A 57,671-nucleotide genomic window follows, 5' to 3' on the forward strand; every position below is an offset into this window, starting at 1 on the left:
CATGGGTATGGCTAAAGTGATCGCTGCTTATTCTAAGCAAAGTATTTCCGATAAAAATCCAATACTATCCGCTACCTTGCCAAATAATGAGCGTATTCAAATTGTCATTCCTCCAGCTGTAGAAAAACATTGATTAAACATACTATAGAAAAAAATTACATTATAAAAGGATAATCATGAAAGAAACAGTCTCAAATGACGCAATAGTAACAGAATCATCATCTAGCTTGCCTTTACCTAAAAATTATAATTATCCCAATAGTCTTACACTAAAGAATAAATATGGAATAATAGACCATAAAAAGTTTACGGATAAATGTGCGCATGATTCAGCAAAAGCAGCTATTAATTTGCGTCAAGAAGCATTGCCAGAAAAGTTTGATTCCTCCTATTTAAAATATCTTCATAAACGCTTATTTGAAAGCACATTCGAATGGGCTGGCTGTACTCGCGATATCCCTTTCTCATTTAAAGATGGTACAGTTGCTGTTATGCCAGAAATGATAAGATCAAATTGGAAAACAGACCAGCCAATCATTTTTGCAACCGGTAATAAAGTGCAAGATGGTTTAAAAAATATAGATAAAATGCTCATCGAAAAAAATAATTTACAAGACTTATCGCGCCAAGAATTTATTCATCATATAGCACAAATATTTGCTTCCCTCAACTACACGCATCCTTTCAGAGAAGGCAATGGACGTACACAACAGATATTTTGCGAAAAGCTTGCTCAAGCTGCAAATTATAATCTTGACTTTTCAATTGTGACTTCAGAACGTATGTCTGAGGTCAGTATTGCAGCAGCACAAGACAACAATCTAGAACCTCTGAAAAAGCTTTTTGATGATATCTCCAACCCCCAAAAAACCGCTATTTTAAAGGAATTCATAAGCAATACACAAAATATTGATCAAGAGAATATTAATAATTGTATTATTGTAGCAGCAGATGAAGGTGTAACCTATACAGGAACTTATAAAGGTGAAAGCCCAGATAGTATTGTAATCAAAACGAATAATGTCTATACAATCTGTAGCAAAGATAGTTTTACACCAGAGCAAATTAAGGCATTAAAATTTAATGATATAATCACCTTTAAAATTTCGACTACTCAAAATAAAGAAAATGTTTTAATTCCAAAAGAAATATTAGCTCCTTTGATATCAGAAGAAATATTCAAAAAAATTCAAAAAAATACTGACATTCAAAACAAACAAAAAGAAATCAAACGTTTATCAAAACTTGTATATGGTAGCGATAAAATATTAGATAAACAGATAAAGATGATTAATAAGAATCCAAGGCTAAGCAAACAGCTTTCCTCACAAATTATATCTTCTCCCAAATCTGTTGCTAATCTTTCAGGCTTTGAAATATTGGGTATGAAAAACTCGGCGCGTAAAAAAGCTAAGGATCATGTTATCACGCTCGCTAACTCGATTGACACTTATGCATCTATTGTAAAAAATGTTAAGGCAACAATAGTTCAACAGCACAAATCAGAACAAAAACGCTGTCAAACAACAGTAAAACTACCCAGCTCAATATTGCAAAACATTCTTAACTTACCAGAAGAAAAGCGAAAGGAATTGTTATCAGAGGAAAAGTTATCTTCTTCGATTGTCAGAGAACTGGGTGAATTTATGCATGCACTCAATACTCGTCTTTCACCAAAAGAGCGCAGAAATATCTGTGAAAGTGATCATCAACAACTCGCTAAAAGTCTTGGCATATCAGAAAATAAAGCAACAAGAATCATCAAAGTTGCTCAAGAAGCTAAAGAGGTATTCCAACAAATACAAAAAGTAGTATTTAACCTTGAAAAACAGTTTATTGTAGTAAACTAAAATGTAAAAATTTTTCCTTCATGTGAGCATATATGGATAGAAATATTTTGACATTATCTTAACCCATAGAGAGGGCTGTTTAACGCTACATTCAGGTGTGTAAACTCCATAGAATCTGAGCGTGATGTTTTCTATTAAAAATAATCATGGCAAGATTAAATATTACAAAAAACAGACTAATTACTTTTTTCAGTCGTTTTATTTTTTTTACGCCATTGTGGAGGTCGTAATTCAGCCACTACAATCCCTATTATAATAAACACACCACCCAACAAAGCTGAGGGAGATAAATACTCCCCAGCCAAACGCCCAACAATACCAGCCCATACAGGCTCACCAGCATAAATAACTGTTGCTCGAGTAGGTGAAACGGATTTTTGCGCCCAATTCATAGTCAATTGGATCACCGCACTCATTAGCGCCAACCCCAAACCTATATTAAACCAAACCCATGAAAACTCAGGAATACTCTCACCCATTAAAGGCATAAAGCAAAATGCAAAGAGGCTACAAAAAAATAACTGTATAATTGTTATACGTCGGCTATCAACCTTATTTGCAAAAAATCCGATCAGTATAATTTCTCCAGCAATCGCCAAAGCTCCCAGCAAAGTAAAAATTTCACCTTTTGAAAAATGAATACCTTTAAAATCTTGTCCAGAAATTAATATGAGTCCAATAAAAGCAAATACAATACCAATCCAACTACCTAGATGAGGTAGCTTTCTTAAAAAAATCCATTGTAAAATCGGAACTATCGGAATATATATTGCTGTAATAAAAGCTGATTGACTACTAATAATAGTCTGAAGTCCTGCTGTTTGAAAAGCATAGCCAAGAAATATTCCAAAACCTATAGCCATTCCAGCAAAAATTTCATAAACAGTTATATCTTTCATAGATCGCCAAAAAATCACCATAGTTATAAGTGTTGCAATAATAAAACGGAACCCTACAAAAAAAAGAGGCCCACTATAACGTACCGCAATATGAATAATAAAAAACGTAATACCCCACAGCGCTGTCGCAAAAAACAATGCCAATTCCTGCTTACTGAATAAGAGATGTCTCGATTGTTTCATTTTAGTTATAAAAGGCTCCATCCTTCAAATTCATCCCATATTACTTATGAAGCAATAAGCGTTCCCGCTCCATGTTCAGTAAAAAGTTCAAGCAAAATAGAATGAGGCGTTTTGCCATTCAAAATAACTACACCCTCGACACCTTTTTGAACAGCTTTAATACAAGTTTCCACTTTTGGAATCATACCACCTGAAATTGTTCCATCTTTGATAAGTTTTTTAGCTTTAGGAATGGTCAATTCCTTTAAGAGCCTCTTTTCTTTATCCAAAACACCCGAAACATCAGTTAAAAATAAAAGACGTTTTGCTTTTACAGCACCAGCAATTGCTCCAGCAAAAATATCAGCATTGATATTATAAGTTTTACCATCTCGTCCTGGAGCAACAGGAGCAATAACCGGAATCATTTCAGAACACGCTAAAAGATCAAGCAATGTTCGATCAACTTCAACAGGTTCACCAACAAATCCCAAATCTACAATACGTTCAATATGTGTATCAGGATCAATTACAGTCTTATAAGACTTTTCAGCAAAAACCATATTACCATCTTTGCCACAAAGCCCAATCGCCCATTCACCCTCAGCATTGATAAGAGCTACAATCTTCTTATTTATTGAGCCTGCCAGAACCATTTCAACGACTTCAATAATTTTTTCATCGGTTACACGTAAACCATCTTCAAATCGTGATTCAACCCCCATTTTAGTTAAGATTTCAGCAATTTGAGGACCTCCACCATGAATAACAATAGGATTAATGCCGGACTGTTTTAACAAAGCAATATCACAAGCAAAAGCTTGTCCTAAAGCAGGATCACCCATAGCATGCCCACCATACTTCACAACAATTGTTTCATTTTCATACTTTTGCATATAAGGCAAAGCAGATGATAAAAATGCTGCCTGTTTTTCAAAAACTTTTTCATTATTGTTCTCGATATTATCCATCCAAGAGTCTCCACATCATTTTTACTTTTTCTTAATGGAATTTAGGAAAAGTAAAAACAATTTTTATCAAATCCCCCCTAAATAATAATGAAAAATAAATAAGCGTAACTTGTTTCAAATAATTTAAGTATACAATTAATAATTTTGAATTGTTATTAAGATTATATATTAGCTTTTTAAGTTTCCCTTATACTCAATTCATTAATTTTGATTAGCAATATTATCAAAAAACTCCTTCATACGTGCAAAAAAACCATGTGATTGCGGTGAATTTTCATGATTTGAAAGCTTATCAAATTCTTGTAATAATGTGCGTTGTTCTTGAGTCAATTTTTGTGGTGTTTCAATAGTGATGTGAATATAAAGATCACCTTTCGTTTGTTGACGCAACATAGGCATTCCCTTACCTTTTAAGCGGAACTGACGCCCGTTTTGTGTACCCTCAGGAACTTTAACCCGTGCTTTAATACCATCGAGGCCGGAAACCTCAAATTCACCTCCTAAAGCAGCTGTAACCATTGAAATAGGCACACGACAATGAAGATCAGCACCATCTCTCTGAAAAAATTCATGCGCTTTAATGGAAAGAAAAATATAAAGATCACCTGCAGAACCACCACCAATACCTGCATCTCCTTCACCAGAAAGACGAATACGCGTACCATCTTCAATACCTGCTGGAATATTGACACGCAATGAACGATTTTCTTCAACTCTCCTTGTCCCATGACACTTTAAACACGGATCCGTAATAATTTCGCCACGACCATGACAAACTGGACATGTCCGTTCAATAGAAAAAAAGCCTTGTGCAGCACGTACACGTCCAGCTCCATGACAAGTCCCACAAGTTGTTGGTTTAGAACCTTTTTTTGTACCTAATCCTTCACAAGCATCACAAACAATGGAACTTGGAATATTAATTTGCGTAGTTTTTCCCGCGAAAGCTTCTTCCAATGTGACTTCCATATTATAACTTAAATCAGCTCCACGCTCACGGCCATCGCTACGTTTACGATGCCCACCTCCCATAATTTCTCCAAAAAAATCTTCAAAAATATCAGCAAAACCGCCACTAAATGGATTAGACCCTTCGCGACTATTATTTTCAAAAGCTGCATGACCAAATCGATCATAAGCAGCTCGTTTTTGAGGATCTTTAAGAACCTCATATGCTTCACCAATTTCTTTAAATTTCCGTTCCGCCTCTTTATCCCCTGCATTACGATCCGGATGATATTGCATCGCTAGCTTACGAAAAGCAGATTTCAACTTTTTATCATCACATCCACGGGTTACGCCAAGAATTTCATAATAATCAACCTTCATCATGTATTCCCGATAAATTTTTTGTCATCCATTTCAGATAACACTTGTTTTAATTTAGTTTTTTGAAAAACATAGAAAAAACTGCAACTAAACAATAAAGCCCAGCCTTATATCTCACAGGCCGGGTTATTAATTCACGAATGCACTTGCTCTAACTATTTCTTCTTATCATTAATTTCTTCAAAATCAGCATCAACAACATCATCATTTTTCGTACCTGCTTCAGTATTAGCCTTAGCTGACGAATCTTCATACATAGCCTGCCCAAGCTTCATACTAGCTTCTGCTAATTTTTGCATTTTTGTCGTGACTTCTTCAGCGTCACTGCTCTCAAGAGCTGTCTTTAAATCAGCTATTGCTGTTTCAATCTGACCTTTATCTTCAACTGATAACTTATCACCATACTCATTCAATGATTTCTCAGTTGAATGGATAAGAGACTCTGCTTGATTTTTAGCTTCAACATTTTCACGACGTTTTTTATCTTCAGCAGCATGTGCTTCTGCATCCTGAACCATCTTTTCTATATCAGCATCACTTAAACCACCCGATGCTTGAATACGAATCTGATGCTCCTTACCAGTTCCCTTATCTTTAGCAGAAACATTTACAATACCATTCGCATCAATATCAAAAGTAACCTCAATTTGAGGAACACCACGTGGTGCTGGCGGAATACCAACGAGATCAAATTGAGCTAATAACTTATTATCATTAGCCATTTCACGTTCACCTTGAAAAACACGAATAGTCACAGCATTCTGATTATCATCAGCCGTCGAAAAAGTTTGCGACTTTTTAGTGGGAATAGTGGTATTACGTTCAATTAAACGTGTAAATACTCCACCCAACGTTTCAATACCTAAAGACAAAGGTGTTACATCCAGAAGCAATACATCTTTTACGTCACCTTGTAACACTCCCCCTTGAATGGCCGCGCCCATAGCGACAACTTCATCAGGATTAACACCTTTATGTGGATCTTTACCAAAGAAGTTTTTTACAACTTCCTGTATCTTAGGCATACGAGTCATACCACCTACTAAAACAACTTCATCAATTTCGTTGGCACTCAATCCTGCATCTTTTAACGCTGCTTTACATGGCTCAATAGTTCGCTGTACTAAATCTTCAACTAAAGATTCAAATTTCGCTCGTGTCAATTTCATTGTTAAATGCTTAGGACCAGACTGATCAGCTGTAATAAATGGTAAATTGACCTCAGTTTGCTGTGAAGAAGAAAGCTCAATCTTTGCTTTTTCTGCAGCTTCCTTCAAACGCTGCAACGCTAGTTTATCATTTTTTAGATCAATCCCTTGCTCTTTCTTGAATTCCTCTGCAAAGTAACTAACTAAACGCATATCAAAGTCTTCACCACCTAAGAATGTATCTCCGTTGGTTGATTTAACTTCAAAAACACCATCTCCAATTTCAAGAACAGAAATATCAAATGTACCACCACCAAGATCATAAACAGCTATCGTTTTTCCATCTTTCTTATCTAAACCATAAGCCAAAGCCGCTGCTGTAGGCTCATTGATAATCCTTAAAACCTCAAGCCCAGCAATTTTGCCAGCATCTTTAGTAGCTTGACGCTGTGCATCATTAAAGTAAGCCGGAACAGTAATGACAGCTTGCTCGACCTTTTCACCCAAATAAGACTCTGCAGTTTCTTTCATTTTTTGCAAAATCATTGCTGAAATTTGTGATGGAGAATATTTTTTACCTGCTTCCTCAACCCACGCGTCACCATTGTCACCTTTAACAATTTTATAAGGTACAAGCGCTTTATCTTTTTCAACCATAGGATCATCAAAGCGACGCCCAATCAAACGCTTAACTGCAAAAATTGTCCCTTCAGGATTTGTAACCGCTTGCCGTTTAGCAGGTTGCCCAACAAGCCGTTCTCCACTATCAGTGAAAGCAACAACTGAAGGTGTTGTCCTTGCTCCTTCTGAGTTTTCAATGACCTTTGAATTTGTGCCATCCATAACAGAAACACAGGAGTTAGTCGTCCCCAAATCAATACCAATTACTTTTGCCATATTTTAATCTCCACTCAGCAAGCTGCCTAAATCTTTATCAAGCAATCTTTATCAAGCATTTTTCTTTGACAGCTCCTCATTACATTCTATACCTTATACTAATTTTAAATTAAACAAATAATAAATTGAGAATCATAACAAGCTTGTTTCTTGGTATATAAGAACATCTTTTTATCCCTACAAGAGAATAACGAGAGAAACATCACTAAAATAAAAATTTACCCTTAATATCTTCATCTCAAAATCATCATTTACAACATAAAGTAAGTAGAATAATATACTCTTCTTCCAATTCTTATAAAAATCATGAATTGCATAATAAAATTATAAAGAATAGAATCAGTTTTTAGCTTTCCTTGTTCTGTTTTACCTCTCATAGTCATACACAAAATATTATATATAAGCATATTTGATTACAATATAATCTATATTTTAGATAAATTGTTTTTTACTTTGACTATATTGTTAAAGGTGTTTTTTAAAATACCTAATCATGACATTATCTGTGAATTTATCCTCAATAACTTTTCTTTCATTATATAATTACATATAATATAATTACTAAAAAATTTTAAATTCCTATTAGCATTGTATCCTAAAAATATAATGATCTCTTAATCTGTACATTTTTAAAATTTGCAAAAACATAAAAGTAAATCGTTTATTTCTATGATTTCTTGTAATTATTTTAAATTTTTTACTTGTCCAACCAATACGCATATACTTTTCGTTCTCTCATAAATCAAATCAATATAGTGTAAATAATGTAAACAACACTCCCCTATCTGTATTTTGAACAAAGTTCTTGCCTTAAATAAAGTAAAGTATTTATATAAAATGAAGATAAAAAAGAGGATCGACTATCATGACGCTTATTACCAAAAGAATAAAAGATTTCTTTGTATATAAAACCGCTGTAAAATACTCAATCAAAAATAATATTATGAATCTTTTATGTGTTTTTATTTTTATAGCTTTGCCCTCAACTATAAATGCCCACCAATCCAAATACAAACTCGGTGATTTAGAAATCATTGATCCTTGGGCACGTACAACACCTAAAAATACAAAAGTAGGTAGTGGTTATCTTTACATTATTAATCATAGCGATACTCCTGACCGACTGATTGCTATTTCAACAAATGGAGCAAAAGAAACAGAAATTCATTCTATGTCAGTAACTAATAATATCATGGAAATGAAAAAGATACCAAATGGCATTGAAATTCCAGGAAATGGTGAAATCATCCTTAAACCTGGTGGTAATCACATTATGTTTATAGGATTTTCACAACCATTTCAACAAAATGAAAAAATTAGTGCAAAATTAATCTTTGAAAAAGCAGGAATAATCGAAGTTGATTTTTTGGTCAAAGCAACAGGAGCAGCATTTCCTTCTAAATAAATTTTTTCGTAATTTTAATTCTATCAATAAAAAGCGTTAAAATTTCCAATATTTTACTTTTTTCATAAGGCATACACTTTTGTAAAAAAATTCTTATTATCTTTCATTTATCACCGTAAATGAAAATAACACTCTGCAAATAATCAATGATTATCTATCTTTTAATCTGAATATTACTTTTTCTATCTCAAGCTGAAACTTATCAAATGTGCTTTTACAAAATTTCCTTTTTTGGCAAAAAAAGCACACTTTTTTTGATATTATATTTAAAAAAATTGAATAAACTTTATCTGCTTTTTTTAGGCACAAACAGAGTAAAATTTGATAAAAAACATCCTAATAAAAATTTTATATCGAGAAAAGGGATCTTAATACGCAAACAAGCATTACAAAATTGTAAAGAAAAATAATCTTTACTACAAAAACAAAAGATTCTTGTCTTTGCTACAATTTGTTCCATATTTGTTTTGCAAATAAAACGTGAACTCCTATATATATTATGAAGGGTTTGCTTCTACAGCGAGAGAGGTTTAAGAAACCATGAAGGATACTCCAACCGTCACCCAAACGATTGTACTGGTTGATGATGATTGTAATATTTTAACATCTTTATCTTTTGCCCTTGAAACAGAAGGGTATCGGGTTGAAAGTTATACAGATGGATCAGCTGCACTGAAAAATTTAACAACTCACCCTCCACACTTAGCTATTTTTGATATTAAAATGCCACGAATGGACGGTATGGAACTTTTGCGTCGTTTACGTCAAAAATCTGACATTCCAGTTATTTTTCTAACCTCTAAAGACGATGAAATTGATGAACTGTTTGGTCTCAAAATGGGAGCTGATGATTTTATTACAAAACCTTTTTCTCAACGTCTTCTTATTGAGCGAGTAAAAGCTGTTTTACGTCGTTCCCATGCCCGTAACCAGCCACTTCCAATAGGAACAACACCAACTTCTTCTCTCAAACGTGGTGATCTTGTTATGGATCAAGAGCGCCATATCTGTACATGGAAAAATAAACCTGTTATATTAACAGTTACAGAGTTTTTGATTCTGCAAACTTTAGCGCAGCGACCAGGAGTCGTTAAAAGTCGTGATGCTTTAATGGATGCTGTCTATAACGATCAAATTTATGTAGATGATCGTACTATTGACAGTCACATTAAGCGTTTGCGTAAAAAATTTAAACAAGTAGATAATGATTTTGCAATGATTGAAACGCTTTATGGTGTAGGTTACCGTTTTCATGAAGTATGAAGTAATTTTGCCGCAACAGGTTAAACAACCAAGAACTCGATGAGAAAAAATACTCTACTAAATAAATCATCAAACAATGCTTCTCCGATACAGCTTTCTATGTTTTTTCATTTGTATTTTCAGATACAGCGGCTTTTGAGACAATTGTTCTTTTCTAGTCTCACACGCCGTATTGTTATCTTAAATCTTGCTGCTCTTGGTATTTTAATTACAAGTATTTTATATCTTAATCAATTTCGCAATGGTTTGATTGAAATAAAAATTGAAAGTTTGCGTACCCAAGGAAAAATTATTGCTGGTGCCATTGCTGCTTCTGCAACAATAGACACGAATTCTATTTTAATTAATCCTCAAAAACTTTTGGAATTACAAGCTGGGGAAAGTATTACACCAATGCTTCAATCAACTGATACTTGGGATTTTCCCATTAATTCCGAACAAGTTGCTCCACTTTTACGACGTCTTATTACACCAAAAACAACAAGAGCACGGATATATGATCGTGACGCAACTTTGCTTCTTGATTCACGTGTTCTTTATTCAAGTGGTGAAGTTTTTACCTATGATTTACCTCCTATTCAAACAAAACAAAATTTGTGGGAACACTTAAAATCATTGTTTTTCAATACACTATACGGCAACGGTATTGCTGTCGATAGAAGACAAGCAAAAGATAATGAAGCCCTTCACCCTGAAGTTTACCTAGCATTAAATGGCTCTTCTGCCACTGCTAAACGACGTAACAGGCAAGGTCAATTAATTGTTTCGGTTGCGGTACCTGTTCAACGTTATCGTGCAGTAGTTGGTGCTCTTTTGCTTTCGACTACTGGTTCAGATATTGATGATATTGTAGAAAGTGAAAGATTAGGAATTTTTAAAATCTTTGCCATTGTTGGAAGTGTTTTTTTGGTTCTTTCTCTATTTTTAGCTCATACTATTGCGCATCCACTAAGTAAATTATCTTCCTCCGCTAATCGTGTGCGTCATGGTCGCAGTAAGCGAATAAAAATTCCTGATTTTTCAAAACGCGAAGATGAAATTGGTCATCTTTCTACCTCTATTCGTGATATGACCAACGCTCTTTATACACGCATTGAAGCTATTGAACGTTTTGCAGCCGACGTAAGTCATGAATTAAAAAACCCTCTCACTTCGCTGCGAAGTGCCGTTGAGACATTACCACTAGCTAAAAACGAAGCACAACAGACACAATTACTTGAAATTATCCAACATGATGTGCATCGTCTTGATCGTTTAATTACCGATATTTCTGATGCATCGCGGTTAGATGCAGAACTCGCTCGCGAAACTGCTAAAATAGTTGATATGAGTTTGTTGTTAAAAAGCCTTATTCAAGCTATGCGTGAAGTCCATTGCAATAAACAAGATATTGATATTAATTTTAATATTATCCCACGAACTAATGGTAAACCTTACTTAATTGTAGGACATGAATTACGTTTAGGTCAGGTAGTTTCCAATCTCATTGAAAATGCACGTTCTTTTGTTCCTCGTAAAAATGGTAAAATTTGTATTACGATGAAAAATAACGCTTCAACTCTCATTTTAACTGTCGAAGACAATGGCCCCGGTATTCGTTCAGAAAATATTGAACGTATTTTCGAACGTTTCTATACTGATCGGTCAAGCAAAGATGCTTTTGGACAACATTCAGGACTTGGCCTTGCAATTAGTCGGCAAATCATTGAAGCTCATAATGGGACTCTCATGGCTGAAAATATTGTTGATCCAACATCTAAAAAAGAAAAAATTGGTGCTCGATTTATTATCACCCTTCCACTTGCCAAGTAACTCCCCTTCTAAATGAAAAAGAAAGTAATAACTTTCTATAATCATCTAGGTACAAAATGAGAATAATTAATTATAATCCTTACAAAATCAAATAAAACGCAAAGTTACTTCTAAACAAGAAATCAAGAAATAATTTAAATTCTTTATAGTACAATTAATAATTGTAGGCCTCAATTAACTGAATACCTAAAAATTTTCTCAAATAATCATATCGTTTTTATATCCTTAATTTCAAACATAATTTTTTGCATAAAAGCCTATACTAAAACAATTAAGTTGTTTTATATCTTAAAAAGCAAAATAATTTTAAAACTATTTAATGCAATACTTTATACGAGTATAGATTTAAAATTAGTGCTTTACGGTAAAATTTTTTCAATACATTTACACCGTTTCAGATTCAACAGAAACTTCTTTTACTTTTCCCTTAGTTACACCAACTATTGCCGGACGTAAAACACGTTCACCAATAATATAACCTGCTTGAACAACTTGCTGAACAGTATTTTCTGGCACATCAGCATTGGGAATTTCAAACATTGCTTGATGAAAATGAGGATCAAATTTTTGTCCTTCTGGATCAATTTTTTTTACCCCATGACGCTCTAAAGCAGTCATCATTGCACGCTCGGTCATTTCAACACCTTCTATTAATGTTTTTAACCTGGAATCACTCTCACCTGCATCTTTTGGAATTGCTTGCAATGCACGGTGTAAATCGTCAGAAACAGATAACATATCACGAGCAAAATTGGCAATTGAATATGCTTTGGCATCAGCTATATCACGCGCTGTTCGACGTCGAAGATTTTCCATATCTGCTGCGAGACGTAAAATTTGATCTCTTAGTTCCTTATTTTCATCCTGCAGAATAACTAAAGGATCAGCAGGCTTAATTTCCTCTACTTCAGCATTTGGGCAATCTTCTTCGCGCATGTTTAAAAGCTCATCCGAAGTTTGTTTATGTACGTCACGATCAACTGAATTCTTCAAATCGCAATTTTCAAATGAAGCATCAACAAATTTGTTTTTTTCATCAGACATAAAAACTCTATTCCTTCATAAAATTTATACTCTTGATATCGAAATTTTTCAAACAAAAATCAAGAGCTCTTTACTTATTCGTTAGCACAATGATCACTCCTAATACAACATTCAACCATGCTAACGTAACAATTGTGATACAAGTTGAGCTGTATAATCAACCATAGGTACAATCCTTGCATAATTAAGACGTGTTGGTCCAATAACACCTACAGCACCAATGACTCTTTTTTGTGCATCACAATAAGGGGCTACTACTAAAGAAGAACCAGATAGTGAAAATAATTTATTCTCTGAACCAATAAAAATACGCACCCCTGATCCTTCATCTGCTAAGTCAAGCAACTGTGCCATGCTTTCGCGTGTTTCAAGGTCATCAAACAAATATCTCAACCGCTCTAAATCTTCTCCTACCTTCACATCTTCAAGTAAGTTGCTCCGCCCCCGAACAATAAGATGTATTTTATGATCTGAATCTTCTCCTCCCCAGAGAGCTAAACCAGTTTCAACAAGATGTTGAGACAATTGATGAAGAGCAGCTCGTGTTTCTGAGCATAAACGTGCAACCTCTATTTTTGCTTCATTAAGTGTGCGTCCCTGTATATGAGCATTGAGAAAATTTGTTGCTTCTGTCAATTGTGCATGTGTCACACCTTCTGGTAACTTAATAATACGATTCTCAACATCGCCTTTTTGTGTGACTAAAACTGCAAGAGCATGCTCTCCATCAAGACGTACGAATTCAATATGCTTCAGTGTACCTTCCTGTTTCGTTGCGAGAACTAATCCTGCTCCTCGTGAAAGACCTGAAAGAATTTGACTTGCTTGAATTAAAAAATGTTCAACTGATTGTGCATTACCAGCTTCTTTAACTTGATTTTCAATATTTTCACGTTCCTCAGTTGGTAAATCGCCTACTTCCATAAATGCATCAACAAAAAATCGCAAACCTGATTGTGTTGGCATTCTCCCTGCGGACACATGGGGCGCATAAATTAAACCAAGATGCTCAAGATCACTCATTACATTGCGAATTGTTGCAGGTGATAACGTTTGTTGTAAAAGACGCGAAAGATTACGTGAACCCACCGGTTCACCATCATTAAGATAAGCTTCAACAATATGACAAAAAATATCACGTGAACGCTTATCAAGAATTTTTAAGGAGTCATCAATGGGCATTTGCTTCATAACGATTGTTTCACTATTTTAAAAATACTTCTTTATTATATAAGTTCTTCAAAAAGATGGTCAAATAATCTAAATACAGCGCAAAAGATATATCGCATATCTATTACAATAATACCATTATCAAATACGAATAATCACCTTAGAATAAATATAAAAATATGTAGAATTATGTCTCATAAAACTAAAAATAATTATTTTTACAATTGTCTAAACTGATTACAAATACAATCAATTGTATTCTGCAATAAATTTTTAAAAATCATTTGAAGTCTATTCCTTACGATATATAAAATATTAATCCATGCTATAAAAATTCACAAATTAAAATTGATACCAAATTTTGTTACTTAATGAATCAATACATTGTATATAAAAAATTTAAGCAACTACCAAAAAAACTTTAATGATGTCACATTATTTTGTTGTATTGAAATCGCCAAAATCATTGTTATAAATTTTTATTCTATACAAATAAACCTTTAGTCAAACCGAGATTATTGCTTCATTTTAGGAAACATATACATGAGAAGTATAGCAATCAAAAAACTTATTATTGCTACGCATAACACCGGTAAATTGAATGAAATTACGGCATTGATTGCTCCTTTTGGTATAGCAACACAATCAGTAAAAGAACTTGGCTTGCTCGAACCAAAAGAAACAGGAAGAACATTCGAAGAAAATGCTTATATCAAAGCTTTCGCGGCTGCAAAAGCCACAAGCCTCCCTGCTTTATCTGATGATTCTGGCATGGAAATAGATGCCTTAAATGGTGCACCAGGTGTTTATACAGCTGATTGGGCTCTCCAACCCGATGGTACACGTGATTTTCTAAAAGCTATGCAAACAATAGAAAATGAATTACAAAAAGTTGGCTCTCTTAAAAAAAATCAACGTAAAGGCCGATTTATATCCGTTATTTGTCTTGCATATCCTGATGGACGTGCAGATTATTTTTGCGGCAGTGTTGAAGGTACATTCATTTGGCCACCACGGGGAAACAAAGGTTTTGGCTTTGATCCTATTTTTTTACCTGATGGATACGAAAATACTTTTGGTGAAATGTCAACAGAACAAAAACATAACTGGAAACTTAATGGTCAAACACCTCTTTCTCATCGCGCACGCGCTTTTAAACTCTTTGCGGAAAATTTTTTAGTTCTCTCATGACGAAGCCCTTTGGTATTTACATTCATTGGCCGTTTTGTATGAGCAAATGTCCTTATTGTGATTTTAATTCGTATGTTCGGATAAACGGGGTAGATCAACCGCGTTTTGCAGACGCTTTTGAACGTGAAATAACAACACAAGCTCATGAAATAGGCCCTCGTCATATTACAAGCATTTTTATCGGCGGGGGAACACCTTCCCTTATGACACCTCAAACTGTTGATCGCTTATTACAAGCTGTCGCAAAAAACTGGACAATCGATGACAAAGTTGAAATTACACTTGAAGCTAATCCTTCTAGTGTAGAAGCAGATCGCTTCCGTAGTTATCACTTAGCAGGTGTTAACCGTTTATCTCTAGGTGTACAAGCACTCAATGATAAAGCATTACAACAACTTGGTCGTCTCCATAACGCTAAGCAAGCTCTTCATGCTATTAATTTAGCACGTGAAATTTTCCCACGTTTATCTTTTGACTTAATTTATGCGCGCCCCAAACAAACACTTAAACAATGGGAATCTGAACTTTTGCAAGCTATTAATTTGGCCGCAGACCATCTCTCTTTATACCAACTCACCATAGAAGACGGAACAACATTTAAAAAGCTTCATGCAGCAGGAAAACTAATCCTACCAGCATCAGAGCAAGCAGCAAATCTTTATACCCTTACCCAAGAAATAACCACTATGCATGGTCTGCCAGCCTATGAAATATCAAATCATGCGATTCCTGGTGCTGAGTCATGCCATAATCTCCTTTATTGGCGCTACCATGAATATGCAGGTTTTGGTCCAGGTGCGCATGGACGTTTTATCAAGCAGTCATTGAAAAATTCCTCTTCTTTCTCAGAAAAATTACCATCAAAAACTGAAAATCATAACCGTTATGTCACAATAAACGAAAAACATCCCGAAAATTGGCTTGAATTAGTAGAAACTACAGGGCATGGTTGTATTGATACAGAACACTTGTCTCAAGAACAACAAGCTAACGAAATGCTACTCATGGGCTTACGTCTTACAGAAGGACTTGATCTAATACGCTATGAAACTTTAAATCGCCAAAGCTTATCGTCAAAAAAACTGATCCATTTACAACAACAAGGATTAGTGGAAATAACGAACAATCAACATTTAAAAGCCACAATAAAAGGACGCATTTTTCTTGATCACATTATTTATCAATTAGCAAACTAAAATCTCTAAAGCCGCATTTTATCCTATGTCACTAAAATAATCACCACTTCATTTACGATTTACGCAAAAAAATCGGTGATAAAACGTTCATAAATAGAAGTTAGATTTTCTATAGCCTCAAGTGTCACGCATTCATCAACCATATGCATAGTGAGCCCTGGCAAACCAAATTCAACCACCGGACAATAGTCTTTAATAAAACGCGCATCCGAAGTGCCACCAGAAGTTGAACATTCCGGAATGTTCCCTGTTACACTTTTAATAGCATTTGACAAAATTCCAACCAATTTATCATTCTTGGTCAAGAAAACACCCCCTAAACCATATATCCATTCAAGCTGATAATATGGTACTTGATCATCTTTAGAATGTACAGAAGAAAGGCGCTTCTCAATTTCAGCAACGAGTGTTTCTTTTGTCCAAAGATCATTATAACGTATATTAAAGCGAATGACTGTTTGTGCTGGAATAATATTGACAGAAAAATTTCCTGTATCAATGCTTGTTAATTCTAAATGGCTTGCTTGAAAATCCTTTGTTCCTTGATCCAAAGCAGTTTGCGTCAACGCTTGAATAAGCTTATTTGCCAAAGGCAATGGATTCGCTGCTCGCTCAGGAAAAGCAACATGACCTTGGCAACCTTTAACCGTAATAATACCAGAAATCGATCCTCGCCGTCCAATTTTGATCACATCACCAACAATATTGACGCTTGTTGGCTCACCCACAATAGCTGCATTCCATTTTTCACCTTTTTGTACTGCCCATTCTAAAAGCTTGACTGTACCATTTATTGCAGGACCTTCTTCATCACCGGTTATTAAAAAGCTTACCTTTCCCTTGAGTGTTTTTTTCTCCAGAAACCGAGCTAGCGCCGCTATAAAACAAGCAATCCCACCCTTCATATCGACAGCACCTCGCCCATATAATTTTCCCTGGCTTATTACTCCCTCAAAAGGAGGATAAGTCCAATTTTCTAGTTCACCGGGTGGTACTACATCACTATGGCCAGCAAACATAAGATGAGGACCTTTACTGCCCATCTTTGCGTAAAGATTCTCAACATCTTCTGTATTTTTATCAACAAAAACAGGACGCTCAACACAAAACCCCATTTTTCTTAAAAAATGCTCCAAAGTGGATAAAGCTCCTGCTTCATGGGGCGTAACAGAAGGGCAACGAATAAGTGTCTGTAAAAGCTGAACAGGATCTGTAAGAACAAGCATAAATGCTATTCCAATCTAAAAAGAGCAATTTTAAAAATGCTAAACTTAATCATATAAAAGATAAAGTGAAAATATTGAATCTATCCCCCAAATAAAGTAAAGCTTCGTTACTTCATTCTCCTATAGCCCAAAATATGTAACATAATACTATCCAGCATACAAAAACAATACAGACATAAAAAAGAATCACATTTTTACATTAGTGAAAATTAATCCTTTGAAGTGTATGGCCATTTTTCTTTAACCAAGCTTGATAGGTTTTTCTCTCAGGACACAGTTTTTCACAAAGAGACCAAAATCGTTCTCCATGATTCATCTCGACAAGGTGAGCTACTTCATGTGCAACAACATACTCAACAACTTCTTTTGGCGCCATAATAAGACGCCATGAAAAAGAAAGGCGACCATCTGTTGAGCATGATCCCCAACGAGTTCTAGTATCTTTATAACTAATTGATTTAACCTTTCTTCCCACCTTACTTGCATAATGAACCACTAACGGTGCTATAATAATTTTAGCTTGTTTTTTCAAAACATCAGCAACGCGTCTTGGAAGATGTTCTAAGCGACTGTAAATAATGATCTGTGATTCTTGTCCAGCATCACCTGTGATAATTTCAGCTACTCCACGTTTCTCTTTACGCAATATAACATGTGGATCCCCCAATACAGGAATTCGTGAGCCCTCTTTGAGATGAAAATCTTCGTTGATAATTCCTCCATGAGCAAGACGCTTTTCAATCCAAGATCGGTGCCTTGCAATGAACCACTGAACCACACTTCGCTCTACTGCAGGAGGAGTTGTCAAATAAATCTCTTGTCTGGCTACATCAACACGCAAGGTAAGGCGGCGTGCATTTTTGTGTTCTTTTACCCGCAAAGATACACAACAATTAGAGAAAATAAAGTCCTGTTCATACATAACCATATATCATAGCTCTCATAATGAATGAACATAACCTTTATTCAACATTGATTCGATCAATCAAAGACATTAACACCTTTTCAAGACAATCCAAATCTTGGGGACGTGAAAATCGGTGATCTGCATCACGCACAAGTGTTAATGTTACATCATGCAAAGGCAAATAATCAAGCAAAGTTAATGTATGCTGATAAGGTATCTTATCATCTTCCATCCCCTGCAGAATATGAATGGGACACCCAACATCTATGCATTCTTTCATAACGCTGTTGTTTCGCCCATCTTCAATTAATGCTTTTGTAAAAAGTAATGGTTCTAAACCATCTGCCAAAGGTCGCTCACAATAGCCTTTTTCCTTGAGCATCTTCCATTCCTCTGCGCTTAAAGCAGGTTCCACCAAAGTTTGCGTAAAATCAGGAGCAGGTGCAATTAAGATCATGCCAACAGGCTCTTTGTTTTTTTGCGCGAGTATCATAGCAAGCCTTATAGCAATCCATCCCCCCATAGAAGAACCAATCAAAATTTGCGGACCTTCACAATAAGCTTCAATAACAGCTAAACTCTCCTTAACCCAGCGCGAAATTGTTCCTTGAAAAAAATCTCCTTTCGACTCTCCATGACCAGAATAATCAAAACGCAAACAAGAAAAATCATTTTTTTGAGCAAAACTATTAACTACTGTCGCTTTACTCCCTAACATATCAGATCTATAACCAGACAACCAAATTAAACCAGGAGAACGATTGCCTTTGTGGTGACGAACAGCAAGAATCGTATTTTCAAATGAAAAAAATTGGCAAGGAATATTTCGATCCATTATCACCCTTTCTCCAGAGAATATTCTTTTTATAAAAAGAAAATCACTGTATTTCAAAATAATATAACAAATAATCTTTATAATGATAATGAAAAAAGCGCGAATTTCTGTTGTTTTTCTCTCTGTATATTGTATACTGTTATGTTAGAAATTAATTGATATTAAGGAGCATAGACCATTCGTCGACCATTTAAAATAACCCCTACTCCCAAAGATGGGTTGCGTTCAAATCACGATATTCGGGTACCTCATGTCCAATTAATTAATGATGAAGGACAACATCAGGGGATTGTTACGACACAAGAAGCGCTCTCTATGGCGGCAGATGTTGGACTTGATTTAGTTGAGATTGTGCCAAATGCAGAGCCACCTGTATGTAAAATTATTGATTTAGGCAAACTAAAATATCAAAATCAAAAAAAAGCAGCTGAAACGCGTAAAAAACAAAAAACTATCGAAATTAAAGAAATTAAAATGCGCCCTAATGTTGATATTCATGATTATGAGGTCAAGCTAAAAGCGATCCGTCGTTTTATTGACAATGGCGACAAAGTGAAAATTACTTTGCGTTTTCGTGGTCGTGAAATGGCGCACCAAGACCTTGGAATAAAGCTTCTTCAGCGAGTTAAAGAAAATACAAGCGAAATTGCCAAAATCGAATCTGAACCAAAGTTTGAAGGTCGTCAAATTATGATGGTAATAGCGCCTAAATAATTTTAATGACAATTTCAACCTTATAAAGCTTATTGAAAATGTATAAATGCAGTTTTTCATATTGCAGAGGTCTCATGTTATACTTTTTAATAAGAAATTAATGATTAATCCGTAGAAAAAAGTTATTTATCAGAAGCTCTCAAACTCTCCTATAAAGGATGATTTGATATTGCATAAAAAAGTGATAGAAGTGCTGCATGGCCAAAACACAAATATCCTCTTCTGATAAACATCTCATCATTCGGCTGTTAAAAGAAAATTTTCATAAACATATATGCTGGTATAGTGTCGCCATTGTTTCAATGATCATTATTTCCTTTACCACTGTCATCAGTGCATGGATTATGCGTGATGTTGTCAATCATATTATTGATGGACAAAATTTTAATATGGTTGTTTTTATTTCCAGTGTTATTGCTTTTATTTTCATTCTTAAGGGGATTGCAACTTTTACTCAAACTTATTTTCTAAGTAAAGCAGGCAATAGTATTGTTGCTGAACAACAACGGAAAATTTATACACGCCTCATCAAACAAGGCGTCTCTTTTTATCAAAATAATACTTCATCTGATCTTCTTGTCCGTGTAACTCACAGTGCAACAGCAGCGCGCAATATTATTGATATTATTATCACAACATTTGTGCGTGATTTACTTTCTGTTATTGGTCTTTTGTTTGTTATGTTTATTCAAAATTTCACATTAATTGCCATTACCTTAATAGTGGGTCCATTAGCATTTTTAGGAATTCGAATAGCCTTAAAGCATGTTCGTAACCTTATGGAAAAAGAACTTCTTTCACTCGGAGAAATTATCAAAATCGTACAAGAAACAACGATTGGTATTCATGTCATAAAAGCTTTTTCACTCGAAAAATTGATGCAAAAACGCATGAATAAAGCTATTTATGATGTTGAACAACAAGCAAACAGTATCGCAATGCTTGAAGCTGCTACAAATCCAATTATGGAAACACTTGCTGGCATTGTGATTGCAGGTGTTATTTGTTTTTCCGGCTACCTTGCAAATCAGCGTACAGGCGTTCAAGGTGAATTAATGTCCTTTATTGTTGCTTTACTTTTAGCCTATGAACCAGCCAAAAGATTGGCAAATGTGCGTGTTAAAATTGAATCTGGTCTAGTTAGCATCCGTACAATGTTCGAAATACTCGATCATCCTATTACAGTTATGGAACATAAAGAAGCTAAGGATCTTAATAAAATACAAAATTCTATACGCTTTGAACATGTTTCTTTTGCTTATACTGATAATCATATGGCGCTAAACGATATTAATCTAGAAATTGAAGCAGGCAAAATGACAGCATTAGTGGGACCATCAGGTTCAGGAAAATCAACCTTTATTAACCTTCTTATGCGCCTTTATGATCCCACTCAAGGGCGTATATTGATTAATGATCAAGATATTCGCTACATCACATTTCGTTCCCTTAGAAACCTCATGGCCTACGTAGGACAAGATACTTTTCTATTTCAAGGAAGCGTTAAATATAATATCGGACTTGGAAAAGAAGGAGCAAGTGATAACGATATTATTAAAGCAGCAAAAGCAGCCAATGCTCATAACTTTATTATGGATTTACCCGATGGGTATGATACACAGGTTGGAGATAATGGTAATAATCTGTCAGGTGGACAAAAACAACGTATTGCCATCGCCCGCGCCATGCTTCATGATAGTGAAATCTTGCTTCTTGATGAAGCAACAAGTGCGTTAGATTCACAAACTGAAGTACAAATCAATGAAGCTCTTGATCACCTTACACAAGGGCGTACAACTATTGTTATTGCTCATCGTCTTTCAACGATTGCACGTGCTCATAAAATTATTGTGATACAAAATGGGCGTCTCATTGAACAAGGAACCCAACAAGAATTACTAGCCAAAAAAGAAGGCGTTTATAAAACACTTCATCACATCCAATTTAAAGAACAAAACTTTTAAATAATAAACTTTATTATTATCACTAATTTTAAGTTAATAATCTTTTTCATAAAACAAGCCAAAACTCGTATTTTCTTCACTGCCTATAGCCCCTTTAGCTTTAAGATGGCGTGAAATATCCAAATTAATTGTTCCTTTCGTTGTTCCATTGGATCCTGCTTCAAAACCCAGGTAAATATTATCATGGATATAGCGTCCAACACGTAAACCTGTGTTGCCTTTTTTGTCGACAACAACATCAAGATCATCGAGACCAATACGAGTGCGTAAAGTATTTAATAAAGATGTATTAGAAGCACCAGCAAACTCAGCTGCCGCTGCTGTAAGCTGAACAATTTGAAATGGTGATAATTCGTTAAGGGAGCGATTGAAAATCAAACGTGCTAATACCTCATCCTGTGGCAAAACAGGTTGTGAAGAAAACTGAATATCAAGATTATCAATTGTCCCTCTTACTATCACATTAACACGAATATCGCCATTATTATTATTGGTAATAAAATAAACAGTAGGATTAAGATTACCGTTAAAGCTTGCCTGTCCTTTTTCGAAATTGAGACGTTGTGAAAGAATATCAAACCTTCCGCGAATCATTTGTAATTCACCAACCGGACGCATACCCTGCAAAGGACCTTTTAAATTAATACTTCCTCCTAATTCAGCATCTACTCCTCGACCACGTACAAAAAATTTGTTGTGTGCATTAATTTTTACATTCAACCGCACAACAGAAGAAGACTCTTCAGAAACATTTTGATTATGATCAAAAGTTTTAACATTAGCTCGTTCAAGTGTTTTTTGAATCGGTACGATTAAATTCTTATGTTTAAGATCTAAAAATGCTGAATTTTTAAAATTATCAGGGATAAGAAATTCTGCTTTTTCAACTGTGATATCACCACCAATAACAAGATCACGCAAAAAATAACCAGTTACTGTCATTTCGCCTGTTAATGTTGCAAAAACCATAGATCCATCATTATAATGGGCATGATCGAGATAAATAACTAAATTGGTCTGTAAATCATTAGAAATGCGACCTGAAGCAGAAAGAGACCCTCCATAAGATGAAGAAGCATAAGCATTCTCTAAAATTATATGATCACCATTCAATTTGCCTGCAAACCTTATATTATTCAATTCTAAATTTGTTTGTGTATCTAAAAAATAACCATTAGATACAGAAAAGTGTCCTTCTAATTGCGGCTGAGATAATGCACCACTGATGGTGCTATCTATTTTTACTATTCCCGCTACATGTGCACCACGTTCAGCTACAAATTGATTCATAAAATCAAGAGGCATCATGCCTTTAACACGCAATTCAATTTTCGAATTATTCAAAGAAATTTGTCCATTAACAGAAAGATCTAAATTGGCACCCGATGCTATTATATGCTCAATATGAAATGTCGATTTTTTATAAAAACCACGGATATTCATATTAATTGGCTCTTGTCCTTTATGAGTCATGACTGTCAAATTTTGACTAGAGAGATCAAAATGGGTAGACAAATTCTTCCAATCTCCACCAATATCAACCTCACCAATTACTTCTCCTCCAAGAAGCTGTCCCTTGATAAAACCATTGATCAAATGTGAAGGAAAATTTTTTAAATTAACATGTAAATCAAAACTACTCTTATCTAGAGGGACTTTTCCTTGTGCTTGTGCTTGCAATCCATCTCCACTTAGCTCAGCATATAAAAGAAGATCCTGATTGACCGTTTTACCCTTAGCAGAAAAAGCAAAAGGTTTTACTTTCTGTTCTTGAAAAGAAGCAATCGTCAACTCTTGACCCCTTATATCATAGATTATCTCAGGCTTTGTCAAACTCCCATGAACCATAATATCTCCTGTTAAAGTCCCGGCAGCATCAAGATCTGGTTTCCAAAGATTTGCTAATGTAGCAGGAACAGCATTCATTGTAAGATGCAAATTAAGAGTATCTTGAATATTGCCTGAAAGCGCGATCTCACCTCCATTGATAGAAATTCCTAACTTACTCATCGTTATTCCATTTTTATCGAAGAGGATGGTCACTGGTTTAAGTAACGCTGCGTGCAAACTGGCTTGTTTCAAATCTATAGTTTCAAGCTGCACTTTTTGTTTCACATCTGCAAATAACCCTTCTGTTATAACGCGTCCAGAAAGCTTTGCATCCGTATCATTATGCAGCACTGCCTGAACATTAAAAACCGTTTGTCCATTGTTATTCACAGCTTGAGCATTCAAATGATTTACCATCATGAATGGTGTTCGAATATGTTCTGCATTAACAGAACCTTTAAATTGTATCGCGCCAAAAGGATTGAATATATCAGCTTGTATAGCCAATTTTTTTATTTCATTTTTTGCAAGTATAAAACGGTTAACATCAGCTTTTAAATTTGCTATTTGTTGGTTATTTCTTTCATCAAAGATAAAATCTCCTTTCACTTTCCCACTCCCTTTTTGCAAAAATAATGCAGAAAGAGTTGAAATATCGTCCGCATCAATATGCAAGTTTCCTTTCAAAAAACGTTCAAACGTTTGAGCAATATCACCGGTTATACGCGCATCACCTCCTTTAATATTTATACTCTGAAGTTTCCAGATATGGTCGGTATTGTTAAAAGCCGCGGAGAGCTGTAATGGTTTCTCAGCAAAAGTCCCCTTTCCTTCTATAAAGCCCGTTAAATAGGAGTTAACTGGTGATGTATTATCCATAAGTACATTAACATTGAATATTGTATTTTGAAGCTTTTTCCCAACCAAAAAGGCTTCAACAATTTCAGCCTTTGTACTGATTGTTATAAGACTATTATGTCCTCTAGCTGCACCTTTAATTGTAGCAGAGCCATTCATTCTTGAATCTAACAGAGTAAGATTAGATATTTGAGCAGAAAAATCCATTTCAGCACTTTCTCTGCCAAAATAGCCATCAGCTTTTATATTGGCAAACTGGCTTTTTAAATGGAAATTGTTTACAATTAAACCTATTGCATTCCACGCAATATCACCTGAAAGAAAAAGTTCTCCCTTTAATAAATGATCAATTGCTCCCCTTCCTATTGCAGCATTGTCAGTTATGCCTAAAAATTTAAGATCAAAAGTACCTTTAATTAAATTAAAATTTACTTTTGCTTTAATATCCGCACCACCAGAAAATGACTGCCCATTCAACAAACCCAAAGGTGCTAATGTCCGCGCTTTTACACCAAGATCGCCTTTAAAAATGAAACGATCCATTTGTCCTTTTAACAAAATAGAAAAATCCTGAGCTTTAATACTAAAATTATGGATTGACATTGGTTTTCCAGAAAGAATATCCGTATCAATATGTATATAAACTGGTTGATTTAGATCTTCTGCAAAACCATCCTTAATCCTTGTAATTCCCTGAAGAGTACCATTAATCTGAATACCTACATGACGAGAAACTAAATTATCAAGATTTTTACTCACACCCCCCATATCAAAAACGGCATCACGAATATGAACATTGTCATTGCTCAAATGATGTATGGCAAGCCGCCCTTTCCAAGTTTGTTGTCCTTTACGGCCATAATCAACTGTTAAAGCAAGATTATCTACGCGTGTTCGTGTCTCTAACTGTGGTAAGGGAGTTGATGATTTTTCTTTATCAAAAGCTATTTTGCCATCAATAAAAAGACGTCGTAAAAATCCATCATGCGCTATTTCAGCATTAGCTACAACATCAATTGCATCTCCTTGAATGGTCATATGATTAAGCTGCATTGCACCTTCGTTTGTCATCGTTGCTTTTGCTTTTAAAGCAACATTAGATTCGAAGAATCTACGATATTTAGATTGAGCAGGCATTAAAAGACCGATTGTTCCCCCTAAATTCGTTACAAGACTATAACCTTCTGAAACTCCTGCAAGAACAAAATTTCCCTCTACAATAGGTTGCTGATTAGCTTTTAAATTAATCATAATAACCAAATCATCAAAAGTTCCATTACCTTTAATTGAGAGGTTTAATGCAGGACGTTTTTCAAGATCAAGAATATTAGCCATAATACCATTTTGCGGTTCGTCAGCAATAATATCAATTGTAGCTGTACGATCGTCCTTGGATATTTTTGTCAAGATAGAAAAATAACCTAATTCATCTAAACGTTGAAACTCTATATTAGTATCCAGCTCATCATTATTTAAGGTTAAATGCCCTTTTAATGATACATCAGAAGTAAAGCCAAAAATGTCCTTTTCAAAGGTCAGACACTCAACCATCAATGTATTAACAAAAATTGCCATAGGCAATTTGGGTATGGAAAACTGATCGGCTTCAAAAAAAGAAATTGAGGACGAGTTCTGTGGTTTACGTAAAAATATAATTTTTTCTGCTGAAAGTTGATTAATTTCAACATGTCCTCGCAATAAAGCTAAACGATTCCAATCAACCTTAGCGTTGTTAATTTTAAGCCAAATACCTTTGTTATCACTTATAGTAATTGTATCAATAGAGGCCTGTGAAGATAATACTCCCTGGATATTATGCAAACGAATTTGTCGATTAGGTGCTGAAATTTTACGTTCAATAAAAGAGATAAGCCATGAACGATCATTTCTTATTTCTTCTCCAGTGAATGAATTTCCTCTCTGAACAAATAAAAAAAAGCTTATCATTAAAAGAGAAAATCCAAATAAAAAAAACCTCAAATACCACATTTTTTTCATTAGAACGCTTGTCCCATACCCACATAAAAACCAACACGGGGATCACCTTTCTCTCGCTTAAAAGGAAAAGCTACATCAAACCGAAAAGGGCCAAAACCAGTCATATAACGACCTCCAATACCCACTCCCCATTTCATTTGTCGTGAAAAATTAAAATGCGTTTTTTCCCCTACAAAACCACCATCAATAAAACTCACAAATCCTATTTTATTATTAAAGAAAAAGCGTAATTCAGCTGACCCTTCAACAATAGAACGCCCACCAACAATAGTATCATTTTCTGTTTTTATGCCAATATTGCGATAAGCATAACCTCTAACAGATCCACCGCCACCAGCAAAAAAAAGTGTATCTGAAGGCAATTCAGCTATATTACCTCCGATAATTGTACCAAACTTTACTCGTGTTGAAAAAATAAAATGATCTTTTACATCAAATGCCCAATAAGACCGACCTTCTATTGTCATTTTTGTCACAAAATTATCAAAACGCATTTCATAAAGCGGTTCAAGAACTGCTTCACTATATAGGCCTTTTGTTGCATTAACTGTACTATTACGGCCATCATAAATCATACCACTCAATAATCCAATTGTGGTGAAATGACGGTTCCCAAAATAATCATCACGTGAATAACCATTAAAAGTAGCTAAAGCAACTCGCCCTGATAACTTATCATTAAAGATATGCGTAATTCCTAACTGCGCTTTGAGAGCTGTGGTAGTATAATTATCTAAAACATCTTGTTCTCCTTTCAGTTCTGCTGAAAAATCCGTATCAGGAGTAATGATGCCAGGCTTAATGAATGTTGCCCCCAAAAGATAATCAAAATTTTTCGGATGATAAGATTCTTCTTTTCTACTACCAATATCACTTATTTTAGTCTCAATTTTAAGGTGTTCTGCCTGCCCAAAAAGGTTATTGTGCATCCAATAGACTTCAAGCCCTGCGCCATCTAATGTCGAATAGCTACCACCAATGCCAAAACGTCGTGGTTTACGTTCTTCTAAAATAAGTGTCAGTGGTAAATGACCATCGAAACTAATTGTTTCAGCCTCACGCAAAGTCACTGCACGAAAAACATCAAGTCGTGCAAGCCGTTTATTTGCTTTGATCAACGCATCAGGATTATATTGTTGATCTAGTTTTAATCCTGTCATCCATGCAATATAAGCTGAATCCATACGTGGCTGTTCACTCACATTACGCACATTTAAAGGGCCGTAATAAGCCTTTTTTCCAGGATTAACTGTAATCTGCGCATCAACAAAGCGCGCTGCATGATCAGCAACCATATCACGATTCACAATATTTGCCTTAGCATAACCGTGTTGGCGCCACCTTTCTATTAACCACCGTTCTGCTTTAAGAACAGTCTCAGATTTTGCAACAGCACCAACCTTATAACCTAAATTTTCCACTGAAAGAATTTCACCTATTTTATAATTTTCAAGAGAAAAATCTTTATTGAAATTCGCAACATTAAAAACATATTGTGGACCAGCATCAATTGTAATGACAATACTCGACTGGGCAGGTAATTGAGCCAAAGGGCTTAAGTCAGAAACTTCTAAACCATTAATCTTAATACTAATGATACCACCATAACGTCCATCAGCATAGAGAGCTGCAAGTATTGTCCGATAATTTGAACGGGCTTTAGCTAACAAACCAGATGAATTTGCTACTGCTTTACCTTGATCAGAAACAAGAGAAGACGCGGCTTTAGCTATTTTAATCCCTTCTGATGGAGCCCCCGGTGGAGCAACCACCTCAATTGTATAAGATTTTTCTGCGTTATTTATTCCATATGGAAAAAAAGCTGATTTTTTTTTTCCAAATAAATGAAAACCAAAAAGCTCAAATGCCACAACTGACCGTGTAAAAGTAAAAATTAGGCATAAAGCTACCACTACACTGTATGCGGTTATTAACTTCAGCGAAATTTTTGTCCGACATATTACCAAATCAGGTACTCTTAACAAACATTTTGATGTTTTTTCTTATAAATAAACTTAACTAAATAATTACAAACATTGTTTTTTATTTAAGTTCTTCACCCTTTTAATTACATTAAATAATACACTTTTCTTACATATGTTATTTCATATTTCTTTTTCGTTTTTTCTTCGTATTCACAAGATTTTGAAGAACTGTGAAACAAAGCTTTGTGTAGTGTTATATTTTTATGTTTTTAATACATTCATTTAATTGATTTTAAATACTTTATTGAAGCATATATTATTATAGTTAAATTTATACAAATGGTCCTCCATTACAGTGCTATCAAATCTTTCTATATAACTTCATCAAAAAGCGTGTAGAAGCACTTCTTGATTTTTATACATAGATATGATTGTGTCTTTCAAATAAAAGAAGGCGGGGGAAATAAAATAATGGTCGCGCATGTTACAACGGTTGCTTTTCGTGGTCTAGAAGCAATTCCTGTTGATGTACAAGTTATGATTTCCTCTGGTAAAATAGGAATGGCTATTGTTGGATTAGCCGACAAAGCGGTCGCAGAAAGCCGTGAACGAATACAAGCAGCTCTTCATGCTTGCGGGCTTTCTATGCCAAACAAACGAGTGACTGTTAATCTTGCACCAGCTGATTTGCCCAAAGAAGGTTCACATTATGACCTTCCCATTGCCATAGGCTTAATGCTTGCTATGAATCTTCTTCCTTCCAAGATAGGCCAAAAATATATCATTTTAGGTGAATTATCACTTGATGGATCTATTAACTCTGTTAATGGTGTTTTACCTACTGCAATGACGGCATTATCCCTTGATAAAGGATTAATTTGCCCTCACAAATGTGGTCCCGAAGCAGCATGGGTAAATACAGAAATGGATATTCTTGCTCCTGAAACTCTTCTTACTATAATTAACCATTTTAAAGGAACACAAATTCAAAAAAGACCACAACCACGTCAATATACCACATCAACCGAATTACCAGATCTCTGTGAGATTAAAGGACAACAATCTGCAAAACGGGCATTGGAAGTTTGTGCAGCTGGACGGCATAATCTTCTATTTGTAGGCCCTCCTGGTGCAGGTAAATCTATGCTAGCCCAATGCTTACCTTCAATTTTACCACCTCTTGATAGCCGTGAGCTTTTAGATGTCGCTCTCATTTCTTCTATTACAGGAGAAACAACACATAATGCTATATCACGCCATTGTCCTTTTCGTTCTCCACATCATTCTGCCTCTATGGCGGCAATGATCGGTGGTGGCCTCAAAGGACGACCAGGAGAAGTATCACTTGCTCATAATGGTGTTTTATTTCTAGATGAATTTCCTGAATTTTCTCCTCAAGTGCTTGATTCTCTTCGTCAACCTTTAGAGAGCGGAGAATGTGTTATTGCCCGTGCCAATCATCATATAAGTTATCCTGCCCGTATCCAACTCATCGCTGCAATGAATCCTTGTCGATGCGGTATGGCTGGTGAAAAAGGCCATGTTTGTTCCAAAGGTATACGGTGTCAAATTGATTATCAATCCCGTATTTCTGGTCCTCTACTTGATCGTATTGATTTACGTATTGAAGTCCCTGCTTTAACAGCTATGGATCTCATGCAACAAAAACAGTCAGAAAAAAGTTATAAAGTCGCAAAACGAGTCGCACAGGCGCGTTCTATTCAAGCTAAACGTTTTGCAACACTTGGTCTTCCCCACATCCGCACCAATAGTGACTGTCCGGCAAAAATCATTGAACAAATCGCTATTCCCGATCAAAATGCAGCTACATTACTACGCGATGTTAGCGAAAAGATGCACCTTTCCGCACGTGCTTATCATCGTATTCTCAAAGTCGCACGCACTATTGCTGATCTTGATCAAGCACAGCACCTTGCACGCCATCACCTTGCAGAAGCCATCTCCTATCGGTTAAACAACGAAAGACTTGTAACTATTACTTAATGAGTTTTGAATTAATAAAAACTAATTGGAAAATAACGTAAATAAAGCTCTGTAAGCTTGCCATCACGCTCTAAAGATTTTAGAGCATAATTAAGAATATCAACTAATTGTGCATTCTTTTTTGCAACAGCAATTCGCATTCCTGCTCCTAAAAATTGTGGAGCTATGTAAGCTTCCCCAACAAAATGACAACAATCTATTGATTGCGGATCATTTATCCATAAAGACAAAGCCAACCCATCATCAAAAATAAGATCAATTTCATGGTCCTGTAATGCTTTATAGAGCATTTTTCTATCATTAAACCCCTGCCACTCGGCTTTAGGAAAATAACTATGAAACAGTTTTTCATATGCACTATTAATCAAAAATCCACTCTTTAAATACTCAAGTTTATCACTTATTAGCTCATTAAAATTCAAAGACTTATATGATACAAAACGTGCAGGAAAACGCAAATAAGTTTGGGTGAAAGCAAAATATTGATGCATTTCCGCTGTTTCTTCTAAACCAGCAATCATTGCCTCTGCTTCATCGCTGTTGAGATGATTTATCAACTCATTCCGAGGAACAACTTCTACTTCACACAGTTTTTCAAGTGTTAGCTTTACACAAATAGCGCGTAATAAATCAGCATTATAACCTGCAAGATGGCCTGTTTTATCAAGAAAGTTAAAAGGAGGAAAATCAAACGTTGTAACAAAACGTAAACGGGCTATATTGGCTATATCAGGCTGTATCAAATGTTCATGCGCATTAAAAAAAGAAGGAAGCCTTCCTCCCATCCCAACCTGTACAAAAGATGAAAAAAAAAGGACTGACGCTATAAACAAAATTCCAATAAAAGAATTTAACATATTGATAAATATATTCATTTTTAAAATCTTTTCCCATAAATTATTCATAGCTAAACTGCTCTTTTCTCTTTGTCATAATGTTAAAAATTCAACTAAAAAGAGTTGGTATTTTAAATAGGTTAAAGTATTTGATATTTCTCACAATTATTAAAAAGTTTAATAGTTTCCATGTATCTTTAGAATATCTATAATATGGATTTTATAGTGTGCTTTTTGTAGATAAAAATATGGAAAACAAGAGTTCTTTTTAGTGCAGAATAAATTTCTATAGTAGTATCGGCTTTATTCCTGTTTTCCTCGTAATTATTGTGACTTTTTTCTATTATGCAAGAATGATGCCTTAATTTTATAAATACTATTATCTAGATACTATCAATTCAAAGCAGTAAGGCAATAACTTCCCTTTCACGGAACGTAAATTTTATTTTAAAGCTATAAAATATAACCAAGGTAACCCTTCACTTTTTACAACAAGGTCTTCTTTCCTCATCATTTTATGATATCGTGCAATACGTATCGACAAAACATCATCATTTCAATACGAAAAAACCTTTATATCTATTCTAAACATGACACATGTTGAATATAGATTTGATATACGGTAAACATCTAATGTTGTTATTCTATAAATAACGAGCTAAAATATCTAAGCGCACAAAAAACTGATGAAATATTGAAATTAAATACAGAAATGGATTGACCTATGAGTGATGAAACGACTTCGCCAATGTGTGGTGACTATGGTGCATCTTCCATTAAAGTGCTTAAAGGTCTTGACGCTGTGCGCAAACGTCCTGGCATGTATATTGGTGATACCGATGATGGTTCAGGCCTGCATCATATGGTTTATGAAGTTGTAGATAACGCTATTGATGAAGCTTTAGCCGGTTACGCTACTCTTGTAAATGTCACGCTTCATGCTGATGGATCCTGTTCTGTTCGTGATAATGGACGTGGAATTCCAACAGATATTCATCCAACTGAGGGTGTTTCAGCCGCTGAAGTCATTATGACGCAACTTCATGCTGGTGGAAAATTTGATCAAAATTCTTACAAAGTTTCCGGGGGATTGCACGGTGTTGGTGTCTCTGTGGTTAATGCACTTTCTGTTTGGCTGCGGTTACGCATTAAGCGTGATGGCAAAATTCATGAAATGTCGTTTACCCACGGAGTCGCCGATTCCGCATTAGAAATTGTTGGTGATTGCGATTCAGAAAGTGGAACAGAAATAACTTTTTTACCAAGTTCTGAAACCTTTACAATGGTTGAATTTGATTTCGAAACTTTAGAACGTCGTCTACGGGAATTAGCTTTTTTAAATTCGGGAATATACATTCTTCTTACTGATCAACGTCGTGCAGATGTTCAATCAGTAGAATTGCATTATGAAGGTGGATTAATTGAATTTGTCAAACATATCGATCAATCAAAAAAAGCTCTCATTGATAATCCTATTTATATCACAAACGAAAAAGATGGCATGAGTGTAGACGTTGCTTTATGGTGGAATGATTCCTACCATGAAAAAGTATTGTGTTTTACTAATAACATTCCGCAACGAGATGGAGGAACTCATTTAGCAGGTTTTCGTAGCGCTTTAACACGTCAAATTAATGGTTATGCAGAATCCTCAGGAATTGCTAAAAAAGAAAAAGTTAGTTTAACCGGTGATGATTGTCGTGAAGGCTTAACAGCTATTCTTTCTGTCAAAGTACCTGATCCAAAATTTTCCTCTCAGACAAAAGATAAATTGGTTTCTTCAGAGGTGCGCCCTATTGTTGAAAATTTGGTAAATGAAGGTCTTTCAGCATGGCTAGAAGAACACCCTAATGAAGCAAAAATTCTTATTAGTAAAGTAGTAGAAGCTGCAGCGGCCCGTGAAGCAGCCCGTAAAGCACGAGAACTCACACGACGTAAAGGGGCCCTCGATATCACTTCTTTACCAGGAAAACTTGCTGATTGTCAGGAACGTGATCCTACAAAATCAGAAATCTTTATTGTTGAGGGAGATTCAGCCGGTGGATCCGCTAAAAGTGGGCGTTCACGTCAAAATCAAGCGATTTTGCCCTTACGTGGCAAAATTCTTAACGTCGAACGAGCACGTTTCGACCGAATGCTCTCATCTGAAATGATCGGAACACTCATCACCGCCCTTGGTACTTCGATTGGGAAAGATGAATTTTCACCAGATAAGGTACGTTATCATAAAATTATTATTATGACAGATGCAGACGTTGACGGAGCACATATCCGTACCCTACTTCTCACCTTCTTTTTTAGGCAAATGCCTGAATTGATTGAACGCGGATATTTGTATATTGCTCAACCACCTCTTTATAAAGTATCACGTGGTAAATCTTTTCAATATATAAAAAATGAAGCAGCATTCGAAGAATTTTTAATTGATACTGGATTAGAAGAAACAACATTAGAACTTTCAACAGGTGAAGTTTTTGCCGGCACTGATTTGCGTAAGCTTGCTGAAGATGCTCGTATGTTACGCCAACTTCTCAATGGTCTTCACACACGCTATGATCGTAATATTGTTGAGCAGGCAGCAATTGCTGGTATTTTTAGCTTTGAAGCCTTTGCAACACCAGAAAAAGCTCAACAAACAGCAGACAATGTGGCAAATCGCCTAGACTTAATTGCTGATGATATGGAGTGTGGTTGGAAGGGTATCTGTGCACCAGAAGGAGGACTACATTTTGAGCGTATTTTGCGTGGTGTTAAAGAAATTATTACGCTCGATGCAGGACTTATAAATTCATCGGATGCGCGCCAAATTGATCGTATTGCCCAAAATCTCATAGAAGTCTATAGCCCTCCTCCTCTCTTGCATCGCAAGGATAAGTCAGAGCGCATTTTGGGGCCCATTGGTTTATTAGAAAGTATTTTTAAAAATGGCAAAAAAGGTTTGACTTTACAGCGTTATAAAGGTCTTGGAGAAATGAATGCTGACCAATTGTGGGAAACGACCCTTGATCCTGATGCACGGACTCTTTTACAAGTTAAAATTAATGATGCAACTGATGCAGATTCACTCTTTTCTCGCTTAATGGGTGATGAAGTTGAACCACGGCGATCTTTTATCCAAGATAATGCCTTAAGTGTTGCTAATCTGGATATCTAAAAGCACTTTTTTATCTTAAGCTGTATATAAACATTATGATTTTATCTGTTATTTTTTCGTATTTGAGCATTTTTTCCACATGTCGTTTACAATAAAAGAAAAATAAGAAAGGTCATGTATTATGGCAGCGGAAACAGAACGCATAGGAGTCGAAGGAGGCATGGAACATTCTTTTGGCTTCACAGAAATTGACGAAATGCAAAAACAATCTATGGTTGATAATGTATTTCATTCTGTTGCTGAAAACTATGACAAAATGAATGACATCTTATCTCTTGGACTCCATCGTGTATGGAAAAATTCCATGATAGCGTGGCTATCTCCCCCAGCCATTTCTAGCTGGAAAGCTCTTGATGTAGCTGGTGGCACCGGTGATATTGCTTTTCGTATTCTCAACGCCTCACATAGAAAAGCTCATGTTACAATCCTTGATATTAATGGATCAATGCTAAGCATTGGTAAAAAACGTGCACAAAAAAATAATCTTGCCTCCCTTATTGACTTCATTGAAGCCAATGCAGAACTTTTGCCTTTTGAAGATCAAAGTTTTGATGCTTATACTATCGCCTTTGGAATTCGTAATATACCACATATTGATAAAGCTCTGAGAGAAGCTTTTCGTGTTTTAAAACCAGGTGGACGTTTTTTATGCTTAGAATTTTCAAATGTTGACATGCCTCTACTTGATAAAATTTATGACCTTTGGTCTTTCCATGCTATTCCAAAACTGGGTCAATTCATTACAGGTGACCGTGATGCATATCGTTATTTGGTTGAATCGATTCGTAAATTTCCTAAACAAAATGACTTTGCTCATATGATTAAAAAAGCAGGTTTTTCCTTGGTATCATATCGCAATCTTACAGGTGCTATTGCAACACTGCATTCAGGTTGGAAGACTTAAAAAATGGTGCAAATTTCTACCTATTTTCAACTAATACGTGCATTGTTTATCTTTACGCGAGAAGGAGTTATTAGCGCTCTCCCTTGCGATGGCCTTCAAGGATTTCCAGCAGTATATCACCGTATAGCGAGCGCCTTAGCACACCGCAAAACGAAAAAAAAACACCGATCTGAAAACATATCATATGCTATCAATAAACTTGGCCCGTCTTACGTCAAACTTGGTCAATTTCTTGCTACTCGGCCAGATATTGTCGGACGCGATATTGCAGAGGACCTAGCTCAACTCCAAGATCGTGTTCAAACTTTTCCCTGTACTGATGCAATTATTCAAATCGAAAATTCTCTTGGCCAATCTATTAATAATTTATTCACAGATTTTCACCCACCTATTGCAGCCGCTTCTATTGCCCAAGTTCATCCAGCTGAATACTATGATAAAACAGGTCACAAAAAAAAATGCGCTGTTAAAGTTATCCGTCCTAATATTAGAAATCGTTTTGCAAAAGACCTTAAAGGCTTTTATCTCATTGCCCGTTTACAAGAACGTTATATACCTGCCTCCCGACGTTTATGTCCTGTTCGTGTTGTTGATACTTTGGCACAAACAACACAAATTGAAATGGATTTGCGCTTAGAAGCTGCTGCTATATCAGAAATGGCTGAAAACATCCAACATGATGCAGGTTTTCGGGTACCCCAAATTGATTGGGAACGAACAGGAAGAAATGTTTTAACAATGGAATGGATCGATGGCATAAAAATATCTGATATTCCAGCACTTAAAAAAGCTGGTTTTGATTTAAAAGCTTTAGCCATTACGCTCATTCAATCTTTTCTCCGTCATACTTTACGGGATGGCTTTTTTCATGCTGATATGCATCCTGGTAATTTATTTGTTGATCCACAAGGATGTATTGTTGCGGTTGATTTAGGAATTACAGGACGGCTTGGAAAAAAAGAAAAGCATTTTCTTGCTGAAATTCTTTATGGTTTTATTACTCGCGATTATCATCGTGTAGCATACGCCCATTTTGAAGCAGGCTATGTCCCATCACATCATAATATTGAGAGTTTTGCTCAAGCAAACCGAGCTATTGGTGAGCCTATTCACGGACAATCTGCACAAAGTATTTCTATGGCCAAATTGCTTACACTCTTATTTGAAGTTACTGAACTATTTGACATGAAAACGCGACCTGAACTCTTATTACTGCAAAAAACCATGGTTGTTGTTGAAGGAGTAGCGCGCTCATTAGATCAAGATTTTAACATGTGGAAAGCCTCTGAACCAATTGTAAAAGAATGGATTAGCAAAAACTTGGGACCGGTCGGACTCATAAAAGATTTGAATGAAGGAACACAAGCGTTGCTTTCACTCGTACGTCAAACTCCGCAATTGATACAAAATTTTCAACAGATAGAAGAAGGATTAAGTAAAATGACAAAGACAGGGCTTTATCTTTCTCCTGCTACGCTTAAACAACTTGCTTTTGAACAAAGCCGCACTAACCGTTATGGCCGCTATAGTTTATTCATTATTGCTTCTTGTTTGCTTCTTGTTACTTTTTTTCTTTTTCCTTCTTTCTAACTTACGCAATATATTAAAGGAAACACAATTAATGAAATTACTGCTATCATTTTAATATCTCGGAGATATATTATGGCCAATATTACCCTTCGAAATGTATCACCTGAGATTCAAGAATTTTTACGTATACGCGCTGCACAAAAGGGTATTTCTATAGAGGAAGAAACTCTTCACCTATTAAATAATCTCGCAGAAACATCTATTACATCACCAAGACAAGCAAGCACTACTGAACAACAATCATTAAAATCAAAATCGATTCTTCTTATTATTGGTGGAAGTATTGCCGCATATAAAGCACTTGATTTGATTCGCCGTTTGCGAGAACGTGGAGCTCATTTAAACATTGTTATGACAAGAACAGCTCAAAAATTTGTTACCCCTCTAGCCGCTGAAGTTCTCAATGGTGGTAATGTATATAACGATTTATTTTCACGTGAAGAAGAACAAGATGTTGCTCATATCCGATTAGCGCGTCAGGCAGATTTAATTATTGTAGCTCCAGCCACTGCGAATCGTATTGCAAAAATAGCTACTGGAATAACGGATGATTTAGCCAATTGCATCATTTTAGCAGCACGTTGTCCACTTTTGATTGCCCCTGCAATGAATCCAGCCATGTGGACACACCCAGCAACTATTCGTAACATCGCAAAATTGCGTGAGGATGGAGTTCACATAGTAGGACCAGAAGTAGGCGAAATGGCTGAACAAAACGAAAGAGGTTGTGGACGTATGAGCGAACCTCTAACCATTGTAGCTTCAACAGAAGCGCTTTTGGGTGCACGAACAAAACCACTTTCTGGTCGCTACTTCACTGTAACTTCCGGTCCTACTCATGAACCAATAGATCCAGTACGTTATCTAGCTAATCACTCATCAGGCAAACAAGGACATGCCATTGCAATAGCCTTAGCTAACTTAGGTGCAACCGTGACACTTATTTGTGGACCTGTCGATCTTATGGATCCAGAAGGAGTAAAAACTATTCATGTGAAAACAGCTTGCCAAATGTTACAAGCCGTGCAAGAAACACTCCCTGCTGATGGTGCTATTTTTGTTGCTGCTGTTTGTGACTGGCGCAGCCAAACACAATCTTTACAAAAAATAAAAAAGGAATCCAACAAAACACCATTTTCTTTGCACATGGTTGAAAATCCTGATATTCTAGCTACAATCGGTCATGCTCCAAATCGTCCTCCACTTGTGATTGGCTTCGCTGCTGAGACCTGCAATATCATTGCTAATGCACAAAAAAAATGTGTTCAAAAAGGAGCAAACTTCATTCTTGCAAATGATGTTTCTCTTCATGCGGATGGCACAAACATCATGGGTTCTGATACAAATGAAATTTTTTTCGTAAGCAAAGACAATGTCGAATATTGGCCATATATGAGCAAACAAAAAGTAGCTGAGAAATTGGCAAGTGTTATTGTGTCATTTTTTTCTTCTCTTACTCTCATTCATGAATAACGAATAAAATCTTATTCTAAATGAAAATAATTGATCCTAAAGATATAATTTACGCGATAAATTTTATATATAAAATGCTCTTCACTCTATCTCTTATTTTTTATTTTTTACCTATTGCTCATAATTTTTACCGCTGCTTATTATGCTCTACAACGTCTTTTCACTCAGCAATATCGCTCAATGATATGGAAAGTATTAGGACTCATTTATCATCCTTGTTATTATATGGTTATGTACATACCAGTTGTTTATATCCTACTTTTGGCTTTGAATTGCTCATTTTGTTCTTGGATTAACTAATTGGGAAAACTGGATAGAGTTAAGCATACTTATTATTTTTAACCTTGTTTGTCTTTATTGATAGCCTTTTTTATTGCTCCAATCGCAGCAATGATTGGCAGTTTTTTCATTGATAACGCTGCTGCAATTATTGAAAAAGAAGATTATCCAAATGAACCTATTGGAAAAGCTATGTCATGTGGATATTCTTTTATTTTTGCTTTTAAATTTCTTATTTTAAGCCTTTTCGGAAATGAAATTGCTTTTTTCTTGTTTTTTATATCGAATATTAATTTAATTGTCTTTTATATAATTAATAGCTATCTCTTTGGCCATGAATATTTCGTATTTGCTGCTTACCGTTTTCGATCTAAACAATAAGCTCACGTTTTTTTATATACTCACCATACCACTGTTTTTTGTGCAGGTTTATTGATGGCGTTTTTTGTTTCTATTCCTATCCTTAATTTAGTTACGCCGCTTTTTGCAGCTGCCTTTATGACGCATTTACATAAAATGCTTTCTTCCACACCAAGCTCTATATCTGTCACACTGACATAACAGAATTTGATTAATTAAAATAAGAATATACTTTTATAAAACTAACACAACTTAATACATTTTTATAATATGAAAAAGCATGCACTCAAATTTAGAATATGCCATCTTAAAATTATTGAAATAATTAATGTTAGAATAAAAGATTACACCTATTTTCTAATTATATTTTCTCAAAAATCCCTTACAATAAAGTTATTATTGCTCAATTACTCACATAATAGCACTGCAATGTAATTTGACATTAAAATAAAAAACTAACAAAATAAATTATCTTAATTATAGAAAACATTTTTATTTGAGCTATTATCATCGCATTAAATGAAGCAGTTTATTGTCTGTTTGGAGCAAAAATAAGTTTCATTATTCGATCCTACATTCCCTCAACCCACACATAAAGTGTATAATATTTCATAGAGAGGTGACAAAGATGAACTGGATTACAAATTATGTTCGTCCTAAAATCAATTCCATATTAGGGCATCGTGAAATTCCAGATAATCTATGGATCAAAGATCCCACTAATGGTCAAATGGTCTTCCATAAAGATCTGGAAGCTAATCAATATGTGATTCCTAACTCTGGCTATCATATGCGTATTAGTGCCAAAAATCGCCTTATGCATTTCTTTGATGATGGAATTTACACACTAATTGAAAATCCAAAAGTTGTCATAGATCCACTAAAATTTCGCGATGAAAAACGTTATATTGACCGATTAAAAGATTACCGTTCTAAGCTTGGTGTTGAAGATAATATTTTAAATGCACGAGGAACTATTGAAGGTTTACCAATTATTGCTACTGTTCAAGATTTCGCTTTTATGGGCGGATCACTTGGCATAGCTGCAGGAGAAGCTATTATCAAAGCTTTTCATACTGCCATTAAAGAAAAATGCCCTTTAGTTCTTTTTGCAGCTTCAGGTGGAGCAAGAATGCAAGAAGGAACATTATCATTGATGCAAATGCCACGTACAACGGTAGCAATTGAAATGATAAAAGAAGAAAAACTACCTTATATTGTGGTTCTTACCAATCCGACCACTGGTGGTGTTACTGCTTCTTATGCTATGCTAGGTGATATCCATATTGCTGAACCTGGTGCTATGATTGGCTTTGCAGGACCACGTGTTATTCAACAAACAATTCGTGAAACTCTGCCCGAAGGTTTCCAAAGTAGTGAATATCTCTTTGAACACGGTATGATTGATATGGTTGTCTCTCGTTTGCAAATGAAAACTACTATTGCACGACTTTTACGTTTAATGACAAAAAGTCCTGCAATTCCTAAATCTTCTAATCCATCGCCAATTAAATCTGCAAAAACTGCCTTCTGAAAACAAATCCTTTAAATTATGAAAAAAAGCTGCATGCAACAAGTGATAGATGATCTACTAAAAATCTATCCGCAAAAGTGTGATCTTTCTTTAGAGCGTATTTTACATCTTTTAAAATGTCTTGATAACCCACATTTAAACCTTGCTCCTGTTATTCATATTGCTGGAACAAATGGTAAAGGATCTGCTTCAGCTATTTGTCGTGCTCTCTTAGAAAGTGCAGGCTATCGTGTTCATGTATACAGTTCTCCTCACTTAGTTAATTGGAATGAGCGTTTTCGACTAAATCATAAAGGAGGGAGTCAATTTGTCACAGATAATCTATTAATCAAAACAATTCATCAAATTATAGAAGTAAATTGCAACAAACCTATCACTATTTTTGAAGTTTTTACGGCTGCGGCCTTTATGCTGTTCAGCACACACCCAGCTGATGTCATTATTTTAGAAGTTGGATTAGGAGGACGTTTTGATGCCACAAATGTCATTAACAAGCCAGCTGTGTCACTTATCATGCCTATTGATTATGATCATGAATCTTTTCTTGGTAACACAATTGAACAAATTGCTTTTCAAAAAGGAGGAATCATTAAACCAGAAGTTCCTGTAGTTATTGGGAAGCAAGATCATGATATAACTTATTCTTTTCTTAGTTCTCTTGCTATCAAAAATAAAGCACCCTATCATCTTTTTAACCAAGATTATCAAAGCTATGAAGAATACGGGCGTATGATATTTCAAAATAATCAAGGTCTAATGGATCTTCCGCTCCCTAAGCTTATTGGTGCTCATCAAATTGCCAATGTCGGTGCTGCTCTCGAGGCAATTTACCAAGCAGGTTTTCAACTTTCAGAACAAATCATAAGCAACGCTTTGCAAAAGCTTTATTGGCCAGCACGAATGCAACATCTTACTTACGGAAAATTAGTCGCTCAACTTCCTCCTAATTTTGATTTATGGCTAGATGGAGGTCATAACCCTGCCGCTGGAAAAGCCATCGCAAAAATATTAACCCAATGGAAAAAAAAATCAAATTGTCCTATTGTGATGATTGTTGGTATGCTTAATACTAAAGATAACATTGGTTATTTTCGCCCTTTAGTCAATCTTGTCGAGAAAGTATATACAGTTCCTTTGATTTCCAGTAATGCAGGTATTTGTCCTAAAATTTTAGCAGAATCAGCTCAAAAAGCGGGGCTTATCGCTAATCCACAGGCTAATCTACAAGCTGCATTTCACAAAATTAGTTCAGAATACAAAGAAGCAATCGTCCTAATTGGTGGTTCTCTATACCTTGCAGGCGATATTTTGCGTGACAATCAAACGCCGCCATGTTAGCAATCAAATGTTTTTAGCACTTTAATGATAGAATTTTTGATCATGAAACTTGATTACGCTCTTTATCAAAATCCTAAACTTATTACTGTTTTTGGCGGATCCGGTTTTGTAGGACGACATGTTGTGGAAACCTTAACTAAGAGAGGTTATCGGGTGCGTATTGCTGTACGTTGTCCACAAAAAGCTTATTATATGTTACAAATAGGCGAAGTAGGACAAACACAAATGCTTAAAACTGACGTCAGGAATTATGCTTCAGTTAAACATGCATTATTCGGAGCAGATGGTGCAGTTTTTCTTCCTGGAAGCTTAGCCCAAGCCAACAAGCCAAATTTTCAAAATATACAGGTTGATGGTACGAAAAATGTTTCTGAATTAACAGCTAAAGCTGATATTCCTCTCATCTATATGTCCACACTTATCACCGATAAAAATGCCTCATTTTCTTATGCACGTACTAAAGCTATAAGCGAACAAATCGTTCGCAATACGCATTCTCAAGCAGTTATTATGCGTTCATCTGTTATTTTTGGACCAGAAGATTATTTTTTTAATTTTTTAGCAAATTTATCTCGTTTTATGCCAATCATGCCACTTTTTGGTGGTGGACAAAATAAATTGCAACCTGTTTATGTCGGTGATATTGCTAAATTCGTTGTATATGCTTTAGAAAAACGCGTTATCTTAGGAAAAAATTATGACCTTGGTGGACCCAAAGTTCTTACATTCCAAAATACTCTTGAAGAGATATTAAAAGTTATTCACCGCAAAAAAAGAACACTTCCTATACCCCTTGCTATTGGACTTTTTATTGGAGGTGTCTTCGGAACTCTTGGCAAATTACCCTTTCTTCCAACACTCATAACAGCGAATCAAATACGTTTTTTACAAAAGGACCATATTGTTTCCCAAGAAGCTAAAGATAATGGATATACTTTAGAAGGAGTAGGAATTACTCCTAAATCAATGACTGCTATTTTGCCAAGTTATCTGTGGCGATTCCGCCCGCAAGGACAGTTTTCTCATAATTTATCAATTTAATGTATTTCGCTTTTATAACCTAAGTTACTTTCCTATAAAAAAGAAAAAGTTTAGAAATATTTGTAAGTTTTAAATTTTATAAGAGTTTTTGCTTGTATCTAAAAAACTTTAAAATTTTCTACTCAGCTTCTCACATCACTATTTAAAACGTTAATATATATTTGTTGCACAAACTTATGTACATTTAAAAAGGCTCTTTCATATAGACAAATATTTGTATTCTCTTGCATTTCTTTTTAATTTCTCCTACCGTTTCGGAAAAATAATTTTGAAAGAACAAAAATGACTGCTCAAGATTATGTTATCAAAGATATCGCACTTGCTGCTTGTGGTCGTAAAGAACTTGATATTGCAGAAACGGAAATGCCTGGTTTAATGGCTTGCCGTAAAGAATTTTCTTCCAGCCAACCTTTACGTGGAGCGCGTATTTCTGGTTCATTACATATGACCATTCAAACAGGCGTTTTGATTGAAACATTAAAAGCAATTGGTGCCGATATACGGTGGAGCTCTAGTAATATTTTTTCTACACAAGATCATGCAGCAGCAGCTATTGCAGCCATGGGGACCGCCGTCTTCGCAGTCAAGGGGGAAACGCTTGAAGAATATTGGGCCTATATTGATGCAATCTTTCAATGGCCTGATGGCAAACTTTCTAATCTTATATTAGATGATGGAGGCGATGCCACCAACTATATTTTAACAGGTAGCTGTGCAGAGGAAAATAAAAACATCTTATCGCATCCTAAAACAGAAGAGGAAGAAGTATTTTTCAAACAAATTCAAAAACGTATAGCTACCACACCAGGATTTTTTACACGTCAGCGTGCAGCAATCAAAGGTGTAAGCGAAGAAACTACAACGGGAGTACATCGTCTTTATCAATTACAGAAAAAAGGACTTTTGTTTTTTCCTGCTATTAATGTCAATGACAGCGTTACAAAATCAAAATTTGATAATAAATACGGATGTAAGGAATCATTAGTCGATGGTATCAGGCGTGGAACAGATGTGATGATAGCAGGTAAAATAGCCATTATCTGTGGTTACGGTGACGTCGGCAAAGGTTCAGCAGCTTCTCTTTCAGGCGCTGGAGCACGTGTAAAAATAACAGAAATTGATCCGATTTGCGCTCTTCAAGCCGCTATGGATGGTTATGAAGTCGTTACTTTGGAAGATGCAGCTTCTAGCGCTGATATTATTATAACAACGACTGGAAATAAAGATGTTGTCCGCTTAGAACATATGCGACAAGTTAAAGATATGTGTATTTTAGGAAATATTGGTCATTTTGACAATGAAATACAAGTATCAGCCCTTAGAAATCTACCATGGACAAATATTAAACCACAAGTTGATATGATTACATTTCCTGATGGTAAACGCGTAATTTTATTATCTGAAGGGCGTTTGTTAAATCTTGGTAATGCCACAGGTCATCCTTCTTTTATTATGTCCGCTTCATTTACTAACCAAGTATTAGCACAAATTGAGCTATTTACCAATGCAAAAAGCTATAAAAATGAAGTAACATGTTTGCCTAAACATCTTGATGAAAAAGTTGCACGTCTTCATCTTGATCGGCTAAAAATAAAATTAAGCGTTTTATCAGAAGAACAAGCCGCCTATATTGGGGTTCCCCTGCAGGGACCGTATAAGCCAGAACATTATCGTTATTAGGATATTGTCTTAGTGCAAAAGAAAAAAAGACGCATTATGCATAGCTTTGATAACTATACATTCAAAAAAAAACTACAAAAAATTACTCAAATCTGTGTTGGCGCTTTTTGTCTCTTATTTCTTTTATTTCTAGTACACGCTGCCGCTCAAACCTCAGTATTTCATCTATTTTCTTTTTTCGCTTGGCCAAATGAACCGTGGCTTATCATAGTGATCTTTGGAAGTATTGCTTGCTCGTCACTTCTTATATGTGTAACAGTTATTATAAATACAAAAAGAGCTTTATGGAAATCTTGGACAATGATTCAAGTTCATCTTTCTGAAAAGCTTAAACAGTATGAATGGCTTCTTGAAGAAACAGGCCAATGCCTCTTTATTTGGGACAATCCAACAACCTTACCTTATACAGTTGGTAATATTCCTACATTGCAAAAAGCAGGTATTTATAAAAAAGATCTTCAGTATTTTGAGAAATGGCTTGAAAAAAGCTCTTTTCAGCAACTTGATCAAGCACTCACTCAACTACGTTGTAACAGTTGCCCTTTTGAACTTTCTGTCACTACTACAACTAAAATACTTTTGCAAGTTACAGGAATTATTGCTGGAACAGCAGCCATTGTGCGATTTCAAGATATTTCAGTACAGCAGAGTGAAAATATCCGATTACAGAAAGAAGCAACCCAAATTCTCACGGAACTAAAAATACAGCGTAATCTTCTTGAGTATATTCAAGAACCAGTATGGATTCGAGATTGTAAGGGAAAAATTTGTTTCACCAACCGCGCTTTTCGGGAAATGACAAATTTTCAAGAAAGAAATAATATTGTTGATCTTTTTGATGAAACAACACAATGCATAACAGATGAAACAGAAACAATTTTTCAAAAGCATGCTTATACAGTGGTTAAAGGAGAACGACATCATTTTCATCTCACACGTATTACAACAAAAGAAGGAATGGCAGCCTTTGCGCGTGATGATAGCGCGTACGAAAATCTTGTCAAAGAAATGGAACGAATTCTTCAAAGTCATTGTGAAACACTTGATCAAATTTCAACGGCTGTAGCAATTTTTGATGCCAACCAAAAATTAAAATTCTGCAATCATGCTTTTAAAATTTTATGGCCATTGGAAATTTCTTTTTTAGAAAGTGAACCAAGTCATTCATTGCTTCTCGAGCATTTGCGTGAGAAAGGTTTTATTGGTGAATATCCTGATTGGCATGCATGGAAAGAAGAACTTTTTAAAGCTTATCGACAAACAGAATCGAATCAACAAATTTGGAATCTTCCTGATGGACGTACAGTACGTGTCATTTCTAGTCCTCACCCTCAAGGAGGTGTTACCTGGCTTTATGAAAATCTTACAGAAAAAATTGATCTTGAACGACGTTATAATACACTCATTAAAATACAAGGTGAAACACTTGACAAACTATCTGAAGGAGTTGTGGTTTTCGGTACTGATGGACGTCTGCGTTTATCAAACCCATCTTTATCGAAGTTGTGGTCACTCCCTCATAATTTACCTGTAGAAGGAACGCATATTACCGAATTAGAAAACCACTGTTCTGCTTTAACAATAGGAGAAGAATGGAAACAATTTACAAAATTCATTACTGGTTTTGCTGAAAAACGTGATACTTATTCAGGTCGCATAGATTTAAAAAGTGGAATAATAATTGATTATACACTTACACCTTTACCTAATGGACAGACAATGCTCACATTTGTTAATGTCACTGACACTATCCATATCGCACGAGCCCTACAAGAAAAGAATGAAGCCTTAGAAAAAGCTGATCGTCTACGCAACGAATTTGTTCAGCATGTTTCTTATGAATTACGCACGCCTCTTACTAATATTATCGGATTTTCTGATATTTTACGCGATCAAATTTTTGGCTCTACCAATGAGCGTCAAAAAGAATATCTTGGTTATATTCATTCAGAATCAGGCGTTCTTTTGAATATTGTTAATGATATTCTTGACTTAGCAACTCTTGATGCAGGTATTATGATATTGGATATAAAACCAGTTCACATTGCTGAAGCGATGGCACAAGCAGTCGCAAGAGTAGAGGAACGTCTCCATGGACGTCACATCATACTTTTACAAAACATTTCTCCTTCCTTGAAATTTATGTCTGCCGATGCAACACGTTTACATCAGATTTTTGTGAATGTTCTGAGTAATGCTATCAATTTTGCAACAGAAAAAAGCACAATTGAATTTTGTGCATATACACAAGATGATTATATAGTTTTTAGTGTTCATAATGAGGGATCTGATATTCCAAGCGATATTCTTGATCGGATTTTCAAACGTTTTACTTCTCATTCCCATCATGGTGGACGTGCAGGAGCAGGTCTCGGTCTTTCTCTTGTTAAAAGCTTTGTTGAACTGCATGATGGACGCGTTGAAATTTTTACTGGTATGGGTGAAGGGACAACAGTTAGATGCTTTTTCCCTAATCAAAAAGACTCAGGAGTTTTGTAACCTTGTTCTTTGTATTGTTTTTATGGAAATTTAAATGAATTTTAGTTTTTTTCTTGAAAATGAAGAAGCAACTATATTTTTTGCACAAGATTTAGCTCTTGCCCTAAAATCTGGTGATCTTGTTACATTTCAAGGTGACCTTGGAGCAGGAAAATCAACTCTTATACGCGCACTTATTCGTACACTTGCCAATAATTGTACTATGGATATCCCAAGTCCTACTTTTACTCTTGTTCAAAGCTATCAACTTCCACAATTTGAAGTTCTTCACGTTGATTTTTATCGGATTTCAAACATTGAAGAAATTTATGAATTAGGGCTTCATGAATCACGTAAAGAAAATGTTTTGCTCATTGAATGGCCAGAAAAAGGAGTAGAGGTTTTAGGACCGGTTACTTTTGCTATCACTTTACAACACAAAGGATGTGGACGTCATATCACCCTTACCTCTGCAGAAAATGCTACTGAACGTCTGCAACGATCTTTTGCAATTCGTACCTTTTTAACAATACATGGACGCGGCCATGTTCAACGTCGTTTTTTAGCTGGTGATGCCTCAGCACGTTCTTATGAACTGTTAGATGATGGAAATAATCAAGAGGTTCTTATGAATGCACCAACCATGCAAATGGCGCAAAATATAGATTCTTCCTATGCAGATACAACACATCTTGCAAAAGATATTAGCCAATTTGTAGGTATTAGTCAGATCATTTTAGATAATGGCTTCTCTGCACCCCATATTTTTGCTAAAGATCTTGAAAATGGTATTTTGATTTTAGAAGATTTAGGATGCGAAGGAATTGTAGATCAATCAGGTAATCCTATAGAAGATCGTTATATTGCCTGTAGTGAATTGCTCGCTATTTTTCATCAAAAGTTATGGCCTTTTAAAAAAAAATTTGCAACATTTCAGCTTCAGATCCCCTTTTATGATTGCCAAACTATGCAAGCAGAACTTTCCTTATTACTGGACTGGTATCTTCCTTTTCAGCAGAAAAAAACTTTAAACATAGAACAGCGTGAAGCTTTTTTTACCTGTTGGCAGCCTTATCTCGATCTTTTAACTCAAGGAGAAAATACCTTTGTTATGCGCGATTATCACTCACCTAATATTCTTTGGCGTAAACACAAAAAGGGTATTGATCGAATTGGTCTCATTGATTTTCAAGATGGTGTAAGTGGACCAACAGTTTATGATCTTGTTTCTTTAGCACAAGATGCACGTCTTTTTATTCCACCAGAACTTGAAGATAAAATTTTTAACACCTATTGTAGTGCACGCCATCAAGCGCTCCGTCCCTTTGATGAAGATGAATTCCACAAACTTTACGTACTTGCAGGGACTCAACGAGTTTCGAAAATTTTAGGAATTTTTGTACGCCTTCACCAACGAGATGGAAAATCATTTTATCTTAAACATCTATCCCACCTTCAAAGTTATCTCATCCGTAATCTTTCACATCCAATCCTCGCTCCTTTAAAAAGCCTTTATCAAGAAATGGGACTTTTATCAGAAAATGAAGCTCTTAACAGAGATATTTTAAACAGCTAACTATTGTATTTCCGAAAAAACATCCTCTAGGTAATTATGCATACATTTTTTTACATTCACTTCCGCTCAACTTTTTACGAAAATAAATAAACAAGGTTTTTCGGTTTTCTCTTGAATAAAAATTGATATACAGTGAAAAATAATCAATACAGTAAATTATGCATTAAAATGAAGCCAAATGAATCATAAACCCCGTGTATTTTCTATTTCTCCCGGAACTCCTTTTCTGCCTCATTTTGTTGATGCACTCCTTTCTGGAACTCTTATTGATAATTTTGCATCAAATGGGAATATCCAAATAGCTCTTACTGACACTCTTATTTATGTACCAACACGTCGCGCCGCGCGTGCTTTACGTACAGCTTTTTTTGAAAAAAGCCATACGCAATCTAGTTTTTTGCCTACTATATGCCCTTTAGGGGATATAAATGAAGAAAGTTATTTTTTTACTGAAAATAATACAAATACTCTTTTCAACACTTCTCCTATTGGAGAGAGTGAACGTCTCCTTCTTTTAGCGCGTCTTATCCGCCTTTGGCGTGAAAAATTGCCAACTCATCTAAGGTCTATGTTTGGCACAGAAGATGTTTTTATCCCTGCCACTACTGCTGATGCAGTCTGGCTTGCCCAAGATTTAGCACGCTTGATGGATGAAGTAGAAACAGAAGACGTAGATTGGTCAAAACTTAAAGAAATTGTACCCGATATGGTTGCCGAATGGTGGCAAATAACCTTAGATTTTCTCACTATTGTGACACAAAGCTGGCCACAAATTTTAAAAGAAAGACAACAATGCAACCCTGTTGAATGGCGTAATCAAGCATTTAAAATACATGCAGATATTTTATACCGCACACAACCTCATAAAACTATTATTGCTGCTGGTGTAACAAGCTCCATTCCTACAATTGCAAATCTTTTAAAGGTGATTGCCTGCTTACCAAAAGGAGCTGTGATTCTTCCAGGCCTTGATCTTCAAATGGATGAAACACAATGGAACGCCTTAGGTGCGCTTAATAAAGAAAAAACAACCTTTGATCCTTCTCACCATATTGCTGCTTTTAGCCATCCTCAATATCATTTAAAAAAACTTTTATCTCTCATGGAATGCCAACGCATTCATGTCCGCGAAATTGGTCAGCAAAGCGCTATAAAAACCCAACGTGCTGCTCTTTTATCGGAAGCATTACGACCAGCCTCTACGACAGATTTATGGGCCAAGATTATACGTGATGATTATGAAAATATTTGCGCAGACTGGTCATTAATTGAAGCTCCCAATGAGCGCGAAGAAGCTTTAGCTATTTCTATTGCTTTACGCAATGCCATTGAAGATCCTAAAAAAACTGCAGCACTTATTACAAATGACCGCAATTTAGCACGTCGTGTAGCCGCTGAATTACAAAGATTCGGAATTGAAGCCAACGATTCAGGTGAAATACCACTTGCACAAACATTACCTTCAACCCTATTACGACTTCTTTTAGAAAACATTTTTAAACCTGGTGATCCCATTGCTTTTCTTTCTCTCCTTAAACATCCACTCACGACATTAGAATATAATCGTAATTATTTGCGTGAGATGGCTGAGAATTTTGAATTACTTGTCCTTCGAGGAAACGCTTGTCGTATTAATCTTTGTGAATGTGATCAATTTTTTAGAAAGTGGATGCAAACACATTCTCATAGGATTTCTAATAATTGTATCTCTGATTTACAAAAGATTGAAGAAGCAGATTTTCTTTGTCATCTTTTAGTCAAAGCAGTTGAACCTTTAGTATCCTTAATAAAACAAGATAGAGAATGCACCATCAATGAAGCTGCTATAGCAACTGTTGAAGTTTTTGAAAATTTTGGTCGTGATGCTGATAATTCTCTTGTACATCTTTATCAAAATGAAGCAGGAAAGGCCTTAGTAACTTTTTTGCGTGAATTGGTTAGTGATCAATCAGGATTAAAATTTTGTCCTCACGAATGGCCTGCTCTATTTTCAGCTCTTATGGCCACCCGCTCTGTAAGTCCTTCTCCTGGAGGACATCCGCGTTTGTTCATTTGGGGGACTTTAGAATCACGTTTGCAAACCGTTAATACAGTAGTTATCGGTAGTTTGAACGAGGGATCATGGCCGATAAAAACCCACAACGATGCTTTCTTATCACGGCCAATGAAAATAACTTTAACTCTTGAACCACCAGAACAACGTATTGGTCTTTCTGCCCACGATTTCCAATGGGCTATGGGAATGGATCAAGTGATTATGAGTCGAGCCACACGTGTTAATCATACTCCTTCTGTTCCCTCACGCTGGTTACAACGTTTAGAAACAGTTGTAGGGAAACAGGTTTGGAAGCAAATCTGTACACGAGGAGAACTATTACTGCATTGGGCAAAAATGCTGGATAATACAAACAGCATCACCCCTGCGGAACGACCTTGCCCTGTGCCGCCACTTGATATACGTCCACGCCATTTTTCAATCACCGAAATAGAAACATTACGGCATGATCCTTATGCCATTTATGCAAAAAAAATCTTGCGACTCAAACCACTTAAAGCACTCATTCATGATCCTTGCTCTGCTGAACGCGGAACACTCTATCATGCCATTCTAGCTGCTTTTTGCACACAAATAAAAAATCAAAACGCTACCGATATGCTCAATATATTGCTCACTATTGGACGTAAAGAATTTGATAAATTAAATTTACCTCCTGATATTGAAGCAGTTTGGTGGATAAATTTTGAAAATCTTGCTCCTTTTCTGATTCAATGGGAACAAAGCCTTGGACCACGAGAGCGATATGCTGAAGTCATTGCTCAAAACACACTTATAGGAGAAACAGGAGTAACTCTTTCAGGACGCGCTGATCGTCTTGATATTTTGCCAGATAAAACAATTGAAATCATTGATTTTAAAACCAGTATTCCCCCTTCAGCAACACAAGTTATTAACTTATTTTCTCCACAATTAGCATTAGAAACAGCTTTATTAATGCAAGGAGCTTTTATAGACTTTAAAGGTCTGACTCCCTCAAATTTACTTTATATTCCCTTAAAAAGAAAAGGGGAAATTAAACCCATAGCCGTTATAAATAAAAAGACAAAAGATCAAGAAAATGCAATCTCTCTTGGTAAAAAAGCATGGAAGTATCTTATCTCTCTGATTAATTATTATCAGAATCCACAACAAGGCTATCTTTCACATGCAGTTCCTTTAAAAAAATCTTATGAAGGCGACTATGACCATTTAGCGCGATTATTGGAATGGTCTATCGGTTTCGATAAAGCAGATCAATCATGACTATTTTTTCTATTCCTCAAACAGCTCTTGATACACAAGCAAAAGCTACCCATCCAACAACAAGTGTATGGGTTTCTGCTAATGCAGGATCTGGAAAAACACATGTTTTAACAGAACGTGTCATCCGCTTACTGTTAAATGGAACACCTCCAGCGCGTATTTTATGTCTTACCTATACCAACGCAGCTGCTTCTGTTATGCAATCGCGTATTTTTCGTACACTTTCCAGTTGGAGTGAGTTTGATGATAAACAGCTTCAAATAATCTTATCGAATCTCGAAGATAAACCTGCTAATGCACAAAAACTTGCCAATGCGCGTCAATTATTTGCCCGTGCTCTTGAAACACCAGGTGGCTTAAAAATTCAAACTTTTCATGCATTTTGTGAATCTTTATTACATCAATTTCCACTAGAAGCTAACATTGCTGGCCATTTTGAACTGTTAGACGATATAAATCGAAAAAAATTATTACAACAAGCTCGTCGCAAACTTTTAACCCATCGTGATGCGCAATTAGCATTAAAAGAATTGTTTAAAATCATCAATGAAAATACACTCTATCAATTGCTCTATGAGGCTACCCAAAAACAACACGAATTATCTGATTTTTTTCCTTTCATCCTTTCTAAAAGTGGAAAAGAGCAATTTCGTGCATTTTTTAATTTAGCACCCGATGAAACAAATCAACAACTGCTAGACAAAATCCAACAAACTGCTGCACTCCCTTCTTATGCAATCAAACATTATCAAACCTATAATACCTCAAAAAACAAAGATATAATTGAGAAATTTGTACAGTTAGCAACAGCATCTGATGAATCAAATATTATCAATCTTGTTTCAAATATTTATTTTGAAAAAACAGGAAAACCACGTAATTTTTCACGCTTATTCTCTAAAAAATCAGACGAAATCTGGCCTTTTATTGAAAAGGAAATTGAAGACAAACAAAACCAACTTCCTACCCTTTTAGAGAAATATCAATGCGTAAAACTTATTACACTTAATATAGCTGTCTTTCAGCTTTGCGATATTTATCTCAAAATCTATGCTGATTTAAAAAAAGCCAATAGCTTTTTAGACTTTGACGACCTTATTGAACGTACACTCAATTTATTACAGCACAAAGATGCAAGCCAATGGGTACAGTATAAACTCGATTGTGGAATTGATCATATTTTGCTTGATGAAGCACAAGATACCAATCCTAAGCAATGGCAAATTATTCAACTTTTAGCACAAGAGTTTTTTACCGGTCACAGTCAACGCACAAATACACGAACTGTTTTTGCTGTTGGTGATGAAAAACAGTCTATCTATTCTTTTCAAGGAGCTGTACCAGAAAATTTTGCTGAAAATGGCCGAATACTTCAAAAGAAAGTTCAGCAAATTGAACAAAAATTTGAAAAGATACAACTCAATTATTCTTTTCGCTCTACAGCTGATGTTCTTAAAAGTGTTGATCTTGTGTTTGAAACACCCGAAAATTATAAAGGGCTTTCAGCAGAACATGTAAAGACAGTGCATGAACCTATCCGTATTCATAGTCCAGGTGATGTCATTATATGGGACGCTATTTCTCAAAAAACAAATGAACTTCCTGACGACTGGCTCTCAACTGTTGATCATCTGAATACACCTCAAATACGTTTAGCAGAAAAAATTGCTGAAACAATTGCCAATTGGTTGAAAAATGGTGAAATTCTCCCAGCAAAAAAACGTTTACTGCGTGCCGGTGATATTATGATTTTGGTACGTAAACGTGACCAATTTGTTCCTGCCCTTTCTCGTGCACTCAAACTACGTCATGTTCCTGTAGCTGGTGCTGATCGTTTACAACTAACTGCCCATATTAGTGTAAGTGATTTAATGGCACTTGCACGTTTTGTTTTGCAACCGCAAGATGATCTTTCTCTTGCCTGCGTTTTAAAAAGTCCACTTTTTGCTCTTAGTGAAAATGAACTTTATCAGCTTGCCGCTCAACGGACGGGATCTCTTTGGGAAAGCCTCTGGACTCACGCTTCATCACATGCCTCTTTTAAAACTATTTTTGATCGTCTCAATACATATCGATCTTTAGTTGATAAAATGCCTGTTTTTGAATTTTATAGCTATATTCTCAACAACGATAAAGGACGACAAAAAATCCTTGCTCGTTTAGGAACCGAAGCAAATGAAGTGCTTGATGCTTTTATGGATCACACGCTCACTATTCAAAAAACTGGACTACCAGGATTACAAGCTTTTTTAGAAATATTGAGTATAAATGAACCAGAAATCAAACGTGAACTTGATCAAAACTGTGAAGAGGTAAGAATTATGACAGTTCACGCTGCCAAAGGACTTGAAGGAGCTGTTGTCTTTCTGGTTGATCCAGGAAGTGCAATTTGGCATCCACAATACGCACCATACTTTCTTAAATTTTCTTTAGGAAATAAACAAGCTTTCATCTGGCGTCCAAATGCACAACACCACACAAAGCATTTTGACAAATTGCTCTCGCGTTTAAAAGAACGCGCCGAAGAAGAATATAAACGTCTTCTCTATGTCGGGATGACACGTGCTGAAGATCGCCTCATTATTTGTGGTTATTCTAATCAGAAAGAAACCCCGAATACATGGCTACAATTAGTGAAGAAAGCCCTTAAACCTCATGCAGTTCCTATAAAAGGTCCTGCAGAAGATATTGCAGCTTGGCGTTATTGCATCACCTCTTCCTGTTCAACGCCAATGTATAAAGAAATACCTTGTGAAACTCAGCAAATTTTTCCACCTTTACCTGCTTTTTTTCATGATAAAATGCCTATAGACTCAACCTTATCAAAACCTTTAAGACCCTCTGTTGCAGGTATCATCGATACCAAGACTGAATTTTTTTCCAATAATAAACACTTTAGCCTCTCACCTGTTTTAGGAGAAAAAAATACCAAAAGAACTTTTTCTATTGAATATGGTAATTTTATTCACCAACTACTGCGACATCTACCTGATCATCCCCCTATAAAGCGCCAAGATTATGCGCAATTTTATTTAAATACAAAAGCTTCTCATTGGCATAAAAATCAAAGAGAAAATGCCCTTCATCATATTTGGACAATCTTAGATAATCCGCAACTTAAACCACTTTTTTCTAGCCTTTCACACGCTGAAGTTGCGCTCATGGGTATCGTAAAAATTAATGGTAAAGAACAAATGGTTTCTGGTCAAATTGACCGTTTATGTATCACCCATAATAGTGTTTTTTTTGCTGATTTCAAAACTGGTCTTCCACCCAAAAATGATACGGATATTGCGCAACGCCATTTATTACAAATGGCTCTTTATCAAAAATTGTTGCAAGCTATTTATCCTGATAAAAATATGCACGCTCTTCTCATTTATATTAAAAAAGCCAAGATCTTTAAACTGCTTCCTGAGAAACTTGACATACTCCTTGATGAAATCATTTTATAAAAATAAAAAGGAATTTATTTTCTAAAAAATCTATTATAATTTATTTTGCAATAATTTAACATAAATAAATCATACTCATGTATAAAAGCAGTAAAGGATAAATCAATGACATGTATAAAAATTGATAGCAGCAACTTTGAAAGTGAAATTCTCACTTCTCCTCTTCCTGTCGTTATTGATTTTTGGGCAGAATGGTGTGGTCCTTGCAAAAGCATTGCACCAATCCTTGATGAAATTGCAACAGAAATGCAAAACCAAATTAAAGTTGCTAAAATTAACATTGATGAAAATCCAGAATTGGCTACCCAATATGGAATACGATCGATTCCTACTTTATTGATGTTTAAAAATGGAAAGGTATTATCCAATAAAGTTGGCGCTGCTTCTAAAGGACATCTTGTTGAATGGATTAAAAATAACCTTGGTTAAATTCTTTCGTGACTCTTTTTCTACAATAAAGGAGCTCAAGTTGCTCCTTCTCATTAAAAAAACAGTTTTTCTAGAATTGTAAGCTTAAGCTATTAAAATTCTTCACAATAAGTATGTTAATTGCTCTATGTATCAAATTGTTTATTGTATTATTGATTATGATTTATAATAAATGGTAAATAAGGTTATGAGCTTATATTTTCTTGAAAAATATGAGCCTTAAAAGTACTAATGTTGTTTTAGCTTACGATGTATCAACTTTATCAATACAATTTAAGAAACAAGAAAATTATTTAAAAGATGATGAGTTATTATTAAAGTTGAAAAAACTGATAAATGCATCAGACAATAGTTTTTATTATTGATGTAATTATAATGGTTAATGCTTATTCGTTTTTTCAATTTCTACTTAGATTAATTTTTTAACTAATTATTGTAGTGATTATTTTTTATCTCTTATAAATTAAAAATAAATATGTATGTAAATATCAAAATTTTTAAAATTATTATCGCTTAAGTAAGTATGTAGATGTTTAGAAAGAAAATAAACTATAGATACTAAGTAAATTAATTGCGACGAACATAATTATTTCGATACTTAAGAAAAATTCGAAAAAAATTTACAAATTTTAGCTAAAAAGTTGCTAAGCTAATAGATCTTGATGAACAGCTGATTTTTAAGGTTATTTTACATTATGAGGAATTGGAATCAACAAATGTAGGAAATGGTATTGATTTTAAAACTCTTGATAACGAATCGATTTTGTTTTTCTCCTTTAATACCAAAGCGCACTAATTCAAGTTATTTGAAAACTTTTTAAAGACTTTGTCAAAAATTACTCACGCTTTACGTTATCCTGCTGTTATTCAGAAATGGCAATGTACACGTGATGTCAATGCATTTTATACTATATTGACTCAATATCTAACATCTCATACAATTTTTAAAAAAATAAAAATTATAATGTGAAATATTCTATAAATTTAATCAAAATAAAAACGATGTGATCTATTTCAGAAATTTTTCTCTTAATTTTTATTGTCACGAATTATCCTTAAATCAAAGTAGCTTTATGGAGAAAAAAGTTATTTTTGTGAATATTATTCTTCCCTATTTTATTTTGTATCATTCTGGTTGATGATTTTATAACAGATACAAAAGTCTTAATGTTTAAAAAAATCTAACTATTGAATAAAAAATTCATGTTTTAGTAATAACTAAAAGGTCACAATTGAACAAAAGACTTATTTTGACTAGAATAATATTTTCTTTTGTGAACAATTGAAAAATTTACCTTATATATTACACCGGCTTTTATTAAAATTTGCTAATGTAAAGAAATTTTTAAGAAAATAAAAAAGTGAGTGAGATGAAGATGTTGAAAAAGATTTTTATTGTTGTATGTACTATGATTATGATTTTTATTGGTCCAGCTTGGGCACAAACACCAAATCGTTTACAGCAGTTTGAAGCTTGGGGAGCTTATTCTTATAAATCACCAGAAAATATGATCTGTTATATATTATCAGTTCCTTTAAAAGCACTCCCGGCAACCGTTAAGCATGGCGATAATTTCTTTTTGGTAACCAAACGTTCTAATTCCCCTGTTTCGTTTGAGCCACAGTTTATGGCTGGTTATACCCT

35 protein-coding genes and 2 pseudogenes (1 of these 37 running past the window's edge) are annotated in these 57,671 nt (G+C 35.2%); 25 read left to right on the forward strand and 12 right to left on the reverse strand.

The window, feature by feature from the left end; genetic code table 11:
• Both M4Z11_RS00005 and M4Z11_RS00010 read left to right on the forward strand, forming a co-directional pair.
• Nucleotides 1-127: pseudogene (locus M4Z11_RS00005) on the forward strand (P-type DNA transfer ATPase VirB11); the annotation flags it as partial.
• A gap of 49 nt (nucleotides 128-176) precedes the next feature.
• The gene (locus tag M4Z11_RS00010) at nucleotides 177-1,850 is read left to right on the forward strand and encodes a BID domain-containing T4SS effector (protein WP_249674102.1); all 1,674 of its coding nucleotides are present in this window, start codon (nucleotides 177-179) and stop codon (nucleotides 1,848-1,850) included.
• 176 nt (nucleotides 1,851-2,026) lie between these two features.
• Here the strand turns inward: M4Z11_RS00010 and M4Z11_RS00015 are convergent, their stop codons facing one another.
• The 4 genes from M4Z11_RS00015 to dnaK all read right to left on the reverse strand — a co-directional run bounded on the left by M4Z11_RS00015 (nucleotide 2,027) and on the right by dnaK (nucleotide 7,256).
• A complete protein-coding gene (locus M4Z11_RS00015; protein ID WP_409337875.1) occupies nucleotides 2,027-2,932 on the reverse strand; it encodes a DMT family transporter in 906 nt (301 codons plus the stop codon).
• A 44-nt stretch (nucleotides 2,933-2,976) separates the two neighbouring features.
• Nucleotides 2,977-3,882 carry an acetylglutamate kinase gene (gene argB, locus M4Z11_RS00020; protein ID WP_249674104.1) on the reverse strand — a complete coding sequence of 302 codons (906 nt, stop codon included), beginning with the start codon at nucleotides 3,880-3,882 and terminating at the stop codon, nucleotides 2,977-2,979.
• A 201-nt stretch (nucleotides 3,883-4,083) separates the two neighbouring features.
• Nucleotides 4,084-5,211: a molecular chaperone DnaJ gene (gene dnaJ, locus M4Z11_RS00025; RefSeq protein ID WP_249674106.1), complete on the reverse strand. Its 1,128-nt coding sequence runs from the start codon at nucleotides 5,209-5,211 to the stop codon at nucleotides 4,084-4,086.
• A 155-nt stretch (nucleotides 5,212-5,366) separates the two neighbouring features.
• Nucleotides 5,367-7,256 carry a molecular chaperone DnaK gene (gene dnaK / locus M4Z11_RS00030; RefSeq protein WP_249674109.1) on the reverse strand — a complete coding sequence of 630 codons (1,890 nt, stop codon included), beginning with the start codon at nucleotides 7,254-7,256 and terminating at the stop codon, nucleotides 5,367-5,369.
• 862 nt (nucleotides 7,257-8,118) lie between these two features.
• Here dnaK and M4Z11_RS00035 point away from each other — a divergent pair.
• The 3 genes from M4Z11_RS00035 (at nucleotide 8,119) to M4Z11_RS00045 (ending at nucleotide 11,736) form a co-directional block, all read left to right on the forward strand.
• Nucleotides 8,119-8,661 carry a copper chaperone PCu(A)C gene (locus M4Z11_RS00035; RefSeq protein ID WP_249674867.1) on the forward strand — a complete coding sequence of 181 codons (543 nt, stop codon included), beginning with the start codon at nucleotides 8,119-8,121 and terminating at the stop codon, nucleotides 8,659-8,661.
• A gap of 540 nt (nucleotides 8,662-9,201) precedes the next feature.
• Nucleotides 9,202-9,924, forward strand: coding sequence for a response regulator transcription factor (locus M4Z11_RS00040; protein WP_249674112.1), 723 nt, complete (start codon nucleotides 9,202-9,204; stop codon nucleotides 9,922-9,924).
• Nucleotides 9,925-9,963: 39 nt separating this feature from the next.
• A complete protein-coding gene (locus M4Z11_RS00045) occupies nucleotides 9,964-11,736 on the forward strand; it encodes a sensor histidine kinase (RefSeq protein WP_249674114.1) in 1,773 nt (590 codons plus the stop codon).
• Between the two features lie 384 nt (nucleotides 11,737-12,120).
• Here M4Z11_RS00045 and grpE read toward each other — a convergent pair whose 3' ends face one another.
• Complete coding sequence (gene grpE / locus M4Z11_RS00050) at nucleotides 12,121-12,780, reverse strand: nucleotide exchange factor GrpE (RefSeq protein ID WP_249674116.1); 660 nt, start codon at nucleotides 12,778-12,780, stop codon at nucleotides 12,121-12,123.
• A 120-nt stretch (nucleotides 12,781-12,900) separates the two neighbouring features.
• Nucleotides 12,901-13,971 carry a heat-inducible transcriptional repressor HrcA gene (gene hrcA / locus M4Z11_RS00055; RefSeq protein ID WP_249674118.1) on the reverse strand — a complete coding sequence of 357 codons (1,071 nt, stop codon included), beginning with the start codon at nucleotides 13,969-13,971 and terminating at the stop codon, nucleotides 12,901-12,903.
• Nucleotides 13,972-14,493: 522 nt separating this feature from the next.
• Between hrcA and rdgB the strand changes: the two genes are divergently transcribed.
• Together rdgB and hemW are read left to right on the forward strand one after the other, a co-directional pair.
• Entirely contained in the window at nucleotides 14,494-15,141 is a 648-nt protein-coding gene (gene rdgB, locus M4Z11_RS00060) for an RdgB/HAM1 family non-canonical purine NTP pyrophosphatase (RefSeq protein ID WP_249674120.1), read from the forward strand.
• Nucleotides 15,138-16,337 carry a radical SAM family heme chaperone HemW gene (gene hemW, locus M4Z11_RS00065; RefSeq protein WP_249674122.1) on the forward strand — a complete coding sequence of 400 codons (1,200 nt, stop codon included), beginning with the start codon at nucleotides 15,138-15,140 and terminating at the stop codon, nucleotides 16,335-16,337. Before rdgB ends, hemW begins: the two co-directional genes overlap by 4 nt.
• Nucleotides 16,338-16,396: 59 nt before the next feature.
• On the opposite strand, the gene dapE is transcribed toward hemW, so the two are convergent.
• The 3 genes from dapE to M4Z11_RS00080 form a co-directional block, all read right to left on the reverse strand.
• Nucleotides 16,397-17,563 (reverse strand): succinyl-diaminopimelate desuccinylase, encoded by a 1,167-nt coding sequence (gene dapE, locus M4Z11_RS00070; protein ID WP_249674125.1) that lies wholly within the window; start codon nucleotides 17,561-17,563, stop codon nucleotides 16,397-16,399.
• A 199-nt stretch (nucleotides 17,564-17,762) separates the two neighbouring features.
• On the reverse strand, nucleotides 17,763-18,491 hold the full coding sequence (locus tag M4Z11_RS00075) for a M48 family metallopeptidase (RefSeq protein ID WP_249674127.1): 729 nt from the start codon (nucleotides 18,489-18,491) through the stop codon (nucleotides 17,763-17,765).
• Between the two features lie 34 nt (nucleotides 18,492-18,525).
• On the reverse strand, nucleotides 18,526-19,305 hold the full coding sequence (locus tag M4Z11_RS00080) for an alpha/beta hydrolase (RefSeq protein ID WP_249674130.1): 780 nt from the start codon (nucleotides 19,303-19,305) through the stop codon (nucleotides 18,526-18,528).
• 195 nt (nucleotides 19,306-19,500) lie between these two features.
• Between M4Z11_RS00080 and infC the strand changes: the two genes are divergently transcribed.
• A complete protein-coding gene (gene infC, locus M4Z11_RS00085; protein ID WP_249674901.1) occupies nucleotides 19,501-20,019 on the forward strand; it encodes a translation initiation factor IF-3 in 519 nt (172 codons plus the stop codon).
• A 197-nt stretch (nucleotides 20,020-20,216) separates the two neighbouring features.
• Entirely contained in the window at nucleotides 20,217-21,983 is a 1,767-nt protein-coding gene (locus M4Z11_RS00090) for an ABC transporter ATP-binding protein (RefSeq protein ID WP_249674132.1), read from the forward strand.
• A gap of 33 nt (nucleotides 21,984-22,016) precedes the next feature.
• Here the strand turns inward: M4Z11_RS00090 and M4Z11_RS00095 are convergent, their stop codons facing one another.
• A complete protein-coding gene (locus tag M4Z11_RS00095; RefSeq protein ID WP_249674134.1) occupies nucleotides 22,017-26,669 on the reverse strand; it encodes a translocation/assembly module TamB domain-containing protein in 4,653 nt (1,550 codons plus the stop codon).
• Entirely contained in the window at nucleotides 26,669-28,609 is a 1,941-nt protein-coding gene (locus M4Z11_RS00100; protein ID WP_249674916.1) for an autotransporter assembly complex protein TamA, read from the reverse strand. Before M4Z11_RS00100 ends, M4Z11_RS00095 begins: the two co-directional genes overlap by 1 nt.
• 456 nt (nucleotides 28,610-29,065) lie before the next feature.
• Here M4Z11_RS00100 and M4Z11_RS00105 point away from each other — a divergent pair, with 456 nt between their 5' ends.
• Nucleotides 29,066-30,598, forward strand: a complete 1,533-nt coding sequence (locus tag M4Z11_RS00105; RefSeq protein WP_249674136.1) for a YifB family Mg chelatase-like AAA ATPase — start codon at nucleotides 29,066-29,068, stop codon at nucleotides 30,596-30,598.
• Nucleotides 30,599-30,609: 11 nt separating this feature from the next.
• Here the strand turns inward: M4Z11_RS00105 and M4Z11_RS00110 are convergent, their stop codons facing one another.
• Nucleotides 30,610-31,503 (reverse strand): transporter substrate-binding domain-containing protein, encoded by an 894-nt coding sequence (locus M4Z11_RS00110; protein WP_249674140.1) that lies wholly within the window; start codon nucleotides 31,501-31,503, stop codon nucleotides 30,610-30,612.
• Between the two features lie 655 nt (nucleotides 31,504-32,158).
• On the opposite strand from M4Z11_RS00110, the gene gyrB reads away from it, so the two are divergent.
• From gyrB to M4Z11_RS00185, 15 genes and pseudogenes are all read left to right on the forward strand, one after another.
• Nucleotides 32,159-34,588, forward strand: a complete 2,430-nt coding sequence (gene gyrB / locus M4Z11_RS00115; RefSeq protein WP_249674144.1) for a DNA topoisomerase (ATP-hydrolyzing) subunit B — start codon at nucleotides 32,159-32,161, stop codon at nucleotides 34,586-34,588.
• Between the two features lie 121 nt (nucleotides 34,589-34,709).
• The gene (ubiE, locus tag M4Z11_RS00120) at nucleotides 34,710-35,492 is read left to right on the forward strand and encodes a bifunctional demethylmenaquinone methyltransferase/2-methoxy-6-polyprenyl-1,4-benzoquinol methylase UbiE (RefSeq protein WP_249674148.1); all 783 of its coding nucleotides are present in this window, start codon (nucleotides 34,710-34,712) and stop codon (nucleotides 35,490-35,492) included.
• Between the two features lie 3 nt (nucleotides 35,493-35,495).
• Nucleotides 35,496-37,082 carry a 2-polyprenylphenol 6-hydroxylase gene (gene ubiB / locus M4Z11_RS00125; RefSeq protein ID WP_249674153.1) on the forward strand — a complete coding sequence of 529 codons (1,587 nt, stop codon included), beginning with the start codon at nucleotides 35,496-35,498 and terminating at the stop codon, nucleotides 37,080-37,082.
• A gap of 72 nt (nucleotides 37,083-37,154) precedes the next feature.
• Nucleotides 37,155-38,555 carry a bifunctional phosphopantothenoylcysteine decarboxylase/phosphopantothenate--cysteine ligase CoaBC gene (gene coaBC / locus M4Z11_RS00130; RefSeq protein ID WP_249674157.1) on the forward strand — a complete coding sequence of 467 codons (1,401 nt, stop codon included), beginning with the start codon at nucleotides 37,155-37,157 and terminating at the stop codon, nucleotides 38,553-38,555.
• Nucleotides 38,556-38,675: 120 nt separating this feature from the next.
• Nucleotides 38,676-39,395, forward strand: a pseudogene (locus M4Z11_RS00135) (sulfate transporter family protein).
• 427 nt (nucleotides 39,396-39,822) lie between these two features.
• Nucleotides 39,823-40,728, forward strand: a complete 906-nt coding sequence (gene accD / locus M4Z11_RS00140; RefSeq protein ID WP_249674161.1) for an acetyl-CoA carboxylase, carboxyltransferase subunit beta — start codon at nucleotides 39,823-39,825, stop codon at nucleotides 40,726-40,728.
• Nucleotides 40,729-40,746: 18 nt separating this feature from the next.
• Entirely contained in the window at nucleotides 40,747-42,066 is a 1,320-nt protein-coding gene (locus M4Z11_RS00145; protein WP_249674165.1) for a bifunctional folylpolyglutamate synthase/dihydrofolate synthase, read from the forward strand.
• A 42-nt stretch (nucleotides 42,067-42,108) separates the two neighbouring features.
• Entirely contained in the window at nucleotides 42,109-43,107 is a 999-nt protein-coding gene (locus M4Z11_RS00150; RefSeq protein ID WP_249674167.1) for a complex I NDUFA9 subunit family protein, read from the forward strand.
• A gap of 282 nt (nucleotides 43,108-43,389) precedes the next feature.
• Nucleotides 43,390-44,787, forward strand: coding sequence for an adenosylhomocysteinase (ahcY, locus tag M4Z11_RS00155; protein WP_249674170.1), 1,398 nt, complete (start codon nucleotides 43,390-43,392; stop codon nucleotides 44,785-44,787).
• A gap of 36 nt (nucleotides 44,788-44,823) precedes the next feature.
• A complete protein-coding gene (locus M4Z11_RS00160) occupies nucleotides 44,824-47,286 on the forward strand; it encodes a sensor histidine kinase (RefSeq protein WP_249674947.1) in 2,463 nt (820 codons plus the stop codon).
• 34 nt (nucleotides 47,287-47,320) lie between these two features.
• The gene (tsaE, locus tag M4Z11_RS00165; protein WP_249674173.1) at nucleotides 47,321-48,841 is read left to right on the forward strand and encodes a tRNA (adenosine(37)-N6)-threonylcarbamoyltransferase complex ATPase subunit type 1 TsaE; all 1,521 of its coding nucleotides are present in this window, start codon (nucleotides 47,321-47,323) and stop codon (nucleotides 48,839-48,841) included.
• A 178-nt stretch (nucleotides 48,842-49,019) separates the two neighbouring features.
• Nucleotides 49,020-52,142 carry a double-strand break repair protein AddB gene (gene addB / locus M4Z11_RS00170; RefSeq protein ID WP_249674174.1) on the forward strand — a complete coding sequence of 1,041 codons (3,123 nt, stop codon included), beginning with the start codon at nucleotides 49,020-49,022 and terminating at the stop codon, nucleotides 52,140-52,142.
• Nucleotides 52,139-55,597, forward strand: a complete 3,459-nt coding sequence (addA, locus tag M4Z11_RS00175; RefSeq protein ID WP_249674176.1) for a double-strand break repair helicase AddA — start codon at nucleotides 52,139-52,141, stop codon at nucleotides 55,595-55,597. Before addB ends, addA begins: the two co-directional genes overlap by 4 nt.
• A 105-nt stretch (nucleotides 55,598-55,702) precedes the next feature.
• The gene (gene trxA, locus M4Z11_RS00180) at nucleotides 55,703-56,026 is read left to right on the forward strand and encodes a thioredoxin (protein ID WP_249674179.1); all 324 of its coding nucleotides are present in this window, start codon (nucleotides 55,703-55,705) and stop codon (nucleotides 56,024-56,026) included.
• A gap of 1,376 nt (nucleotides 56,027-57,402) precedes the next feature.
• Nucleotides 57,403-57,671: the 5' portion of an invasion associated locus B family protein gene (locus tag M4Z11_RS00185; protein WP_249674182.1), read on the forward strand. Its footprint extends 235 nt past the window's final position; only the first 269 of its 504 coding nucleotides appear in the window; the start codon lies at nucleotides 57,403-57,405; the stop codon falls past the right edge of the window.

Source organism: Bartonella bilalgolemi (assembly GCF_023500045.1).
Taxonomy (GTDB): domain Bacteria; phylum Pseudomonadota; class Alphaproteobacteria; order Rhizobiales; family Rhizobiaceae; genus Bartonella; species Bartonella bilalgolemii.

Bases quoted from the DNA above. Each gene is read 5' to 3' on its own strand.
- M4Z11_RS00090 (WP_249674132.1), top strand. From the start codon at position 20,217: ATGGCCAAAACACAAATATCCTCTTCTGATAAACATCTCATCATTCGG.
- gyrB (WP_249674144.1), top strand. From the start codon at position 32,159: ATGAGTGATGAAACGACTTCGCCAATGTGTGGTGACTATGGTGCATCT.
- argB (WP_249674104.1), bottom strand. From the start codon at position 3,882: ATGGATAATATCGAGAACAATAATGAAAAAGTTTTTGAAAAACAGGCA.
- dnaJ (WP_249674106.1), bottom strand. From the start codon at position 5,211: ATGAAGGTTGATTATTATGAAATTCTTGGCGTAACCCGTGGATGTGAT.
- M4Z11_RS00040 (WP_249674112.1), top strand. From the start codon at position 9,202: ATGAAGGATACTCCAACCGTCACCCAAACGATTGTACTGGTTGATGAT.
- dapE (WP_249674125.1), bottom strand. From the start codon at position 17,563: ATGCTTGTTCTTACAGATCCTGTTCAGCTTTTACAGACACTTATTCGT.
- M4Z11_RS00105 (WP_249674136.1), top strand. From the start codon at position 29,066: ATGGTCGCGCATGTTACAACGGTTGCTTTTCGTGGTCTAGAAGCAATT.
- M4Z11_RS00110 (WP_249674140.1), bottom strand. From the start codon at position 31,503: ATGAATAATTTATGGGAAAAGATTTTAAAAATGAATATATTTATCAAT.
- M4Z11_RS00045 (WP_249674114.1), top strand. From the start codon at position 9,964: ATGAGAAAAAATACTCTACTAAATAAATCATCAAACAATGCTTCTCCG.
- dnaK (WP_249674109.1), bottom strand. From the start codon at position 7,256: ATGGCAAAAGTAATTGGTATTGATTTGGGGACGACTAACTCCTGTGTT.
- M4Z11_RS00080 (WP_249674130.1), bottom strand. From the start codon at position 19,305: ATGGATCGAAATATTCCTTGCCAATTTTTTTCATTTGAAAATACGATT.
- M4Z11_RS00075 (WP_249674127.1), bottom strand. From the start codon at position 18,491: ATGGTTATGTATGAACAGGACTTTATTTTCTCTAATTGTTGTGTATCT.
- M4Z11_RS00095 (WP_249674134.1), bottom strand. From the start codon at position 26,669: ATGAAAAAAATGTGGTATTTGAGGTTTTTTTTATTTGGATTTTCTCTT.
- hrcA (WP_249674118.1), bottom strand. From the start codon at position 13,971: ATGAAGCAAATGCCCATTGATGACTCCTTAAAAATTCTTGATAAGCGT.
- trxA (WP_249674179.1), top strand. From the start codon at position 55,703: ATGACATGTATAAAAATTGATAGCAGCAACTTTGAAAGTGAAATTCTC.
- addA (WP_249674176.1), top strand. From the start codon at position 52,139: ATGACTATTTTTTCTATTCCTCAAACAGCTCTTGATACACAAGCAAAA.
- addB (WP_249674174.1), top strand. From the start codon at position 49,020: ATGAATCATAAACCCCGTGTATTTTCTATTTCTCCCGGAACTCCTTTT.
- M4Z11_RS00015 (WP_409337875.1), bottom strand. From the start codon at position 2,932: ATGAAACAATCGAGACATCTCTTATTCAGTAAGCAGGAATTGGCATTG.
- M4Z11_RS00010 (WP_249674102.1), top strand. From the start codon at position 177: ATGAAAGAAACAGTCTCAAATGACGCAATAGTAACAGAATCATCATCT.
- ahcY (WP_249674170.1), top strand. From the start codon at position 43,390: ATGACTGCTCAAGATTATGTTATCAAAGATATCGCACTTGCTGCTTGT.
- hemW (WP_249674122.1), top strand. From the start codon at position 15,138: ATGACGAAGCCCTTTGGTATTTACATTCATTGGCCGTTTTGTATGAGC.
- M4Z11_RS00145 (WP_249674165.1), top strand. From the start codon at position 40,747: ATGAAAAAAAGCTGCATGCAACAAGTGATAGATGATCTACTAAAAATC.
- ubiE (WP_249674148.1), top strand. From the start codon at position 34,710: ATGGCAGCGGAAACAGAACGCATAGGAGTCGAAGGAGGCATGGAACAT.
- M4Z11_RS00160 (WP_249674947.1), top strand. From the start codon at position 44,824: ATGCATAGCTTTGATAACTATACATTCAAAAAAAAACTACAAAAAATT.
- rdgB (WP_249674120.1), top strand. From the start codon at position 14,494: ATGAGAAGTATAGCAATCAAAAAACTTATTATTGCTACGCATAACACC.
- coaBC (WP_249674157.1), top strand. From the start codon at position 37,155: ATGGCCAATATTACCCTTCGAAATGTATCACCTGAGATTCAAGAATTT.
- ubiB (WP_249674153.1), top strand. From the start codon at position 35,496: ATGGTGCAAATTTCTACCTATTTTCAACTAATACGTGCATTGTTTATC.
- grpE (WP_249674116.1), bottom strand. From the start codon at position 12,780: ATGTCTGATGAAAAAAACAAATTTGTTGATGCTTCATTTGAAAATTGC.
- accD (WP_249674161.1), top strand. From the start codon at position 39,823: ATGAACTGGATTACAAATTATGTTCGTCCTAAAATCAATTCCATATTA.
- tsaE (WP_249674173.1), top strand. From the start codon at position 47,321: ATGAATTTTAGTTTTTTTCTTGAAAATGAAGAAGCAACTATATTTTTT.
- M4Z11_RS00150 (WP_249674167.1), top strand. From the start codon at position 42,109: ATGAAACTTGATTACGCTCTTTATCAAAATCCTAAACTTATTACTGTT.